Origin of the sequence: Microbacterium sp. CFBP 8794, from assembly GCF_014841235.1 — a bacterium.
In the GTDB taxonomy this organism is placed as follows: domain Bacteria; phylum Actinomycetota; class Actinomycetes; order Actinomycetales; family Microbacteriaceae; genus Microbacterium.
On sequence record NZ_JACYTT010000002.1, the window covers coordinates 509,346 to 565,851 of the forward strand.

Below are 56,506 nucleotides of genomic sequence, written 5' to 3' on the forward strand. Positions count from 1 at the left end.
GCTCATCTCGGCTCTCACCGAGCACGGGGTCGACGGCTTCCGCATCGAGGGACGCAGCGGCGTCTGGGTCCGACGCCCCCTCGGCGTCGACAAGGTCGCGGCGATCGGAGTCCGCGTCGAAAGAGGTGCGACCATGCACGGCTTCGCCGTCAACTGCGACAACTCCCTCGCCGGCTTCCGGCGCATCGTCCCGTGCGGGATCTCGGATGCCGGGGTCACGACCGTGAGCGAGGTGATCGGCCGCGACGTCTCTCCCGCCGATCTCGCCCCGGCGATCGAGCGCGCGTTCCGCGCCGAGTACGCGGCGGTGGCCGCGTGAGCGCCTGCGGAACCGGAGCGACCGGGGCCCCGGCATCCACCGCTCCGAACGGACGCAGGCTCCTGCGTCTCGAGGTGCGCAACGCCGAGACCCCGATCGAGCGCAAGCCCGAGTGGATCAAGACCAAGGCCCGGATGGGGCCCGAGTACACGGCGCTTCAGAACCTCGTGAAGACCGAGGAACTGCACACGGTGTGTCAGGAGGCCGGCTGCCCCAACATCTTCGAGTGCTGGGAGGACCGCGAGGCGACCTTCCTCATCGGCGGTTCCCAGTGCACGCGGCGCTGCGACTTCTGCCAGATCGACACGGGCAAGCCCGCCGACTACGACACCGACGAACCGCGCCGTGTCGCCGAGAGCGTGACGCGGATGCAGCTGCGCTACGCCACCGTCACGGGCGTCGCCCGCGACGACCTGCCCGACGAGGGCGCGTGGCTGCACGCCGAGACCGTGCGGCGCATCCACGCCGAGAACCCGGGCACGGGTGTCGAGATCCTGGCCACCGACTTCTCGGGCAACATCTCGCACCTCGACGAGGTCTTCTCGTCGCGGCCCGAGGTGTTCGCGCACAACGTCGAGACGGTGCCCCGCATCTTCAAGCGCATCCGTCCCGCGTTCCGGTACGAGCGCTCGCTCGGCGTGCTGACCGCCGCGCGCGAGGCCGGCCTCATCACCAAGTCGAACCTCATCCTCGGGATGGGCGAGGAGCCCGCGGAGGTCGTGCAGGCGCTCGAAGACCTGCGCGCGGCCGGCACCGACATCATCACCATCACGCAGTACCTGCGCCCCACGCCCCGGCACCTTCCCGTGCAGCGCTGGGTGAAGCCCGCCGAGTTCGTGGAGTTCAAGCAAGAGGCCGAGCGCATCGGCTTCCTGGGCGTGCTCGCCGGGCCCCTGGTGCGCTCGTCGTACCGCGCGGGGCGCCTGTGGGCGCAGTCGATGGTGTCGATGGGCCGCGAGATCCCGCCGCACCTCGCCCACCTCGCGAAGGACATCGCCGCCGCCGACGCCGGTTTCGCGCAGGCCGTCTGACGCGGTTCGTCGGCGGGAGCGACTCGTCCGCTCCCGCGCGCACGGAGGCATCCGTCGTTCTCGCACGTCCGCGCCGGCATCCACCCGCTTCGCGAGCCCCGACGGTCTCGGGGTCGGGCCTCAGTCGGCGCTGGTGACCGACTGCACCTGACCGTCGGAGCCCAGGTTCACCAGCAGGGCATCGTCGGTAGCGTCGGGGTCGAGGGCGTACTCGAGCACCGCGAAGGGGTCGGCTCCCCCGTGCTCGTCGGCGAGGATCGTCATGCTCATCAGCTGCAGCGCCTTGATGACGTCGATGTGCGTGTCGCCGGTCACGTCGGTGAGGAAGTCCTCGAGCTCGTCACCCAGGGTGGCCTGCTGCTGCAGGATGTACTCCGTCACCTCGCTCGTGCGGGTGTCGAGCTCGTTCACCATGGCGTTGCGCGCCACGAGGTCGATCGCCTCGAGCGTGGAGATGAGCGAGGCCGCGACGTCGAGCGCGTCGACCGAGACGTCGTCCTGGTCGGGGGCGGTCAGGTCGACCGTGACGCTCTGATCGCCGAACTCCACGTTCTCCGACCAGAAGATCGAACCGTCGGGACCCGACTCGAGGAGTCCGAAGAAATCGTGCTCGATGGCCATGAGTCCATGTAAGCAGTCAGCCCCGACTTCGGGAAGGCGACCCGCCTGGGGCGCCGACTGCGATAAGGGTCCCGCGGTCAGTCGACGAGCGAGGCCGCGAACACGTGCGGGGTGAAACCGGTCAGGTCGTTGATGCCCTCGCCCTGGCCGAGCAGCTTGACGGGGATGCCGGTGAGTTCCTGCACGGCGAGCACGAAGCCGCCCTTCGCCGACCCGTCGAGCTTGGTGAGCACGAGGCCGGTTACCCCGGCACTGTCGAGGAAGGCCTGCGCCTGCATCAGTCCGTTCTGGCCGGTCGTGGCATCCAGCACCAGGAGGACCTCGCTGATGGGCGCCTGCTTCTCGACGACGCGTTTGATCTTGCCGAGCTCGTCCATGAGCCCGCCCTTGGTGTGCAGGCGCCCCGCGGTGTCGATGAGCACGATCTCGGTGCCGGTCTCTTTCGCGTGGGCGACGGTCTGGAAGGCGACGGATGCCGGGTCCTGACCCTCGTGCTGCGGGCGCACGATCGTCGCACCGCCGCGCTCGGCCCAGGTGGCCAGCTGGTCGACGGCTGCCGCGCGGAACGTGTCGGCGGCACCCACCACGACCGTCCGGCCGTAGCGCTGCAGGAACTTCGCGAACTTGCCGATCGTGGTCGTCTTGCCGACGCCGTTCACCCCGACCACGAGCACCACGGCCGGCCGCTCGGTGAGTCGCAGGGTGGTGTCGAACTTCGCGAAGTGCTCCTCGAGCGTCTCTCGCAGCATGCGCTGCAGATCGCGCGGGTCGGTCGTGCGGAAGCGCTCGACCTTCTCGCGCAGCTCGTCGATGAGGCGCTCGGTCACGTCGGGGCCGAAGTCGGCGGTCAACAGCGCCGTCTCGAGGTCGTCCCACGTCGTCTCGTCGATCGTGGGTTTGACGAAGAGTCCGCGCAGCGCGCGACCCAGCGACCAGGAGTTCTCAGCCATTGCTTCAGCTTACGGGGGCGGCTTCGCCCCGCGCCGCGGCGCGATCGCCCACGCGCTGTCCGACCACGGCCGACACGCCGTCCTGACGCATCGAGACCCCGTAGAGGGCGTCGGCGATCTCCATCGTGCGCTTCTGGTGGGTGATGACGATGAGCTGGCTGCTCGCGCGGAGCTTCTCGAACACCCCCAGCAGGCGACCGAGGTTGGCGTCGTCGAGCGCCGCCTCGACCTCATCGAGGATGTAGAAGGGGCTGGGTCGCGCGGTGAAGATCGAGGTCAGGAACGCGACGGCCGCCAGCGAGCGCTCCCCGCCCGACAGCAGCGACAGCCGCTCGATCTTCTTGCCGACCGGGCGCACCGACACCTCGATGCCGGTGGTGAGCGGATTGTCGGGGTCGGTCAACGAGATGCTCCCCGCACCGCCCGGGAACAGGATGGGGAAGATCTCGCCGAAGGCGACCCGCGTGTCCTCGAAGGCCGCGACGAAGATCGTCTGCATGCGGTCGTCGAGCTCGGCGATGATCGTCTGCAGGTCGGCGCGCGTCTGCTGCAGGTCGGCGAGCTGCTCGGTCAGGAACGCGTGCCGCTGCTCGAGGGCCGCGAACTCCTCGAGGGCGAGGGGGTTCACCCGTCCCAGCTGGCCGAGCTTGCGTTCGGCTTCCTGCAGACGCTTCTTCTGCGCCGCGCGGTCGAAGGGCACGCCGTCACCGTCGCCCTCGCCGGGAACGACCTGGTCGGGACCGTATTCCGAAACGAGAATGCTCTCGTCGAGCGCGAGCTCCGAGTGCACGCGTTCGAGAAGGCTGGTGATGTGCAGCTTCTGCTCGTGCATCTGCAGCTCGAGACCGTGGACGCTCTCGGTGAGACGCGCCAGGCGCTCGCGCACCCCGCTCTCCTCCGCGCGCGCTCGGCTCAACTGCTCGGTCACGGCCGTTCGGGCCGACTCCGCGGCGGCGAGCTCGACGCGCGCCTCGCTCACCGATCGATCCACGGAGTCGAGCACCGCCGGGAGGTGCCCGGCGACCTCGGCGGCGATCTCGCGCTGCGCGCGACGGATGACCGTGCGTCGCGCCGCCTCGTCGGCCGCCGCGCGCTCTCGCTCCCGCTGCTGCTCGAGCTGCACGATGCGGGCCTCGCCCGCGCGCACCCGCTCGCGGAGCGTCTCGATGTCGAGTCGCGCCCGCATCTCCCCCTCGCGCGCCGCCTCAACCTCGGCGAGGAATCCGTCGCGCGCCGACACGTCGAGGATGGGGCGGGGCGTCTCCTGGGCACGGCGCAGCGCCTCCTCGGCGACGCGGGCGGTGGCCTCTGCCTCGGCGACGGCGGCCTCGGTCTGCGCGAGTCCGGCCGCCAGACGTTCGCACTCCGCCACGGCGGCCTCATGCCGCACCGTCACGCGGTTCACCTTCTCGGCGTGCGCCGCCAGCGCGGCGTCGTGCGCGCGCAGGGTCGACAGCGCGTCTTTGGTGCGTTGACGCGCCTCGCTCTGGTGACGCTGCTCGTCGCCGAGCGCCTCGCGCAGCGAATCGGCGATCACGACGATCTCGTCGAGTCGCTCGCTCGCGGCGGCGCGTTCGGCCGCGAGCTCGAGGCGCGAACCGCCCGCTCCCGAACCGGCGCGCAGGGTGCGCGCGGTCAGCACTTCCCCGGTGCGGGTCACCAGGGTGATGTCGTCGGCGAGCGAGGGCAGAGCCGACCGAGCGGCCGCCAGGTCGTCCACGACGACCACCCGCGACAGGATGGCGCTCACCCCGGACGAGGCCGTGACGACCTGTGCGGCGGGCACCCCGCCCGCCACCGTCGGCGAGGGGTCCGAGACGGCGGCATCGGCGATCGCGATCTCGACGAGCCCCAGATCGGACTCGGCGGCCGTCCGGGCAGCGGCGAACGCCGCGTCGATGTCGTCGACGAGCAGACCCTCCGCGAGGGTGCCGAGGGCGGCGGCGATCGCCGCCTCGAAGCCGGCCGTCACCCGCACGTCGTCTCCGACGAGCCCCCGGATGCCGGTGCCCCCGGCCGCGATCAGTTCGGCCGCGGCGTTGCGCACGTCCAGCGCGCGTCCGAGCGCGGCCGTCTGCGCCGACAGCGCGTCGCGCTCGCGCTCGGCCGCGTGCAGGCGTTCCCGCAGCGCCGCCACCTGCGTCTCGGCGTCGTTCGCGTCGCGCTGGGCGCGCTCGTACGCCGTGGCGTGTTCGACGGTGGACGCTTCGGGCACGACGTCGGGATCGAGCGCCGCCCGCGCCTCTTCCGCTTCGGCGCGCCGGGCGAGCGCGGCCTCGAGCGCACGCTGCTGACGCTCCACGCCCGCGCGCACCGCGGTGAGGGCCGAGTGGGCGGCATCCGCGGCTCCGCGCAGGGTGGTGAGGCGCATGTCGTGCTCGGACACCAGCGCGCTCTGCGCGGAGATCTCGGTGTCGAGGGCGTCGAGCTCGGCGCGAGCCCGCGCCACGGCCCGTGCGGCATCCGCGGCGGCGTCGTGCGCGTCTCCGAGACCGGCCGCGATGTCGTCGATCTCGGCGCGGACGTCGTCGATCATGGTCTGCGTCACCGTGGGGGCGAACCCCGCGCCGTCGGCGTCGTCGTCAGCGAGCAGCGTCAGACGCTGACCGGCCAGGCTGTAGAGCCCGCGCAGACGCTCCTGCACCTGCTCGAGCGCGAAGGCGACGCTGCGCGCACGGTCGACCGCCTCGGAACGCTGGTCGTTCTCGAGCCGCTCCACCCGCTGACGCAGCCCATCGGCCTGCTCCTGCAAGCCCAGGCGTTCGGTGTGCCGCTCGCTCTCGGCGCGGGCGGCGTCGGCGAGCTGCCCGCGCAGGCGCACCAGTTCGTCGGCGTACAGCCGGGCTTTCGCATCGCGCACGACCGCCGCGATCGTCGCGGCCTCGCGTGCGACCTCGGCCTGCTTGCCGAGCGGCTTCAGTTGGCGTCGCAGCTCCCCCGCGAGGTCGCTGAGACGGGTGAGGTTGGTCTCCATGGCCTCGAGCTTGCGCGCGGTCTTCTCTTTGCGACGGCGGTGCTTGAGGATCCCCGCCGCCTCTTCGATGAACCCGCGCCGATCCTCGGCCGTCGCCTGCAGAACGGTGTCGAGGCGGCCCTGGCCGATGATGACGTGCATCTCGCGGCCCAGGCCCGAGTCGCTCAGCAGCTCCTGCACGTCGAGAAGTCGGCACGTCTGTCCGTTGATGGCGTATTCGCTCGCGCCGGTGCGGAACAGCGTGCGGCTGATCGTCACTTCGCTGTAGTCGATGGGCAGGGCGCCGTCGCTGTTGTCGATCGTCAGGTGCACCTCGGCGCGCCCGAGGGGTCCACGCGTGGACGTTCCGGCGAAGATGACGTCTTCCATCTTGCCGCCGCGGAGCGTCTTCGCTCCCTGCTCGCCCATCACCCAGGCGAGGGCGTCGACGACGTTGGATTTCCCCGATCCGTTCGGCCCGACGATGCAGGTGACGCCGGGTTCGAGGGCGAAGGTCGTGGACGAGGCGAAGGACTTGAAGCCCTTGAGCGTCACGCTCTTGAGGTGCATGTCACCCCGCCTTCCCGCGATCGAGTACGGCCTCACGGTACCCGAGATTCCGCGGGATTCCGCGGCGCCAAGCCGCGCACCGTCGTCGCGACGCGCCCGGCGGGCACGCCAATCTGGACGAACGCTTGACATTCGCGCGCACACCTCGCTAGCGTCGGTGGTCGCAACCGACGACGAAAGGAGGTCCTCCCATGATTCGCACTCTCACCGGCTTCACCGCCACCGGCTTCATCGCCGTTCCCGTGCTCTCCGCACCGTTCACCGGAGTGACCACCGCCGTCGGAATGCCCTCCCGCCAGGGTTGACCCGGCCCACGGGGTTGTCACCTCGCGTCGAGACGCCGTCCGTCTCCGCTTCCCGTGCCGCATCCCTCGGATGCCGTGCACCCGATCCTCTGGATCCCTCCGTGCGAGCTCGGCTCGCGCGATTCTTTCCGCTCTTCTCTTCTCGGAGCCTCCGCATGAGCACTCTGCCCACGCGCGCGCCGCACTCTGCATCTGCCGCGCCCGCCCCTCTCACCATCCCCGTCACCGACCACCCGGTCGGCCGCCTCGACCGACTGACCCTGCGTCTCGGCCTCTGGCTGCTGACCCGTCACGCCGCCCGGATCCACGCGATCGAGCGGCGTGCCGCCGCCGCCCACCGGGCACGGCAGCACGACGCCCAGCGCACCCAGCGCGAACGCGACTGGTATCGCGCCGCCGCGCTGCAGCGTCCGCCGGCCTGACCCGGCAGTGCCGTCCCCTCGGGGGCGGCACTGCTCGCCCCCTTCTCCCCCGTAAGAAAGACACACACGACATGACTTCGCTCCCCGCCGGCCTCGAGCTGCGCCCCCTGCACGTGCCGATCTCGATCGATGCCCCCGATGCCGCCGACTTCCGCGAGATGGCCCGGGTGCGGAACCTCGTCTACGCCGAGATCTCCGGACACGACGACAACTCCATGCCCGCCGACGAGCTGCTGCCGGCGTATCAGCCCGACCCCGCTCAGGTGCGTTACTGCTGGTTGGCCGTGCTCGACGGTGAGGTCGTGGGCCGTGCCTCACTCGACCTGCCGCAGGAAGAGGGGGCGCGCACCGGGTTCTGGCTCGTGGAGCTCCGACGCTCCGCCTGGAACCGCGGCATCGGCCGCGCCGCCTTCGCCCTGATCGAGCGCACCGCGCGCGAGCATCACCGCACCGTGCTGCAGGCCTGGGCCGAGCACCCCGAGACCGACGGACCGCGGCTGGACGCACCGACCGGATTCGGCTCCGTCCCGCGCGACCACGCGGCGCGCTTCTTCCTGGCCTCGGGGAGCACCCTCGAGCAGGTCATGCGCGTCAGCAGCCTCGACCTCGCCGACGCCGCACCGCGGGTGCGGGACCTCCTCGACGAGGCCGAGCGCGCGGCCCGCGGCTATCGCGTCGTGCAGTGGGCGCTCCCGACCCCCGACGAGTTCGTCGAGTCCTTCGCCGCGATGAAGTCCCGCATGGTCACCGACGCCCCCTCGGCCGACCTCGAGTTCGACGAGGAGGTGTGGGATGCCGCACGCGTCCGCCGCTTCGAGGCGACTTACCTCGACGCCGGTCGCCACATGCTCATCACCGCCGCGCAGCACGTGGACTCCGGGGAGCTGGCGGCGTTCACCGAACTCGTCATCGGCAAGGACCGCTCGGCGATGTCGCATCAGGAGGACACCCTTGTCACGGCGCCCCACCGCGGCCACCGCCTGGGGATGCTGGTGAAGTGCGCCGCCCTGCAGGCCTGGCGCGAGATCGCCCCCGACTCTCCGCGAGTGATGACGTACAACGCCGAAGAGAACCGCCCGATGCTGTCGATCAACGAGCGCATCGGGTTCGTTCCGGTCGCCTACGAGGGCGTGTGGAAGAAGGTGCTCGCCTGACATCCGCCCGACCGGGAGAGGTTCCCGCGTGTCCAGCGAACCGCGGCGCGCGGGAACCGGGCGCCGGCGGGTCGCTCACCGCACGCGCTGGCAGTACGGACAGAAGTGGCTCGAGCGGTTCATGAACGACACGCGCACGATCGGGCGCCCGCATCGCGGGCACGGTTGCCCGGTGCGGCCGTAGGCGTTGAGCGAGTGCGCGAAGTACCCGGCCTGCCCGTTCACGTTGACGTACTGCGCGTCGAAGCTCGTGCCGCCCTCGGCGAGGGCCTTCTCGAGCACGGCCTGCACCTCGGCCAGCAGACGGTTCACGGCACGGGTCGGCAGAGCCGACGCCGCGGTCTCGGGGTGGATGCGCGCGGCCCACAGCGACTCGTCGGCGTAGATGTTGCCGATGCCGCTGGCCACGGTCTGATCCAGCAGCACGCGCTTGATGCCCGACGCGGTGCGCGCCAGACGCGCGCGGAAGCGATCGGCGCGGAAGGCGGGGTCGAGGGGATCGCGGGCGATGTGGGCCACCTGCGTCGGCACCCGAGCGAGGTCGGATCCACGCCCCGCCGCGGCGCCGTCGGCGGTGTCCACGAGGGTGTCGACCGCGAGCGACCCGAACGTGCGCTGATCGGCGAAGACCACCGACAACGGCCCGTGCACGGGGTGCTCGAGCTCGATGCGGATGCGCTCGTGGCGCTCCTCGGGTGCCCCGGGAACACGCAGCAGCATCTGACCGCTCATGCCCAGGTGGGTGACGACGGCCTCGGCGTCGGAGACCGGCATCCACAGGAATTTGCCCCGGCGCACCGCCGACGAGATGCGGCGACCTGTGAGCTCGGCTTCGAAGTGCGCGGCTCCCCCGGTGTGCCGGGTGAGAGCGCGCTCGTCGCGCACGTCGACCGACGCGATGACGGCGCCGGTGACCGCGGGTTCGAGTCCCGCGCGGACGACCTCGACCTCGGGGAGTTCAGGCACGCGCGTCGAGTTCGCGCCAGGCGGTGAGGGCGGCGGCCATCTCCGCCTGCTTCTTGCTCGACCCGGCACCCGTGGTCACGACCTCGCCGACGGTCACGGTGGCCGTGAAGCGGCGATCGTGGTCGGGCCCGGTCGCCTCGACGCCGTAGACGGGAGCCGGAAGCCCCAGCCGCGCAGCGATCTCTTGCAGGCTGGTCTTCGGGTCCATCGCCGCGCCGTAGCGTTCGGGGTCGGCGAAGAGCGGTTCGACCAGGCGCAGGACCATGTCGGTGGCGGCATCCGGTCCCGCCGAGAGGAACGTCGCCCCGATCACGGCTTCCATCGTGTCGGCGAGGATCGAATCCTTGTCACGACCGCCGGTCAGGATCTCGCCCCGGCCGAGCCGCACGTGATCGCCGAGGCCGATGGTGCGCGCCACCTCGGCGAGGGCCACGGTCGACACGACGCTCGCGCGCCGTTTGGCGAGGCTTCCCTCGTCGAGATCCGGATGCCGGGAGAACAGCCGCACGGTCACGGCTTGGCCCAGCACCGAGTCGCCGAGGAACTCGAGACGTTCGTTGTGCGGGATGGCGCCGTTCTCGTAAGCGAACGAGCGGTGGGTCAGGGCAAGCGAGAGAAGCTCGGGGTCGATGTCGACCCCGAGCTTCTCGGTGAGCGCTGAGCGCCCGACGGTGTTTCGCGTCACGGTGTTTCGCGTCACAGTGTTCCGCGTCGCAGTGTCTCGTCGCGGGCGACGATCAGACGTCGGCGACCTTGCGGCCCTTGTACTCCATGAAGAGTTCGGTGCCCTGCGAGTCGGTGACGACCTTGGCCTGGTGGGGGCGGCTGTAGACGACCTTGCCGTTCTCGATGGTCTTCACCAGCGGAGTCGGTTCGGCCTTCCACTGCGCGCGGCGCGAGCGGGTGTTCGAGCGGGAGACTTTCCGCTTCGGGGGGTTACCTGCCATGGCTAGCTCTTCTCTGTCTTGGGGGCGGCGCGGAGCGCATCGCCGTCGTCTGGGGTGTACTGCTGGAGCGCAGCCCATCGAGGATCAACGGACGTCTGCTCCGTGTCGCCGGTGCTTTCCGTCAGCCTCTCGCCCGTATTCGGGTCGAGCCCGGGGCAGTCCGGCTGACACACCGGCTGGAACGGAAGCGACAGGACAATCGTGTCCCGGACCAGATTTTCAAGATCCACGTGGTCGTCTTGAACGTCGAAGTCACTCGCTTCGTTCCCAGGATACGTGAAAAGTTCCTGGAACTCGACTTCGACAGGCTCCTCGATGTCGATGAGGCATCGGCCGCACACGCCGGTGGCGGTGGTGTCGACGGTGCCGGACACGAGGATGCCCTCGTGCACCGACTCCAGACGCACCTCGATCTCGAGGGGCTCGGCCTCGGGGATCGAGACGAGTCCTTCACCCCACTTCTCGGGCGCGGGGATGTCGAGGCTGTGCTCGCGCATCTCTCCCGCGTGGTGCTCGATGTCACGTACGGGGAGTTGGAAGGGACCGGGTCGGCGGGTTCTCACGGTCGTCCATGCTACCCGCGCGCCCCTGAACACCGGCCGGATGCCGCGTCGCGACCCGCCGCGGACCGGTGGGACCCGGGGTCAGAGCCCGCGTGCCCCGGTGTCGAGGAAACGGGCCACGGCCGGGGGGACGTACGGCGACACGTCGCCGCCGAGCCCCGCGACCTGTCGCACGAGCGAGCTCGACACGAGCGCGTGCGAGGGATCGGGCAGCAGGAACACCGTCTCGACGTGGGCGAGGTCGCGGTTGACGATCGCCATCGGGGTCTCGTAGGCCACGTCCACCTGCGAACGGATGCCCTTCACGAGAACTCGGGCGCCGACCTCGGTGGCGTAGTCGACCAGGAGCCCCATGCTCCAGGCCGCCACGATGACGTCGCCCTCGATCCCGGCCTCCGAGATCGACTGCTCCAGCAGCGACTGCCGCTGCGCGAGGGGCAGCATCGCCTCTTTGCCCGGATTGTGCACGACCAGCACGTGGAGCTGATCGAACAGCCCCGCCGCGCGGCGGATCACATCGAGGTGACCGAGGGTCGGCGGGTCGAACGAGCCGGGGACGACGGCGATCCGGGGGTTCATGCCGTCAGCCTACCGACGACGCCCCGCACCCGGCCCGCGCCGTCACGACTTCGCGAGCGCCGCCCGCTCCTCCACGCCGACGCGGCGCTCGAGCGCGGCCGCCAAACCGGGATGCCGCTCCAGCGTCGGATCGCCGGCCAGCAGCCGCTCCCCCTCGGCGCGGGCTTCGGTGATGAGATCGGCATCGGTCACCACGCGCAGCAGTCGCAGCGACGAGCGCACGCCCGACTGCGCCCCGCCGAGCACATCGCCCTCGCCCCGCAGCTCGAGATCGACCTCGGCCAGCGCGAAGCCGTCGAGCGTGCTCGCCACGGCCTCGACGCGAGACCGCGACGACGAACCTGGAGACGCCTCGGTGACCAGCAGACACAGGCCCGGCACCCCGCCGCGTCCCACGCGTCCGCGGAGCTGGTGGAGTTGCGACACCCCGAAGCGATCGGCCTCGAGGATCACCATGGTCGAGGCGTTCGGCACGTCGACGCCCACCTCGATCACGGTCGTGGCCACGAGGACGTCGATGTCGCCGCGCGCGAAGGCCTGCATGACCGCGTCCTTCTCGTCGGCCGGCAGCTTGCCGTGCAGGATCTGCACGCGGATGTCCGCGAACGACGGCATACGCGACAGCATCTCTTCGACCTGCACGACGCCCCACCGCGTGCGGCCGCTCTCGGCGGCGGCCGCCGCGGCCGGGGCGTCGGCGGGTTCGTCGGTCTTCTCGTCGGCGGCGAGCTGTTCGGCATCGATGGCCGCGCACACGACGAACGCCTGGCGTCCGAGACGCACCTCTTCGGCCACCCGGTCCCACACCCGCGCGAACCACCCGGGCTTCTCGGCCAGCGGAGCCACGAACGATTGGATGCCGGCACGCCCGGCCGGCATGGTGCGGATGGTCGAGACATCGAGATCGCCGAACACCGTCATGGCGACGGTGCGCGGGATCGGCGTCGCCGTGAGCACGAGCGTGTGCGGCGATTCGCCCTTGGAGCGCAGTGCCTCGCGCTGCTCGACACCGAAGCGATGCTGTTCGTCGACGACGACGAAGCCCAGCTCGGCGAAGGTCGTGCGGGCGCTGAGCAACGCGTGGGTGCCCACGACGATGCGGGCCTGCCCCGAGGCCACCCGGAGGGCGGCCTTGCGGCGCTCGGCGGCGGGCAGCTGGCCGGTGAGCAGGGTCGGCATGAGCTCGGGCGCGAGCTCGGGGCCCAGCATGCGGGCGATGGAGCGCAGGTGCTGAGCGGCGAGCACTTCGGTGGGGGCGATGAGCGCTGACTGCCCGCCCGACTCGGCGACCTGCAGCATCGCGCGCAGGGCGACGAGCGTCTTGCCCGACCCCACCTCGCCCTGCACGAGCCGGTTCATCGGCCAGTCGCCGATCATGTCGGCGGCGATCCGGGCACCCACGCTCTGCTGGTCGGGGGTGAGCTCGAACGGCAGGATCGCGTCGAACCTCTCGAGCAGCCCGCCCGCGGCGGCGGGACGCTTCGTGGCCGACAGGGCCCGCACGAACTGCCGCTGCTGCAGCAGGGCGGTCTGCAGCACGAAGGCCTCGTGCATGCGCAGCGTCGCCACGGCCGGAGCGATGTCGTCGTCGTCTTCGGGCCGGTGGATGTGTTCGAGCGCCGTGCGGGCGTCGACGAGCCCTCGGCGCGCCCGCAGGTCGTCGGGCAGCGGATCGTCGATGTCGCCCACGGCGTCGAGCACGAGCGAGATGGTCTTCTGCACGAGGGGGCTGGGGACCGAGCTGGTGGCCGGGTAGATCGGGATGGGGCGCTTGGCGGTGACCTCGGCTTCGGCCCGGGCTTCGGCGATGTCGTCGAACAGCTCGTAGTCGGGGTTGGTGAGCTGTGTCTGCCGCCGGTACTCGCCGACCTTGCCCGAGAAGATGCCCCGGCGACCCGGGGTGAGCTCTTTCAAGCGCCAGGGCTGATTGAAGAAGGTCAGCGACATGCGCCCGTCGCCGTCGCTGATCACGACCTCGAGCAGGGACCCGCGGCGGTTCTGCATACGCCGCTCGCTCGCGCTCACGACCTCGGCCACGATGGTCACGGGCTCACCGAGCGGCAGCGTCGCGATCGGCGTGAGCTCGCCGCGTCGGGCGTAGCGGCGCGGGTAGTGCTCGAGGAGTTCGCCCACGGTCTTCACGCCGAACGCGCGATCGAACGCGGCCGCCGTCTTGCCGCCGATGACACCGTCGAGACGGGAGGCGAGCGTGAGAGCGGGCATGCTCCGAGTCTAGGGAGAGCCGCCGACACCGTCGTCCGACCCCATCGGCCTCTGTACGCGCGCGCTGTGACCCGCCGCCCCGGAGCCTAGGCTGAGACCGTGACGCGCATCATCTCCGGCCGCGCCGGCGGCACCGTCCTCGACGTCCCCCCGAAGGGCACCCGCCCCACCAGCGACCGCGTCCGCGAGTCGCTGTTCGGTGCGCTGGGGTCGGCGGGGCTGCTCGAAGACGCACGTGTCGCCGACCTGTACGCCGGCTCCGGGGCCCTCGGGCTCGAGAGCCTCAGCCGCGGAGCCGCCTCCGCGGATCTCGTGGAGCTGTCGGCCCCCGCGGCCGCGTTGATCCGAACGAACGCGGACCGCCTGCGCTCGGCCGGGGTGACCGCCCCCGCGCGGGTGCACCGCGCGAACGTGACGACGTTCCTGTCGGCATCCATCGCCGAGTGGGACCTCGTCTTCCTCGACCCGCCCTACGACCTCGGCGACGACGAGCTGACCCGGGCACTGGTCGCTTTGGCGTCCCGTCTGAGCGCGGATGCCACGGTCATCGTCGAGCGGGCCACGCGCTCGACCGCGCCCGACTGGGCGGCCGCCGGCCTCGAGGCCGAGCGCGATCGCTCCTACGGCGACACGACCATGTGGTGGGGCCGACCGACGCTCTGACGCGGGCGTTCCCGGGCTGGTGCGCGGCGTCACCGGTCCTCGCCGACGGCGACACGGCCGACGGGCCCCGGACGACGTCGGTGATCAGCCGCGACCCGCGTTCCAATCGCGGTAGGGATCCCAGCCGGCGCGCCCCGTCCACGCGCGGCCGTCCACCGTGACGGCGTCGGCGCCGCGCGGCACGACGGTTCCCACGCGATGACCGAGCGGCTCGGCATCCGGGGCGAAGGTGACGAGGAAGCCGTGGTCCTCCCCGCCCGCGAGCGCGACGGCCGGGTTCTCGCCCAGGGTGGCGGAGTCGAAGGCCACCGTCACGCCGGAGGCGTCGGCCAAGCGGGTGGCGTCGAGAGCGAGGCCGTCCGACACGTCCATCATCGCCGTCGCCCCCGCGTCGGCCGCACGCAGAGCCTCGGCGAGGGGCGGGCGCGGAGCGAGCTGCCGCGACAGGGCGAGGGCGTCGACGGCGCTGAGCGCGGCGCGCGTGTCGTCGGTGACGGGCAGCGGCGCGCCCTGGGCGTCGGTGAACCGTCCGAACAGCACCTCGAGGCCTCTCGCCGCGAGCCCGAGTTCGCCGATGACGTAGACACCGTCGCCCGCCCGCGCGCCCGATCGGCGCACCGGCTCCCGACCGTCGAGGCTGCCGAGCGCGGTCACCGCGATGGTCAACGTGTCCGAGACCGTGAGGTCGCCGCCCTCGACCGCGCAGCCGGGGGCGAGTTCCGCGCACGCGGCCGCGAGCCCGTCGGCGAATCCGCGCACGAACGAGACCGGCGTCGACTCGGGCATGGCCAAGGCGACGAGCAGGGCGATCGGTCGTGCCCCCATCGCGGCCACGTCGGCGAGGTTCACGGCCGCCGACTTGAACCCCAAGTCGAAGGGCGACGACCACGCCATCCGGAAGTCGGGGCCGTGCACCAGGGTGTCGGTCGTCGCGACCACGCGCCCATCGGGCACCACGAGCACGGCCGCGTCGTCGCCCGGACCCACCGGCGCCGTCGAGGGCGGAAGGCGGTCGAGGATGCCCCGCAGGATCTGCCCCTCGGACAGCTCTCCCACGGTGGTCTCACGGGTGGTCTCGGCGTCGGTCACCCCTCCACGCTATTAGCCTGGAGGGGTGCCCCGCTCAACTCGGACCCTCGCGCTCCTCGCCGCCGTCGCCCTGATCCCGGGGCTCGCGGCGTGCAGCACGACCGTGCCGATGCAGCCCGCGAAGCTCGCCAACGACGCCGCGTGCGCCGAGGTCGTCTCGCGTCTGCCGGCCTCGATCTCGGGGCAGGACCGCCGCTGGACCGATGCGCAGGCGACCGGCGCCTGGGGCGACCCGGCCGCGATCCTCATGACCTGCGGCCTCGAAGCCCCCGGCCCCTCGACACTGCCGTGCCGCTCGTTCGACGGCGTGGACTGGATCGTCGACGAGTCGCAGGCCGACCAGAACCGGTACACCCTGACGACGTTCGGGCGTCAGCCCGCCGTTCAGGTCTTCCTCGACTACGACATCGCGAGCAGTGGCGACGTCGCCCAGGCGCTGGGCCCGCTCATCCGCCAGTACCTGCCCGCCACCGGTTCGGTGTGCACCTCGGTGTCGGACGCAACTCCCGCGCCGACCCCGACGCCCTGAACGGCGCGACCGCGCGCCGCCGCCCGCCGCGCCCCTGTGGGCGACGCTCCGGCCGGTGACCGTCGACGCGGGTCAGGCCCGCTCGAGCGCCGCGTCGAGAAGGTCGCTGATCAGGTCGGGATACGTGAGACCCGAGGCGATCCAGCAGGTGGGGAACATCGAAATCGGGGTGAAGCCCGGCATCGTGTTCACCTCGTTCACGTAGAACTCGGTACCGGTGTAGAAGAAGTCGACGCGCGCGAGGCCCTGCCCGCCGATCGCCTCGAAGGCCTGGGCGGCGATGCGCTGCATCTCGGCGAGCTCACCGTCGCCGAGCTCCGCGGGACACACGAGATCGACGCCGGGGGCATCGAGGTACTTGGCCTCGAAGTCGTAGAACTCGCGCCCCGTGACCACGATCTCTCCGGCGACGCTCACGCGCACCGCTCCCCCGTCTCGCCCGGGCAGCACGCCGCACTCGAGCTCACGCCCGACGATGGTCTGCTCGACGAGCGCGAGGACGTCTTCGGCGAAGGCGGTCTCGAGCGCCGCATCGAGGTCTTCCCAGCGCGACACCTTCGTGACGCCGACGCTCGAGCCGGCCTGGTTCGGCTTCACGAACACCGGAAGGTCGAGAGCGCGCATGCGGCGCTCCCACAGCGCCCGGTCGCGGGCGAGATCGGCGCGCGTGACCGCGACCCACGGCACGACCGGGACGTTCGCCGAGCGCAGCACGCGCTTGGTGACGTTCTTGTTCATCCCGATCGCCGACATGAGCACCCCGGCGCCGGCGTAGGGGATGCCGAGCAGCTCGAGAAGGCCCTGCACCGTTCCGTCTTCGCCGAAGCGGCCGTGGAGGATGGGCAGCACCACGTCGACGTCGCCGAGGGAACGGATGCCATCGGCATCCGTCACCGTCCACTCCCGCGAGAGCGTCGAGTCGGGCATCCGTACGCGGGTGCCGTTGTCGACCACCTGGGGCAGGGCCTCGGGGCGCAGGGCGAACTTGTCGGGATCGTCGTCTTCGAGCACGAAGGCGCCGTCGCGGGTGATCCCGACGGGGATCACCTCGAAACGCTCACGGTCGATCGACCGCAGAACCCCGCCCGCCGTGGCGGAACTGATCGAATGCTCGCTGGAGCGCCCGCCGAAGAGCACCACCACCACCGGTTTGGTCATTCTGCGTCCTCTCGCCCTGCGGCTGATCGTCGTCTGTCGTGAGGTGCGGCGCGATGTCGCGCGGGTCCATGGTGCCGTCGAGCACCATCTTCACCTGCTGCACGATGGGCATGTCGACACCGACCTGCTTCGCCAGCTGCAGCACCGGGGCGACGGAGGCCAGCCCCTCGGCGGTCTGCTGCATCTGCGCGACCACCTCTTTGTAGCCGTATCCCTGACCGAGCAGGCGCCCCGCGGTGTTGTTCCGGCTGAGCGGCGACTGGCACGTCGCGATCAGATCGCCGAGCCCCGCGAGCCCCTGGAGCGTCTCGGGTTGCGCGCCCTGGGCGACCGCGAAGTCGGTCATCTCGACGAGGCCGCGCGTGATGATCGACGCCTTCGTGTTCTCTCCGTAGCCGACGCCGTCGACGATGCCGATGGCGACGGCGATGAGGTTCTTCAGCACTCCGCCGAACTCGGTGCCGATGACGTCGGTGTTGACGAAGGAGCGGAAGTACCGGTTGCGCGCACGACGGGCCACCGCTTCGGCGGTCTCGGGGCTGAGCGAGCTGATGACCGCCGCGGTCGGTTGCTCGCGTGCGATCTCGAGGGCGAGGTTCGGGCCGGATGCCACCGCGATCCGCGCCGGGTCGCACTCGAGCACCTGTGCGATGACCTGGCTCATACGCAGCCCGGTCGTCTTCTCGACGCCCTTCATGAGAGAGACGATGGGCACGTCGGTGTGCTGCACGAGCGGCTTGATGGCGGCGAGGTTCTCGCGCAGCGATTGGCTGGGAACCGAGAGGTAGATCTGCTCGGCGCCGGTGAGCGCCTCGGCGAGGTCGGTGGTCGCCGTCATGGTGCGCGGCAGGTTGATCCCGGCGAGATAGCGGCTGTTGCGCTTCGATTCGGTGATCTCGGCCGCGAGCTCGGCGCGTCGGGCCCACATGACCACCGAGGCTCCCCCGTCGGCCAGGATCTTGCCAAAGGTGGTCCCCCAGCTCCCGGCGCCGACGACGGCGACCTTGGGGCCGGCGAGGGGTGGCGCATTCCTACGGCTCAAGGCGCCCCGTCTCGTTCTGCCCGTGCTGCGACGGGTTCCACCGCTCGGCGGGGGCGGGAAGACCCCGGATGCCGGAGAGCAGGGCCGTGATCCGATTCATCATCGCGTCGGTCGCTCGGGTGAGCGTCGCCGGGTGCGTCGGGGTTGCCCGGTACTCGCTCATGTCCATGGCCGGACCGAACTCCACGATGACGTGCGAACGCCGCGGGAAGCGCAGCTTGCCGTAGCGGGGCAGGATCTGCTGCACGCCCCACTGCGCCATCGGGATGAGCGGCAGGTCGGCGGCGAGGGCCAGGCGCACCGCGCCGGTCTTGCCTCGCATCGGCCACAGGTCGGGGTCGCGCGTGAGCGTGCCCTCGGCGTACACGATGACGCCGCGGCCGTCGCGCGCGATCTGCTCGGCGGCCTTCATCGACTGGTTCGCGCTGGTCGACGCGCGGGGCACGGGCACCATGCCCGTGGCCTTCAGCGCGGCACCCAGCACGGGCACCTTGAAGAGGCTCTCTTTGGCCAGGAACCGGGGAGCCCGACCCAGCCGCCAGACGGCGACCGCAACGATCACGGGATCGAACTCGGAGTTGTGGTTGGGAGCGATCACGTACGCACCCTCACGAGGGAGGTTCTCGGCCCCGCGGATCTCGATCCGCGCGAACAGACCCGTGATCGGGACGATGATCGCCGCGAGCGGCCAGAAGGCGCTCGGGCGGCTCTTCTCGGAGGAAGCGGCCACGCCCGTCACCCCACGACGCGGAAGTCGGCGTCGAGAGCGGTGAGCTTCTCGAGGAACTTCTCGTAGCCGCGGCGGATGATGCCGATGTTGCGCACCGTCGACTCGCCCTCGGCCGCCAGCGCGGCGATGACGTAGCTGTAGCCGCCGCGCAGGTCGGGAACCTCGACGTCGGCCCCGTGCAGGGGCGTCGGGCCGTTGATGACGGCCGCCTGCTCGAGATCGCGACGCGGGACGCGCCGGTCGGCGCTCGAGAGCCCCTTGGGGTGCACGACGATGTCGGCGCCCATCTTGTTGAGGGCCTCGGTGAAACCGAGTCGGTTCTCGTAGACGGTCTCGTGCACGGTGGAGGTTCCCGACGCCTGGGTGAGCGCCACGATGAGCGGCTGCTGCCAGTCGGTCATGAAGCCCGGGTGCACGTCGGTCTCGACCATGACGGGCTTGAGCGACTCGCCACGACGGAACAGGATGCCGTCCTCGCGGACGTCGAACCATCCGCCGGCCTTGCGGAAGACGTTGAGGAAGGTCAGCATGTCCTGCTGGCGGGCGCCCTTGGCGAAGATCTCGCCGTCGGTCGCCAGCGCCGCACACGCCCAGGACGCGGCTTCGTTGCGGTCGAAGATCGCGCGGTGGTCGTAGCCGTCGAGCTTGTCGACGCCCTCGATGAAGATGACGCGGTTGGGCTCGTACGAGATGATCGCGCCCATCTTCTGCAGCACCGCGATGAGATCCATGATCTCGGGCTCGATGGCGGCGTTGCGCAGCTCCGTCACGCCCTTGGCGCGGACCGCGGTGAGCAGCACCTGCTCGGTCGCCCCGACGCTCGGGTACGGCAGCGTGATGTTCGCTCCGTGCAGGCCGTTCGGGGCCGTGATGCGGATGCCCTCGTAGCTCTTGTCGACGACCGCACCGAAGGCGCGGAGCGCGTCCATGTGGAAGTTGATCGGACGGTCGCCGATGCGGCATCCACCGAGGTCGGGAATGAGCGCCTCGCCGAGAAGGTGCAGCAGCGGTCCGCAGAACAGGATCGGGATGCGCGAGGCGCCCGCGTGCGCGTCGATCTCTTCGAAGTGCGCGGCGACCGCGCCCGAGGGATCGAGGTGCAGCGTGCCCTCTTCGTCGCCCTCGGTCACGGTCACGCCGTGCACCTCGAGGAGCGAACGCACGACCTTCACGTCGCTGATCATGGGCACGTCGCGCAGCGTGCTGGTGGTGCCGCCGAGAAGGGCTGCGACCATCGCCTTGGTGACGAGGTTCTTGGCCCCCTTGACCTCGACGGTGCCGCGCAGCGGGCGACCGCCGCGGATCGTGAGGGTCTCGGCCGCTTCCCAGTCGGGCTGTCCGGGGTTCTGATCTGCGGAATCGGTGACGAGTGTGCTCATAGGGGGGTGGACCTCACTTCGTGGACGAGGGGCGGCGAATCGAACCGATCGGGTCGATCGGATTCAGCGGACCGGGAGGGTCCGTGGCCGCCATGCCTCGCGGCGCGCCTCGAACTGCGTGATCTTGTCTTCGTCACGCAGCGTGAGCCCGATGTCGTCGAGCCCTTCGAGAAGCCGCCACCTAGTGTAATCGTCGATCTCGAACGAGACCTGGAGGTCGCCGACCGTGGCGGTCTTGGCCTGCAGATCGACGGTCATCTCGATACCGGGCTGCGCCTCGATGGCGGCCCAGATGCGCTCGACCTCGTTCTCGGTGATCACGCCCGTGACCAGGCCCTGCTTGCCCGAGTTGCCGCGGAAGATGTCGGCGAACTTGGGGCTCAGCACCACCTTGAACCCGTAGTCGCGCAGCGCCCACACGGCGTGTTCGCGGCTCGAGCCGGTGCCGAAGTCGGGACCGGCGACGAGCACGGATGCCGAACGGTAGGCGTCCTGGTTGAGGAGGAACTCGGGATCCTGGCGCCAGTTGGCGAACAGGGCGTCTTCGAAGCCCGTCTTGGTGACGCGCTTGAGGTAGACCGCCGGGATGATCTGGTCGGTGTCGACGGCCGAGCGCTTCAGCGGGGCGGCGACACCGGTGTGGGTGCTGAACTTCTCCATGTCAGGCCTCCGCCCCGGTCGAAACGGTCTCATCGGTGCGGGCGGCACCGCCGGTGATCAGGGTGCCGTCGCTCGCGATCGCGTCGAGGTCGGCGGGGCTCGAGAGCGTGCCACGCACGGCGGTGGCCGCGGCGACGAGCGGCGACACCAGGTGCGTGCGGCCGCCCTTGCCCTGGCGTCCCTCGAAGTTGCGGTTCGAGGTCGAGGCGCAGCGCTCGCCCGGCGCCAGCTGGTCGGGGTTCATGCCGAGGCACATCGAGCACCCGGCGAAGCGCCACTCGGCGCCGAAGTCGACGAAGACCTTGTCGAGGCCCTCGGCCTCGGCCTCGAGGCGCACGCGGGCGGAGCCCGGCACGACCATCACGCGCACGTTCTCCGCCTTGGTGCGGCCCTGGATCACCGAGGCGAAGGCGCGCAGGTCTTCGATGCGGCTGTTGGTGCAGGAGCCCATGAACACGGCATCCACGGGGATGTCCTTCATGGGGGTGCCCGCCGCCAGATCCATGTACTCCAGCGCCCGTTCGGCGGCCGCGCGCTCGTTCGGGTCGATGATGTCGGAGGGGGTCGGCACGACGTCCGACAGCGACACGCCCTGACCGGGGTTCGTGCCCCAGGTGACGAAGGGCTCGAGGCCGGCGGCGTCGAGGAAGACCTCGGCGTCGTACACCGCACCCTCGTCGCTCGGGAGCGTGCGCCAGTACGCGACAGCCTCGTCCCAGTCAGCGCCCTGCGGCGCGTGCGGCTTGTCCTTGACGTAGGCGAAGGTCGTCTCGTCGGGCGCGATCATGCCGGCGCGGGCGCCGGCCTCGATCGACATGTTGCACATCGTCATGCGCCCCTCCATCGAGAGGGACCGGATCGCGCTGCCGCGGAACTCGAGCACGTAGCCCTGGCCGCCGTTGGCGCCGATCTTGGCGATGATCGCGAGGATGATGTCTTTCGCCGTGACGCCCGGGCGCAGGTCGCCCTCGACGGTGATGCCCATCGTCTTGAAGGGCTTGAGCGGAAGCGTCTGCGTGGCGAGAACGTGCTCGACCTCGCTCGTACCGATGCCGAACGCCATCGCCCCGAACGCCCCGTGGGTGGAGGTGTGGGAGTCACCGCAGACGACGGTGACGCCGGGCATGGTGAGGCCGAGCTGCGGGCCCACGACGTGCACGATGCCCTGCTCTTTGTCGCCCAGGGAGTGCAGGCGCACGCCGAACTCGGCCGCGTTGCGACGCAGCGTCTCGATCTGCGTGCGGCTGGTGAGGTCGGCGATCGGCTTGTCGATGTCGAGGGTGGGGGTGTTGTGGTCCTCGGTCGCGATCGTCAGATCGAGCCGGCGCACCGGCCGGCCCTCGGCGCGCAGGCCGTCGAAGGCCTGGGGGCTGGTGACCTCGTGCACGAGGTGCAGGTCGATGTAGATGAGGTCGGGCTGACCGTTCTCGCCCTTGACGACGAGATGGTCGTCCCAGACCTTCTCGGCCAGGGTGCGAGGACGATCCGGAATCCGGATGCCGTCGATCGATGCGCTGCTCATGGTTTGCGTTTCTCCTCGGGAGGGGTGTGAGGCCCGCGACGAACTCCGCGACGAGAAAGGCCTAGAACAAGGTCTCGTCGCGGCCGCTAAGGAGGAGGCCGACGATCCGCACCTCGCCACGATACCACCGGCGACACCGGCACAGCCGTCGCCGCCGGCGTCGATCGCGAGGCCGTCGGCGGCGCGGGAGGGAGAGAGCGCGGCGTCGACGACGTAACACGGCGCCGCACGTTTGGGCGCTCCCCGGCCCCGCGTGAAAGCCTGTCGACACGCCGCAGGAAGGAGCGTGCCGCATGGCCGCGAACGCAGAACCGGGATTCTCGACCCGACAGGTGCACGTGGGCGCCTCGACCGTGTCCGCGTCGCCGCGCGCGCTCCCGATCTACCTGACGGCCGGCTTCACGTTCACCGATCTCGACGAGTCCGCCGAGCACTTCGGCTCGGGCGCCGGCTTCGGCTACACCCGCACGGGCAACCCCACCGTCCAGGCGGTCGAGGAGCGTCTCGCCTCTCTCGAGGGCGGCGACCAGGCCGTGCTCGTCTCGAGCGGTCAAGCTGCCGTCACCGTCGCCCTGCTCGCACTCGCCGGCGCCGGCGATCACGTCGTCGTGTCGGAGCACATCTACGAGGGCACCCGCGGGCTCCTGCTCGACAACCTCGCACGCCTGGGGATCGAGACGACCTTCGTCGACGCCTCCGACCTCGACGCGTGGCGGGATGCCGTCACCCCGCTCACGCGCGCCTTCTTCGCCGAGACGCTCTCCAACGCCCGCAACGACGTGCTCGACATCGCCGCGGTCTCGACGATCGGGCGGCAGCAGGGCATCCCCCTCGTCGTGGACAGCACGTTCACCACCCCGTACCTCCTGCGGCCCCTCGAGCACGGCGCGGCCGTGGTCGTGCACTCGGCGAGCAAGTTCCTCGCCGGTCAGGGGGCCGTGCTCGGTGGCGTCATCGTCGACGACGGACGCTTCGACGCGGCGGCCTCGGGACACCGGTTCCCCCATCTCGTGCAGACCGACCGCCTGGGCGGGGCGAGCTACGCCGAGAAGCACGGCGGACGCGCGCGCGGGGCCTACATCCGCGAGAGCGTCGCCCCGCGGTTCGGTCCCTCGCCGTCGCCGCTCAACGCCTTCCTGATCGGCCAGGGCATCGAGACCCTCAGCCTGCGCGTCGAGCGGCAGTCGCAGAACGCCCTCGCCGTGGCGCGGTGGCTCGAGGAGCGCCCCGAGGTCGAGCGCGTCGACCACGTGGGCCTGGCATCGCACCCGCACCACGAGCTCGGTGCGCGCTACCTGCGCCGCGGCAGCGGCTCGGTGTTCACCGTGACCCTCCGCGGCGGTCTCGAAGCGGTCCGCCACGTCGTGCAATCGGTCGAGGTGATCACGCACATGACCCACCTGGGCGATGTGCGCTCGCTCGTGCTGCACCCGCAGAGCACCTCGCACGCCGCGCGCACGGTCGCCGAGCGCGAGCGCGCGGGGGTCTTCCCGGGCACGCTGCGCTTCTCGATCGGCATCGAAGACATCGACGACCTGCTCGCCGACCTCGCTCAGGCGCTCGACGGTCTCGCCGGGCTCTCGTCGGACGTCGAGCGAGAAGTGGTCGTGCTGTGAGCCGTCTGCAGCACTTCGGCTGGTTCCTCGCCCGCGGCTTCGGCCCCCACGGGTGGGGCCACCCCTACCTGCGGTGGAACCACCGGTGGACGGAGCCCGGGCTCTACCAGGACTCCGCCCGCACCCTGGAGCAGGCGGGCTTCGATCTGCTGATCATCGAAGACGCCCCCTCGCTGGGCAGCGCCGAGACCATCGATCTGCGCGTGCGCCACGCGTTCGGCGGCCCCAAGCACGATCCCCTGCTGCTCGCCCCCTACCTCTTCGCCGCCACGCGGCACCTCGGCGTCGTGCCCACGGTCAACCCGGCGGCGTACCTGCCGTACACGGCCGCCCGGCAGTTCGCGACCCTTCAGCACCTGAGCGGGCACCGACTGGGGCTGAACGTCGTGACCGACACCGGCAGCGCCCGGCACTTCTCCCCCGCCCCTCAGCTCGGACACGATGCGGCCTACGACCGCGCCGAGGAGTGGCTCAGCGGCATCCGGGACCTCTGGCGCAGCTGGGGTGAAGGCGCGCTCGTCGAGGACGAGGGCAGCGGCGTCTACGCCGACGGAACGAATCTGCACGCCACGCGCCACCGCGGCGAGCACTTCGGCTTCGACGGTCCGCTGAATGCCGTTCCCTTCACCGACGGCGAGCCGGCGATCGTGTCACCCGGCGGCTCCGGGCGGGGCCTGTCGTTCGCCGGGCACAACTCCGACGTGCAACTGGCGCTGGCACCCCTCGACGAGGCGAGCATCCGCGCCTACCGCGGACGCATCCACACCGCAGCGGAAGCCGCGGGGCGCTCGGCCGACGACATCAAGATCCTGTTCGCCATCCAGCCCGTGCTCGTGTCGTCGCCGGAAGAAGCCGACCGCCTGGTCGCGGCATCCGCCCACCCCGACGACGAGGCGCTGATCGCGATCGCCCGCAAGCAGTCCAGCGACCTCGAGACCGATCTGACGGCCCTCGATCTGGACCGCCCGCTGGACCGGTCGATCTTCGGCGAGCACGTGTCGGAGGGCAGCATCCGGCGACTCGTCGGGAAGCACGACGACGACGCTCCGCTGCGCACACTGCTGGGCGCCCACGCACGCCTCGGACGACTGAACGACGGCAGCGGCTTCGTGGGGACGGCCGACGAGTTCGCCGACCGCATCGAAGAGCTCGGCACCTGGGGCAACGACGGCGTGCTGCTGTGGGGCGACCTGCACCCGGTCACCGTGCACCGCGTGCTCGACGACCTGGTCCCGATCCTGCGTCGGCGCGGCATTCTGCGCGAGGAGTACGTCGACGGCGGCCTGCACGCGAACCTCCGCGCGTTCTGAGCGCCCCGGCGCGACACCGTGTCCCACTTCGTGCAGGAAATCAGTCATCCACCCGCACAAAGTGGGACACGCCACAGAGCGCCGCCCCAGCCTCGCGCGTGATGTCCCACTTGGTGCAGAAAGACCGGCGTTCACCTGCACGAAGTGGGACACGCCCGCCTCGGGGCTGACGCGTGTGCCCAGGAGGGCGTGCGAGGCGAAACGTCAGTCGCGCTCGGGGTGCTCCACCGTCGTCGGGGTGCCCTTCTCGTCGGCGACGTCGGCCGCGGCATCCTGTGCGCCGACGGCGGCGGGCTCGCGACGGGCGGCGATCAGGCTGGCGACGGTGGCGACCGCCATCGACACGATGATCACGGCGAGCGACACCCACGTCGAGATCTCCGGCGCCCATTCGATCGGTTCGCCGTTGTTGAGGAAGGGCAGCTCGTTGACGTGCATCGCGTGGAAGACGAGCTTCACGCCGATGAACGCCAGGATGAACGCGATCCCGTAGTGCAGGTACTTGAGGCGATCGAGCAGGTCGCCGAGCAGGAAGTAGAGCTGGCGCAGCCCCATCAGCGCGAAGAGGTTCGCGGTGAAGACGATGAACGGGCTCTGCGTGATGCCGAAGATCGCCGGGATCGAGTCGATCGCGAACAGCAGATCGGTGACGCCGATCGCGACGAAGACGATGATCATCGGGGTGAACAGCTTCTTGCCGTCGACGCGCGTGACGATCTTCTTGCCGTCGTACGCGTCGCTCATCGGCAGGGCGCGGCGCAGCGTCCGCACGATGAGGTTCTCTTTCTGCGAGTCGCCGTCGTGATCGGAGCCGGGGAACGCCTGCCGGATCGCGGTGTAGACCAGGAAGGCGCCGAAGAGGTAGAAGATCGGGCTGAAGTTCTCGATGATCGTGGCGCCCACGAGGATGAACGCCCCGCGCAGGATGAGCGCGATGATGATGCCCACCATCAGCACCTCCTGCTGATAGCGCCGGGGCACGGCGAACTGCCCCATGATCAGCACGAACACGAAGAGGTTGTCGATCGACAGGCTGTACTCGGTCAACCACCCGGCGACGAACTGCCCGGCGACCTCTCCCCCGGCGACGATCCACAGCACACCCGCGAAGATCAGGGCGAGCGTGACGTAGAACACGACCCACAGCGTCGATTCCTTCGCCGCGGGGATGTGCGGGCGCTTGAGGATGATGAGCAGGTCGGCGACCAGGATCAGCACCAGGACCACCAGAGTGACCGTCTGGAAGACGGGGTCGAGCTGCAGCTCCATGGCGGGGCCTTTCGTCGGGGAAACGCTCGATTCTATCGGGTGCCCGGCTCCGGCCCCGCCCCTCGTCCCCACCGGATGCGAGACGATCACGCGCGGGCGGACACCTCTCAGTGAGAGAGTGCTCACGGGAATCGACCGGGAGCGGGACGGATGCCATGACCCACGACGTCATCGACGACAGGGCCCTCGTGGCGCGCGCCGCCGGCGGGTCGGAGGTCGCGTACCGCGAGCTGTACCGCGCGTACGCGCGTCCGGTGTACTGGATCGCCTTCGGCCTGGTGGGCGACGCGAGCGACGCGGAGGACGTCGTGCAAGAGACGTTCGTGGTCGCGTGGCGGAAGATCCCGTCGTTGCGACTGGAGGGGGCGTCGCTCCTCCCCTGGCTCGCGACGGTGTGCCGGCTGCAGGCGCAGAACCGCCTGCGGGCGCGTCGGCGCCACGGATCGCACGCGGCGCTGGACGACGAGATCCCCGGGGTCATCGACGTCGAGGCGCAGGTCGTGCAGGCCCAGACGGTGGCGGCCATCCTCGCGGCCGTCGACCGCCTGAGCGAGCTGGACCGCGAGATCTTCCGCCTGTGCGCCGCGGAGGGGTACGGCTATGAGGCCGCCGCCGCGGAGCTCGGCGTATCCCACGGCACCGTGCGCAACCGCCTCTCCCGTATCCGCTCCCGGGTACGCGCCACCGCGATGGAGACCGAGACCCCATGACCAGCCCCACCCTCCCCTCGCTTCCCGCCGACCGCGTGGATGCCATCGAGAACGCCGTCTTCGCGCGCATCGGCCAGGAGCGCGACCGCGTGCGCCGACGCCGTCGCGGCATCTGGACGGGGGTCGGCGCAGCCGCCGCCGTCGTGGTGATCGCGGCCGTGGTCGGCACCACCCTGACCACCTCCCAGAGCTCCGGCGGGTCGGCGGCGGCCGGCTCCGGCGCGGCCGAGGGCGCCGCGTGGGCCGGCGAGCGGTTGGACGTCGGAAGCGCCGACAGCGCGCCCGCAGCCCCGAGGCAGGAGGGGGCCGCGGGGTCGGACGCAGCGGGAGAGTCCGCGGTCGCTCTCGACGCGAGCACTCGAGACGCCGGCACCCGGGACATCGTCGCCACCGGGTCGAGCACCGTGGAGGTCGACGATCTCACCGCGGCGATCGACACGATCTCGGCCACGGCGACCAGCGTCGGCGGATACGTCGAGTCGTCCCAGCTGGGCGGTGGCGCGATGGGCCTGCCGATCGACGGCTCCGCCGCCGTGTCACCGACGTCGTCGGGCTGGATCACCGTGCGCGTACCCGCCGACACCCTCGCCTCGGTGATGGACGGCCTCCGCGAGGTCGGCGAGGTCACGGCGACGAGCGTCACCCGCTCCGACGTGACCGAGCAAGCCGTCGACCTGCGTGCCCGGGTGTCGGCCGGAGAGGCCTCGGTGGCGCGCCTCACCGAACTCCTCGCCCAAGCGGCATCGGTGTCCGACCTCATCACCGCGGAGTCCGCACTCGCGGAGCGTCAGGCGCAACTCGACAGCGACCGGCAGGTGCTGCAGTCGGTCGAGTCGCAGGTGGCGATGTCGACGCTGAGCGTGCAACTGACCGAGCCCGCGGCATCCGTCACCGCCGACCCCGCCGGCTTCGGCGACGGGCTCATCGCCGGCTGGAACGGCCTCGTCGCGACGCTGAACGGCGTCGTCATCGGCCTGGGGTTCCTGCTGCCGTGGATCGCCGTCGCGGGAGTCGTCTTCGCCGTGGTCTGGGGGACGCGTCGCCTGGTGCGTCGGCGCCGCGCCGCGAGCGAGGACTGAGACGGGTTCAGGCCCGGAGCCGCGCGGGCGCGCCACCGAGGCGCAAGAACCCGAGACACGAAAAAGGCCCCGACCACATGGTCGGAGCCTTTTTCTCTGTGGTGACCCCAGCGGGATTCGAACCCGCGTTACCGCCGTGAGAGGGCAGCGTACTAGGCCGCTATACGATGGGGCCGCTTCGCAACGGTTCAAGTATGCACCACGAATTGCGCGCACGCAAAATCGGGGCCGGAACCACCGAATTCCCGGGCGTGTCCGGCCACGGTACCGCGAGAACGCGGTGGGCGGAAGAGGCGATAGCCCGACTTCGCCTCCCCCGCCAGCGGTTGCCGCCCGCGCGGTCGCGGAGTTCACTGGGAGCATGCGCCTCACGAAGCACGAACACGCCGCCCTGGTCCTCGTCGAGTCGGGACACACCCTCGTCGTCGACCCCGGGAGCTTCACCTCGCCGCTCGAAGACCTCGTCGGTCTCGTCGGCGTCGTCATCACCCACGAACACGCCGACCACTGGACGGCCGATCACCTCACGCGCCTGCAGAAGGCCCACCCCGGCGTTCCGATCTACGGTCCCGAGGGCGTGGTGCACGCGGCCGCCGGGTTCGACGTCATCGCGGTCTCCCCCGGCGATCGCCTCGACGTGGGCCCCTTCCACCTGGAGTTCTTCGGCGGGACGCACGCGGTCATCCACGAGTCGATCCCGAACGTCGACAACGTCGGCGTGCTCGTCAACGACGCGCTGTACTACCCCGGCGATTCGTATGCTGTCCCCAAACGCTCGAAGGTGCATCTGCTGGCCGCGCCCGTCGGTGCCCCGTGGCTGAAGATCGGCGACGCCATCGACTTCGTCCTCGACGTCAAGCCCGACCGTGTGTTCGCCACCCACGACATGACCCTGTCGACGGCGGGCAAGCAGATGGGCGCCGCGCGCCTCACCTGGGCCGCGGAGCAGAACGGCGGATCGTTCGTCGATCTGCAGCCCGGCGACACAGTCGACGTCTGAGGCTCGGACCGGGCCACACTCCTGAACGATCCGCGCGCCCGGGCCCTTCGGCGGCCGACAGCCCGCACCGATCGGCGAAACTCAGGAGTTCGGCCCGCCACCCGTACGCGAAACACCGGATGCCACGAGCCCTGGGGCCCGTGGCATCCGGTGTTGTGAAGCGCGGTGCTTACTGCGCGTCGAGGTCGGTCTCGAGAAGAGCGACGAGCTCGTCGAGCGCCTGCTCGGCGCCGTCGCCCTCGGCCTTCAGGGTCACGACGGTGCCGCGACCGGCACCCAGGCCCATGAGCGAGAGGATGCTGCCGGCGTTGAGGTCGGCACCGCCCTCGGCTGCGATCGTGACGGGGATCTTCTTCTCCTGCACGGCCTGCACGAAGAGCTTCGCGGGACGGGCGTGGAGGCCCGAGGCGCTGGCGATGGTGGCCTGACGTTCTGCCATGGTGAATCCTCTCGATTCGACGGGGGTATTACGCGGCGACCGTGGCCGCGGGAGCGGTCTCGGCGACGGACGGGTCCTTCTGAGCGCCGATGCGCTTGAGCGCGACGACGATCAGCGCCGTCACGACCGTACCCAACGCGATTGCGAGCGCGAAACCCCAGAAGGGGTTGATCGCGAAGAACACGAACACGCCGCCGTGCGGGGCGAACGACTGCACGCCGATGATCATGCTGAGTCCACCGGTGATCGCACCGCCCACCATCGAGGCGGGGATGACGCGCAGCGGGTCGGCGGCGGCGAACGGAATCGCGCCCTCGGAGATGAACGAAGCACCCAGCAGCCAGGCTGCGGCGCCGTTCTCACGCTCGACCGGCGTGAACCGGCCGCGGGCGAGCACGGTCGAGGCCAGCGCCATCGCGAGCGGCGGCACCATGCCCGCGGCCATGACCGCGGCCATGATCAGGTACGGCGTGGTGTTGGACTGGGTGGCGGCGGCGAGGCCCGTGGTGGCGAAGACGTAGGCGACCTTGTTGACCGGGCCACCGAGGTCGAAGCACATCATGAGGCCGAGGATCACGCCCAGCACGATCGCGCCGGCACCGCTGCCCGCGAGGCCGGTGAGGCCCTCGGTGAGGGCGGCCATGAGCGAGGCGATCGGGCGTCCGAGGAAGAGGATCATCAGCCCCGAGGCGAAGATCGAGCCGAGGAAGGGCACGATCACCACCGGCATGAGGCCGCGCAGCCACCGCGGGGCGTCGAAGCGACCGAGCCACCAGGCGATGAAACCGGCGAGCAGACCACCGATGATGCCGCCGATGAAGCCGGCGTTCATGAGCACGGCGACGGCACCGGCGACGAAGCCCGGGGCGATGCCGGGGCGATCGGCGATCGCGTAGGCGATGAAGCCCGCGAGCACGGCCACGATGAAGCCCATCGAGGTCGACCCGATCATGAACGCGACCGAGCCGAGGTACTGGCCCAGCGGGCCGAACGACGACGTGATGCCTTCGGTCGGCAGATCCCACAGCGAGTTCTGGATGATGACGTTGGCCGCGTTCTGCGTGACCTGGTATCCGCCGAGAAGGAACCCGAGGGCGATCAGCAGACCGCCACCGGCGACGAACGGGATCATGTAGCTGACACCGGTCAGCAGCCACCGCTGGATGCGGCGGCCGACCGACTGCTGGGCGGTGGGGGCCTCGGCGGCACCCGCACCGGCGGCACCGCCCTGCACGCGCGCGGCGTTCGGGTTGTCGCTGGCGGCGAGGGCCTCGGCGATGAGCTGCTTCGGCTGCTCGATACCGCGCTTGACGCCGGCGCGCACGACGGGCTTGCCCGCGAAGCGCTGGGGTTCGCGCACGTCGACGTCGACCGCGAAGATCACGGCGTCGGCGTCGTCGATGACGCTCTGCGGCAGGGCCTTGTAGCCGCTCGAGCCCTGCGGCTCCACGATCAGCTCGACGCCCTCGGTCTCGGCGCCGGCGGCGGTGAGCGCGTCGGCGGCCATGAAGGTGTGGGCGATGCCGGTGGCGCACGCGGTGACCGCCACGATCTTCTTCGTGCGGCCCGCGGCACGGGTCTCGGCGCGCGTGGCGGTGGGGGCTGCCGCGGCGGCAGGTGCTGCGGCGGGGGCCGAAGCGGCGGGGGCCGGGGTCACGGCATCCGTGATGATGCGCACGGCGTCCGCGGGCGTCTGCGCGGCGCGCAGACCCGACATGAAGTCGTTGTTCATGAGGCTCCGCGCGAGCTGCGACAGCACCGCCAGGTGCGCCTCGTCGGCACCGGCGGGCGCGGCGATGAGGAACACGATGTCGGCGGGGCCGTCGGGGGCGCCGAAGTCGACCCCGGGCGTCAGACGCGCGAACGCGAGGGTCGGCTCGGTGACCGAGGCGCTGCGGGCGTGCGGAATTCCGATGCCGCCGGGCAGGCCGGTCTCGTCCTTCTGCTCACGGGCCCAGGCGTCGTCGAAGAGTTCCTGGGCGCTGGTCGCGCGACCCTGCGCGACGACGCGCTCGGCCAGGGCACGGATCACCGACTGCTTGTCGGTGCCCAGGGGCGCGTCGAGGGTGACGAGCTCCGCGGTGATGATGTCGGACATTGTCTGGTGACCTCCGTGGTCAGGATGTTGCGGTGTGGGTGGAGAAGTCGGAGACGGCGATCGTGCCCGCGGGCAGATCGGCCGGTGTCGGGGCCTGAGTCCCCGGCAGGGTCGCGGCGGCGGCGCCGTACGAGATGCTCCGCGCGAGACGGTCGGGAGCCGAGGCTCCCTCGAGGTCGGCCAGCAGGTAGCCGGCGAGCGAGCTGTCGCCCGCGCCGACCGTGCTGGCGACCTGGATTCGGGGGGCGCGACCGCGCCACGCGCCGTCGGCCGTGAACAGCAGGGCACCATCGGCCCCGAGGGTCACGAGGGCGGATGCCACCCGCTCGGGCACGAGCGTGCGTGCACGGCGGGTCGCTTCGGTGAGCACATCGGCGTCGCCGGCGGCGTCTTCGCCGACGAGCTCGGCGAGCTCTTCGTGGTTGGGCTTGATGAGGTCGGGACGGGCGGTGGCGACCACCGCGGCCAGGGCCGGGCCCGAGGCGTCGACCGCGACGCGCGGAGCGGCGGCGCCCCAGCGTACGCGGACCGCGGTGATGAGATCGGCGTAGAACGAGGCCGGAACGCCCGGCGGCAGCGATCCGGCGAGCACGAGCCACGTGGCGCCCTCGGCCGCGGCGACGACGCCGGCGACCAGAGCCTCGGCTTCGGCGCCGGACAGCTCGGCACCCGGCAGGTTGAGCTTGGTGGTCTCGCCCGCCGGGTCGGTGATGGTGAGGTTGGCCCGGGCGCGCCCCGCCACCTCGACCAGGTCGAGGGCGATGGCGGTGTCTTCGAGCAGCATCCGGTACGGGTCGTGCGCGTTGACGGGGACGACGGCGCGCGCGGGGGCTCCGGCCGCCGTGACCACGCGGGCGACGTTGACGCCTTTGCCGCCGGCGTCTTCTCGAGACGAGAGCGCGCGTTGCACCTCACCGGGGGCGAGGGCGTCGGAGAGCACCACAGCGCGGTCGGCCGAAGGGTTGGCGGTCAGGGTGACGATCATGCGACACGCACCTCGACGTCGGCGTCGGCCAGGGCCTCCGCGAGCGGGGTGGGCGGGGCCGCGTCGGTGACGAGCACGTCGATCTCGTCGAGTCGGGCGAAACGCACGAGCAGTTCCTCTCCGAACTTGGCCGCGTCGGCGACGAGTACGACGCGACGGGCCGACTGGATGATGGCGGTCTTGACGGCGGCCTCGTCGGGATCGGGCGTGCTGAGCCCGAAGCCGGCGCTCAGACCGTTCGTGCCGACGAAGGCGATGTCGGGGCGCAGCTGGCCGATGGTGCGAACGGTGTGCGCACCGACGGCCGCGGCGGTCACCCCGCGTACCCGTCCGCCGATGGTGGTGAGCGAGAGACGCTCCTCGCCCGCGAGCAGGTGCGCCGCCTCGAGCGAGTGCGTGACGACCTCGACCCCGGAGCCGGCGTCGAGCGCGGCGGGGAGCATCGCGGCCACGGCGGCGGGCGTCGTTCCGCCGTCGAGGAAGATCGACCCGCGGAAGTCCGCTCCGAGAAGGCCGGCCGCCTCGGCGGCGATCGCGCGCTTGGCGTCACGGCGGCGCTCACGCCGCTCGGTGAGCGAGGACTCCGCCGTGCTGGCCCGGTCGATACCGACCGCCCCACCGTGCACGCGGCGCAGAGATCCGGTGCCCTCGAGGCGGTCGAGGTCGCGGCGCACGGTCTCGGTCGTCACGTCGAAGCGGCGGGCCAGGTCGATGACGCTGACGCGTCCGACCTCGCGCAGTTCGCGCTCGATGAGCTGCTGGCGCTCCATTGCGTACACGGGATCTCCTTCGAAGATTCCCACACGATACAACACGAAACAACACACAGCAATACTCCGCGGCATCCAGGTCCGTACCGACGCGAGGAACGTGACCGGGCCGCCCGAGCCGGGTGTCGAGGACACCGGGCCGCCCGAGCCGGGTGTCGAGGAGACGGGTCTGCGCGCTCCGCGGCACCCGCCCCCTCGACACGGGCGACTACTGCACCGACCACCCGCCGTCGGAGGGCAGGATCGCCCCGTTGATGTTCACCGCGTCGTCGCTGAGCAGGAACGTGATGGACGCGGCGAGCTTCTCGGCGGTGGCGATCGTCGGGATCGCCTGCTGGAACGGCGCCAGGCGGGCGGATCCTGCCGCAGAGGGGTGGGCGGACATCGGGATGCCGGTGGCGACGCCGCCCGGTGCGACCGCGTTGACGCGCAGCCCCTGCGGCCCGTACATGAACGCGGCGCTCCGCGTCAGACCGATCACGCCGTGCTTGGACACCGTGTACGCGTTCCCGGAGGCGTTGCCTCGCAGCCCCGCCTCGGAAGTGACGTTCACGATCGCCCCGGACCCCGCCGCGAGCATGAGCGGAACGACGGCGCGCGACAGCTTGAAGCCCCCGGTGAGATTGATACCGATCACTCGATCCCACATCTCGTCACTGGTTTCGTGCAGAGGCGAGAAGTCGTCGTTGATGCCGGCGACGTTCGCCAGGCCGTCGATGCGGTCCCCGGCGGCTGCGACGATCTCGTCGATGTCCTGCTGCCGCGTGATGTCTCCCACGACGACGACCATCTCGGCGCCCTCGGCGGCGGCCGCGGTCTCGGCGAGTCGGTCGCGGCTGATGTCGACCGCCACGACCCGACCACCCTCTCGCGCGATGCGCACGGCCGTCGCACGACCGATCCCGCCGGCGGCACCGGTGACGACGATCGTCTTCCCCGCGAATCGACCCGGTGTGATCTTCTCCACCCATCCCGCCGAGTCCCCCGACGGCGGAACGACCCCGTCGTTCGCGCGCAAGACCAGATCGTCGACCACGGATTGCGGCATCTTGCCCTGACTCATCGTCACGAGCTGCTGCAGCGGGAGTCCCCGGACGGGACCCAGGGCGTCATCGCCCACTCCGGACTCCCGTAGGAGTCCGCGGATCAGCGGGCCGCCGACGGGATGCTCCAACCATGAGCCGATGGTGCTGTCGGCGGTCACGTGTCCCGATGTCCCGGCCATTGCGTTCTCCTTCTGTTGAGGCGGCGCCCCCCAGTGAGACGACCATGCTCAGAGTAAGTATTCACGCCCGTGAATACAATCGTCGACGCCTAGGATGGACGGGTGACCGACGACGAGACGACCCCGGACGGGCCTCGGCGCGGGCGCGGCACCCGCGCCGGACTCACCGCGGCCCGGATCGTCGAGGCGGCGCGAGACCTGGACGCGGAGACGATCACCGTCAAGGCCGTCGCCGACCGACTCGGCGTCGACCGCGCGGCGGTGCATCATCACGTCAGCGACGTGGGCGCCCTTCGACAGGCCGTGGCCTTCGAGGCGTTCACCGGAAACTTCGGCACCCTTGCTCTTCCCCCGGATGCCGATTGGCGGCAAGCGTGTCGACTCCTGGCGCTGTCGATGCACGGTGCCGTGCTCGCCGCCAAGGGTCTCGGCGTGTACGTGCGCCTCACGGCTGCCAACGTCGCGCTCCTCGAGCCCGTCGATCGCACCCTGCGCATCATGACGGAGGCCGGTTTCGATGACGAGACCGCCGCCCGTAGTCTGGCGGCGCTCACCAGCATGGCCGGCGCTCTGGCACGCGAGCAACTCATCGCGCAGCAGCCGTCGGGGCACCCGCAGGTTCCGGAACTGCGTCTCGCACTCGACGAGGCGGAGAGCGCACACCTCCCGGCCCTTCGACGCTTCGCTCGAGCCGACCTCGTCGATTTCGACGACACGCAGCTGCAGATGAGCATCGACCTTCTGCTCGAGGGAATGGCCGCGCGGCTCACGAACACCCGCTGAGGACCCCGCGGTGAGGCACGTACCCGGACGGAGTCCTCGCGCGTGCTTTCCCGTCAGGGAGCGACGACCGAGATCGTGAACGCGATCTGCTGGCCGTCGGGGCCGGTGAGCGTCGCCGTCGTGGTGCCCACCTTGCGCGCCTCGAACCCCGGACGGAAGACGGCGCCCTCCGACGCTCCGCCGGCCGAGAACTCCGCGATCGTGGGATCGGCCGTCGTCCCGCTCCACTCGGCTTCGGTGCCGTCGGGCACCGCGAGCACGAGGGCGGTCGCCACGACGACCGTCGCGTCGCGAGTGTCGAGTTCTCCGGGCGAGACGACGGTCGGCGGAAGCGCCTGCGAGCCAATGGACGCCGCGGGGCTCGCGCTCGAACCCGTCACCGGCGTGTCGCCCGACGCGGAGGGAGTGCATCCCGCGACCAGCAGCGGGAGGGCGACGACAGCGACGACGAGGGACCAACGCTTCACGGGTGACCTGCTTCCGGCTCCGGCCCGTCGACGCGGGCACTGAGGGGATCGTAGCGAAGCCATGCTCACCCCCGACGAACGCGCCCCCTACTCCTCCGGCGACGTGCTGTCGTCGACGGCGGTCACCGGGATCTCGATCGACGAGATCGACGTCTCACCGAGCCCGAGCAGAGCGGGCGACGCGACGTCGAGCGGAGCGTCGTCGGGCAGGACCTCGGCGCGACTGCGCGGCCGCTGGGGCTCGCCGGGAAGGCCCGCCCACTCGCTCGGTTCTTCGGGACGCTGCACGAAAAGACCCATGGCCCCATTCTCGCTCGTCACGACCGGTCGTGCATCGCCTCTCGGATGACCACGACCCGGCGGGGGCCGATCTCCCCCACGCGAAACCGGATGCCGTTCCTCGCGCCACACGCGCCCCTCGCCCGATCAGCGGGCGAAGACGTACTGCAACGAGAGTCGCCCGTCGGCGTCGACCGCGACGTGGGCCGAGACCGTGATGCTGCCGAGGGGCGTGGGCGGCAGGCTCGCCGTGGTCGCCTGGCCCTCGGCGCGGGCCGCGTCGCCGACCTGTTGCGCGAGGGTGGCGACGTCGGCCTCGGACCATCCCCACTGAGCCGCCCGTTGCTCGAGGTCGGCGCGGATGCTGACCCACGTCGTGCTCGAGGCCGGCTGCACGCTCACCGCCGACAGGCGATCGCCGCCCGTCGCGAGCGCGAACCACGTCACGCCCGAGAAATCCAGGGACTCCCCGTCGGCCCGCACCGTCACCGTGAGCGGCACGAGGGTCTCTACCGGGGTGTCCGCGTCGGCGGGAAGGCCCAGGTCGCTGGCCGACGCCGAGGTCGTCAGATCGATGACGACGGCGCGCTGCCGGTTGAAGAAGTCGGTCCCGGCGCGGTCGAATCGGGATTGTCCGTCCGACAGCTCTTGGTCGGCCGACGGCGCGGGATCCTCGACGACCCACCAGGAGTTCGCCATCGCGTACGCGCCGACGCCGACGGCCGCGCAGATGACGACGACCACCGACAGGGTGATCCACGTCGCGAGCTGCTCCCTGCGTCGGCGCCGCTGCTGCGCCGACCGAGGCCGCGGGGGCGGCGGTGTGGTTCGGGTCATGCGGCGTACCCCTTCGCGAGTGCGGCATCACGTCGGGGCGGGAAGAAAGCAAAAGCCCCGGCTTCTCGCAACATACGCGATGACCGGGGCTTTTCGTCTTGCTGGGGTACCTGGACTCGAACCAAGAACAACGGAACCAGAAACCGCCGTGTTGCCAATTACACCATACCCCAAGGCGGTGAGCCGTAACTCGTGCCGAGGGACAAGCTTACGCGACGTCGGCCCGAGTGCCAAAACGGGGCCGGCCCGCGCGCGTCGCGTGGGCCGTTCCGTTCAACCCAGGTGCTGCACCAGGGCGCCGAGACGGCGGAGGGTGTCGGCCTTGCCGAGAAGTTCCATCGACTCGAACAGCGGCGGCGACACCCGGCGGCCCGTGAGGGCGACGCGCGGGGGGCCGAAGGCGACGCGGGGCTTGAGCCCCAGCTCGTCGACCAGAGCGGTCGACAACGCCGCCTGCACGGCCTCGGTGGTGAAGGCGGACTCGGGTACGAGCTCGAGGGCGGCGACCGAGGCGACCAGCACCTCGCCCGCGTTGGCCGGAAGGCCCTTCAGGGCGTCCTCGGCGTACTCCACGTCGGAGACGAACAAGAACCCGAGCATCCCCGGGACCTCACCGAGCAGCTGCACGCGCTCCTGCACGAGGGGCGCGGCCGACGCGATGATCGCGCGGTGCTCCTCGCTCGGCTGCTCAGCGATGAGACCCGCACCCGCGAGGTAGGGGACGATCCGCGACGCGAAGTCATCGGCATCCAACATTCGGATGTGGTCGCCGTTGATCGCCTCGGCCTTCTTCTGGTCGAAGCGCGCCGGGTTGGGGTTGACGTCGGCGATGTCGAACGCGGCGATCATCTCGTCGAGCGAGAACACGTCGCGGTCGCTCGCGAGCGACCATCCGAGCAGCGACAGGTAGTTGAGCAGGCCCTCGTGGATGAAGCCCTTCTCGCGCTGCAGGAACAGGTCGGCCTGCGGGTCGCGCTTGGAGAGCTTCTTGTTGCCGGTCTCGCCCAGCACGAGCGGCATGTGTCCGAAGCGCGGAACGTAATCGGTGACGCCGGCGTCGAGCAGCGCACGATAGAGCGCGAGCTGGCGAGCGGTGGACGGCATGAGGTCTTCGCCGCGGATGACGTGGGTGATGCCCATGAGAGCGTCGTCGACGGGGTTCACGAACGTGTACAGCGGGATGCCACCGGCACGGACGACCACGAAGTCGGGGAACGATCCGGCCGGGAACGTCACCTCTCCGCGGATGAGGTCGACGTAGGTGAGGTCTTCGTCGGGCACGCGCACGCGCCACGCGGGCTCGCGCCCCTCGGCGCGGAAGGCGGCCTTCTGCTCGTCGGTGAGGTCGCGGTCGTAGTTGTCGTAGCCGAGCTGCTTGGCCCGACCGTTGGCCGCGTTGCGCGCGTCGATCTCGTCGGCGGTGGAGTAGCTCTCGTACACGGCCCCGGCCGCGATGAGCTTGTCGAGCACCTCACGGTAGATGTCGTGACGCTGGGACTGCCGGTACGGCGCGTGCGGGCCGCCCACCTCGACACCCTCGTCCCAGTCGATGTTCATCCACCGCAGCGCCTCGAGCAGCTGCTGGTAGCTCTCTTCACTGTCGCGCGCGGCGTCGGTGTCTTCGATGCGGAAGACGAGTTTGCCGCCGTTGTGCCGGGCGTAGGCCCAGTTGAACAGGACGGTGCGGATGAGACCTACGTGCGGCAGACCCGTCGGAGACGGGCAGAAGCGGACGCGAACGTCGGCGCCGGAGGCGGTCGTGGTGCGGGGATCAGGCGTGGCAGACATCGCCTCGATCCTACCGGCGGGCGGTGCCGCTTCCCGAGAGACGGAGGTGATCGGCGAGCACGTCGGTCACCACCTCGAGAGCCGCCCCCACGGCGGGAACGTGCTCCGCTCCCCGCGCGGTGACCACGTGCAGGGTGCGCGCCTCGGCGGCCGGCAGACGGGGAGCGGCGATTCCGGCGAGCAGGGGCAGCGACACCACGGCCATGCGCGGCAGGATCGCCATGCCGACCCCCTGGGCGACGAGGGCTTCGACCGCGATGAAGTTGTCGGTCTCGAACGCGATGTCCGGCGTGAATCCGGCCCGCCCGCAGGCCTCGAGCAGGTGTCCGCGGCACTGCGGGCAGCCCGCGATCCAGCGCTCCCCCGCGAGCCGCGACAGATCGATCGGGTCGTGGGCGGCGGCGGGGTGCCCGATGGGCACGACCACGACGGTGTCGTCGTCGCCGATCACCCGCGCCGAGAGTCCGGATGCCGCGGACTCCAGGTGTTCGCGCCGATCACCCGGGTAACTGTAGGTCAGGGCGATGTCGGCACGGTTCTCGCGCACGGCGGAGATCGCTTCGGGCGGCTCGGCCTCGATGAAGCTGATCGAGACTCCCGGACGCCGGGCGGTGACCGCGGCGATCACGCGCGGCACGACCGTCGACGAGGCAGAGGGGAACGCCGCGATGCGCACACGCCCCGCGCGGAGCCCCCGCAGCTCGGCGAGGTCGCCGGCGGCCGCGTCGAGCGCGGTGGTGACGGTCGCTGCGTGCCGAGCGAGCACCAGCCCGGCCTCGGTGAGCCGGATGCCGCGTCCGACCCGCTCGACGATCGGCAACCCGGCGCGCCGCTCGAGCCGACGCAGCTGCTGGCTCACGGCGGGCTGGCTGTAACCGAGCGCGCGGGCGGCGGCGGTGATGGACCCCGTGTCGGCGATCGCCTTGACGACGCGGAGGGCGTTCGCATCGAGGACGTCGTCTGTCTCGCTCATCCCCATACATAAGCATTCTTGATGCTTCTCATGCAACACCTGCCCTGGTGCAATGACCCGTTCGGCGGGAACCTGTAATACATGAGCAGCCTCACCTCGCACTTCGCCGGTGGCCGCGACTACCTCGCCGCCTGCACCCTCGGCCTCCCGCCGCGAGCGACGGTCGCCGCCGTCCGCGCCGACCTCGAGTCCGCGGCGTCCGGTCGTCCTGACGTCGTCGCGGCGTCGCTGGCCGTCGAGCAGGCCCGATCGTCGTTCGCCCGCTTGGTGTGCGCGCCCGTCGGCGACGTGGCCATCGGCTCGCAGACCTCGGTGCTGGTCTCGCTCATCGCCGCGTCGGTGCCCGACGGTGCCGAGGTGCTCTGCGCCGAGGGCGACTTCTCGTCGCTCGTGGCGCCCTTCGTCCACGCGGGACGCGGCATCCGCCTGCGCACCGCTCCCCTGCACGAACTCGCCGATGCGGTCTCGCCCGACACGTGGCTCGTGGCGTTCTCGCTGGTGCAGTCGGCGACCGGCGAGGTGGCGGATGCCGCCGGCATCGCCGCCGCCGCGGCGCGAGCGGGCGCCCGCACCCTCTGCGACCTCACTCAGGCCGCGGGGTGGCTTCCGATCGACGCGACGATGTTCGACGCGACGGTGTGCCACACCTACAAATGGCTGTGCTGCCCCCGCGGAGTGGCGTTCCTCACGATCGATCCCGAGTTCGCGCGCGAGATCCGTCCGGTGCAGGCCGGCTGGTACTCGGGCGACGACCCGTGGTCGTCGTGCTATGGCACCGGCGGCACGCTGGCATCCGACGCCCGACGCTTCGACGTGTCACCCGCCTGGCAGGCGTTCGTCGGTGCAGCTCCCGCTCTCGCTCTCTTCGCCGACGCCGACATCACCGCCATCTACGCCCACGCCACCGGGCTCGCGGCGCGCTTCCGCGACGGTCTCGGCCTGGCTCACCCCGCCCGCCCCTCGGCGATCGTGACGTGGCCGGATGCCACGGGCGAAGCCCTCGCCCAGCTCACCGCCCACGGCATCACGGCGTCGGGACGCGCAGGCCGCGCGCGGGTGGCGTTCCACGTGTTCAACGACGAGCTCGACGTCGACCGCGCCCTGCACGCCCTCGGCGTGCGCAATGCCTCCGACCTGTCCCCGTTCGACGGCCTGGTCTACGCGATCTGACCGCGCCCCGGCGCCCCGGCGCTCCCGCGCGTCGCGCGGGAGTCGCCAGAGATCGTCGCTTCGGGGGTCTCCGAAGCGACAGATTCTCGCGGCTCACGCGGGGGTGCGGGTCCGGCGCAGCAGGATCGCGCTCAGGCAGACCGTCGACACCGGGACCAGAGCCCAGAGCGCCAGGCCGTCGTAGCCCACCGCCCCGAGGATCAGGCCGGCGAGCACCGATCCCACCGCCGCGCACGCGGTCATGAGGGTGTCACTGCGGCCCTGTCGGCGCGGACGGAGCGCGAGCGGGGTTGCCTCGGTGAGCAGCGCCGCGCCCGACACTGTTGCCGCGCTCCAGCCCAGCCCCAGCAGCACGAGCGCGACCAACACCCCCGCCTGCGAATCCGGCAGCGTGGCGGCGACGGCGAGCGAAGCCGCCAGCAGCACCTGCCCGAGCACGATGACGCGGATGCGGCCGAACCGATCGGCGAGGGCGCCGAACACCGGCGACAGCCCGTACATGCCGAACACGTGCGCGGCGATCGTGACACCGACGGCGAGGGTCACGGCATCCGGAGCCACGATGTGCGACAGATGCACCGGCGTCATCGCCATCACCGACGCCATCGTCACGTGCGAGGCGGCGACGGCCAGCATGGCGAAGCGGGCGAGGCCGGGGTGATCGGCCTGCGGAGCGGGCGCGGAGGCGGATGCCGTCTTCTCGCGGTCGAGACGTTGAGCGAGCAGCAGTGGGTCGGGACGCAGGACCAGCACGTACAGCGCGAACGCGCAGACCTGGGCGGCGAACGAGAAGAGGTAGGCGCCGGTCAGGCGCGGCATGCCGACGCTCGCCCCGATCAGCTCCCCCGGCGCGAGGAGCAGGGGCCCCACGACCCCGCCGACGGTGGTCGCCCACACCACCGTCGCCAGATCGCGGCCGCGGCGGGCGGTGCTCGAGAGGTCGGTGGCGGCGAAGCGCGACTGCAGGGTCGCGGCGTTGCCGGCACCGATGAGCGCGATCCCCACGAGCAGCAGGGGGAAGAGCCGAAGACCCGCCGCGGCGATGACGACGACGATTCCGATCAGGGCCGCGACGTTCCCCGTGGTGAGGGCGACCCGCCGACCGCGGCGCCCCGCCAGGCGCGCGAGCGGGATCGCCGTCAACGCCGCACCGAGCGTGACCGCCGCCGTGGCGAAGCCCGACAGCGCCTCCTGCCCCGAGAGGTCGGCGGCCAGAAGAGCGCCGAGCGACAGCGTCGCGCCGAATGCCACGCCGGTGAGCACCTGTCCCGCCGCCAGCACCCGCACGGTGCGGCGCTGAGCGGCGGCGAGGTCGATACCCGCCGGCGCGGCGAGGTCAGGCATCGCGCGCGGTGTTGCGCAGCACCCCGATGCCGCTGACCTCGATCTCGATCGTGTCGCCGGCGTCGAAGGGACCGACGCCCGCCGGGGTGCCGGTGAGGATCAGGTCTCCCGGGAGCAGGGTGAACACCGCCGACGCGTACGCGACGAGTGCACCGATGCCGTGGATCATGTCGGAGACCGGCCCCTGCTGACGCACCTCGCCGTTGACGCGCGTGGTGATCGCGGCGGCGTCGAGATCGAGGTCGGTCTCGATGACGGGGCCGACGGGGCAGAACGTGTCGAAGCCCTTCGCCCGCGACCACTGCCCGTCGGAACGCTGCAGGTCGCGCGCCGTGACGTCGTTGGCGACGGTGTAACCGAAGATGTACTCGCTCGCCCGCTCGGCGGGGACGTTCTTGGCGATGCGGCCGATGACGACGGCGAGTTCGCCCTCGTAGTCGGTGTGCGAGGTCAGGCTCGTGGGGCGCACGATCACGTCGCCCGTCCCGATGACCGAGGTGTTCGGCTTGAGGAACATCAGGGGCTCAGCGGGGGCTTCGCCGCCCATCTCGGCCGCGTGATCGTGGTAGTTCTTGCCGATGCAGACGACCTTCGAGCGCGGGATGACCGGCGCGAGCAGGGCGACCTCGCCCAGCGGAACGCGCTCCCCCGTCGTCTCGAACCCGGCGAACATCGGGTCGCCGGCGAGCACCACGAGCTCACCGTCGTCGACGATGCCGTAGCGGATGGACTCCTGGTAGCTGAATCGAGCGATCTTCACCGCTCCAGCCTATCGGCGGGCTCCGACACGCCCATCTCGGCCGTCCGGGCGCCGGCCCGACGAGCTGCCCGGCCCCAGCCGCACGGCCCCAGGCGCACGCCCTGTCTCCGGCCCGACACGCACGCCCTGTCGCTGGCCCGCCCTGCACCTGTGCGACGACGGGCCAGGCCCGCGCAGACCGCTCCCCGCGATGAACGCCGATCCTCGCGACACACGCCGCGGCGCAGAGTGTCTCGGGAAGGACCGTGGTCATCGGGCGCGGGTGAGGCCGCCCTCGATGAAAAACGGAGGGACCCCCGGTCGCCCGGGAGTCCCTCCGTCCGTCGCCACGATTCAGGCGTCGAGGCGGTAGAGCCAGCCGTGCTTGTCTTCGGCGCGACCGTACTGGATGTCGGTGAGCTCCTGGCGCAGCTCGAGAGCCAGGGTGCCCGTGGGCTGCTCGTCGATGAAGTCGCGACCCTTGAGCAGACCGATCGGGGTGACGACGGCGGCGGTGCCGCAGGCGAACACCTCGACGATGTCTCCGGATGCCACACCCTGGCGCCATTCGTCGAGCGAGACGTTGCGCCCCACGACGTGGTGACCGCGGTCGCGGGCCAGCTGCAGCAGCGAGTCGCGCGTGATGCCCTCGAGGATCGAGTCGGACTGCGGGGTGACGATCGTGCCGTCTTTGTAGACGAACACCACGTTCATGCCGCCGAGTTCTTCGACGTTGCGGTCCTGGTCGAGGAAGACGACCTGGTCGCACTCGTTCTCGTAGGCCTCGGACTGCGGCAGCAGGCTCGCGGCGTAGTTGCCGCCGGTCTTCGCCGCTCCCGTGCCGCCCTTACCGGCGCGGGAGTAATCCTCACTGAGCCAGATCGAGACCGGCTTCACGCCGCCCTTGAAGTAGGCGCCGGCCGGGCTCGCGATGAGGTAGTAGGCGACCTTGTGCGCGGGCCGCACGCCCAGGAACGCCTCTTTCGCGAACATGAACGGGCGCAGGTACAGGCTCTGGTCTTCGCCGGAGGGCACCCAGGCGCCGTCGACGGCGATGAGCTCGCGCAGCGACTGCAGGAAGTAGGGCACGGGCAGCTCGGGCAGCGCCAGGCGCCGCGCGGAGCGCTGCAGACGGCGACCGTTCTGGTCGGGACGGAACGTGTGCACCGATCCGTCGGCGTGGCGGTAGGCCTTGATGCCCTCGAAGATCTCTTGGCCGTAGTGCAGGACGGCCGCGGCCGGGTCGAGCGAGATCGGGCCGTACGGCGAGACGCGCGGGCGGTGCCAGCCGCCGCGGACCGACCAGCAGATGTCGACCATGTGGTCGGTGAAGCTCTGCCCGAAGCCGGGAGCGGCCAGGATCGCGTCGCGATCGGCCGCGTTCTTGGCCGCGAGGTTACGGGTGACCGAGAACTCGAGCGGGTCGAGTCCGGTGTCGGGGTCGGTGTCGATGGTCGTCATCAGTGATCCAAAATCTGTCGATTGCGCGGAGGCGATGCGGGCCGATCCGTCCAGGTTACGCCTGGACGCCGGCGGCGATGGCGTCGCCGATCTGGGCGGTAGTGCGGGCGCCGGCGCGGCTCGCGATGTCGCTCTCGACCGCGCGGGTGATGCGGGCGGATTCGTCGGTGAGCCCGAGGTGGTCGAGCAGCAGGGCGACGGAGAGGATCGCGGCCGTGGGATCGGCCTTCTGGGTGCCCGCGATGTCGGGCGCCGATCCGTGGACGGGCTCGAACATCGAGGGGAACGCGCCGTCGGGGTTGATGTTGCCCGATGCGGCGAGGCCGATGCCACCGGTGACGGCGCCGGCCAGGTCGGTCAGGATGTCTCCGAAGAGGTTGTCGGTGACGATCACGTCGAAGCGGCCCGGGTTCGTGACGAGGAAGATGGTTGCCGCGTCGACGTGCAGGTAGTCTACGGCGACCCCCGGGAACTCGGATGCCACCGCGTCGACGATGCGCTTCCACATGCCGCCCGCGTGCACGAGCACGTTGGTCTTGTGCACGAGGGTGAGCGTCTGGCGGCGACGTTCGGCGAGGGCGAAGGCGTAGCGGACGACGCGCTCGATTCCGAAGGCCGTGTTGACCGAGGTCTCGTTCGCGATCTCGTGCGGGGTGCCCTGTCGGATGGAGCCGCCGTTGCCCACGTAGGGCCCCTCGGTGCCCTCGCGCACGACGACGAAATCGATCTCGCCCGGGTCGGCGAGCGGGCCGGAGGCTCCGGGGTACAGCTTCGACGGACGCAGGTTGACGTAGTGGTCGAGCGCGAAACGCAGCTTCAGCAGCAGCCCGCGTTCGATGTTCGCGTTCTTCAGGCGCGGGTCGCCGGGCACTCCCCCGACCGCGCCGAGCAGGATCGCGTCGTGTGCGGCGATGGCGGCGAGGTCGTCGTCGGTGAGCGTGTCGCCGGTCTCGAGGTAGCGACCCGCGCCGAGCGAGAGCGGGGTCTTCTCGAACGTGACGTCGGATGCGGCGGTGACGGCGTCGAGGACCTTGACGGCCTCGGCTACCACCTCGGGACCGATGCCATCACCGGGAATGACGGCCAGCTTCACGACACGCGACATCGCTCTCCTCAGAGCTCGGGGCACGTCACTTCTTCGACGTGCTGCGGGATCCTCCCAGGGTAGTGGCAGCGATCACGGCGGCGACGACGATCAGCCCCGCACCGATGAGCGCGGTGATCACGACGCCCGAGTCGAAGGCGTGCGCCGCCGCGAGACGCAGCGACTCGGCGAGAGAGGGGTCGGAGAGGGTGTTCGACACCGCCACGGCTCCGGCCAGGGTCTCGCGCGCAGCCTGCGCTGCTTCTTCGGGCAGACCCGCCGGCAGCACGAGCTGCGCTCGATAGAAGGCGGCGAGGATGCCACCGAGTACCGCCGTGCCGAGCACGGCACCCACCTCGTACGCGGTCTCGGAGACCGCGCTGGCGGCCCCGGCCTTGGCGGACGGTGCGCTGGAGAGGATGAGCTCGTTCGACACCGTCTCGGCGGCGCCGATCCCGATGCCCAGCAGCGCGAAGGCGATGATCAGCAGGGCGAGGTCGGCCGTGGAGATCGCGACCATCACGTACGCCACCACCGAGAACGACAGTGCGACGGGGACGACGACGCGGGGCGAGAAACGCTTCGCCACGGCCACGACGGCCAGACCCGAGATGATCATCAACACGAGTCCGGGGAGCAGGGCGAAGCCCGCGACCATCGGCGACAGCCCGACCACCAGCTGAAGGTGCTGAGCCACGAAGTAGAGGAAGCCCACCAGGCCGACCACGCTGAGCAGGTTGACCAGGATGGCGCCCGAGAAGGTGCCCTGGCGGAACAGGGTCATGTCGAGCATGGGCGAGAGAAGGCGACGCTGTCGACGGACGAAGAGCCAGCCGAAGGCGACGCCCACGACGAAGAGCACGGGTGCGAGCGAGATCGGTCCCTCGACGGCCAGCTTCTTGATGCCGTAGACGATCGGCACCATGGTGGCGAGGGAGAGCAGCACGCTGAGGGGGTCGAAACGACCCGGGGCGGGGTCGCGGCTCTCGGGGACGAAGAAGGGGGCGAGGATCAGCAGCGGCACCAGCACGGGTACGGCCATCAGGAACACCGAGCCCCACGAGAAGTGCTCGAGCAGGAAGCCGCCGACGATGGGGCCCAGAGCGGCACCGGCCGAGAAGCCGGAGGCCCAGACGGCGATGGCGATGCGGCGCTGATCGCGGTCGCGGAAGATGGTGCGCAGCAGCGACAACGTCGACGGCATGAGCATGGCACCGAAGACGCCCATGAGGGCGCGACCGGTGATCAGCAGGGCCGCGGTGGGCGCGAACGCCGACAGCGCGGACACGGCGGCGAAGCCGATGGCCCCGATGAGGAGCATGCGGCGGCGACCGAAGCGATCGCCGAGGGTGCCCATGGTGACGAGCAGCCCGGCCAGCACGAGCGGGTAGACGTCGATGATCCACAGCTGCTCGATGCTCGACGGCTGCAGCGCCAGCGAGATCTCGGGCAGCGCGAAGCTCAGCACCGTGTTGTCGACCGAGACGAGCAGCACGGGCAGCATGAGCACCGCCAGCGCGAACCATCCCCGCCACCCCGCGCGGGTCACGGTGATCTCATGGGTGGGCAACGACGAGGTGAGCATTTTCGGATTCCGTTTCTAAACCGTCCAGCCGGTATAGTAACAGAGTGTCAGCCCCATCCGCCAGTACGATCGAGGAGCCATGAGCCGCCCCCCACTCGCCCGCGACGCCGTCCTCGATGCGTTCACCCGCATCCTGGTCGATGACGGTGAACGCGCGGCGACCATGGATGCGACGGCCCGCGCCGCGGGGGTGTCGAAAGGCGGCCTGCTCTACCACTTCAACTCCAAGAGCGCCCTCGAGGCCGCCCTGGTCGAGCGCCTCGAGCACCTCGCCCGCGAAGACGTCGCCGAGATCGAGAACTCCACCGAGGGCGTCGTCGCCGCGCATCTGCGCTCCTCGCAGAACACCGGCTCGGCACTGGACGTCACGATCCTCGCGGTGTCGAGACTGGCGCAGAACGGCAACGACACGGCATCCGCCTCTCTCCGCCGCGTGCGTGAGCTGTGGGAAGAGAGTCTGCGCGCGCACACGCGCGACGAGACCGCCCTGCAGATGGTGCTGCTGGTCAGCGACGGCCTGTACTTCAACGCCGTACTCGACCTCAACGCCGTTCCCGGCCCCGCGCTCGAGGGCGCCGACCTCGACAAGCTGATCGAGGCCGTCGTCTCAGCGACCACCTGAGTCCTTCGGGGGCCCGCGCGCGACCTCCGCGATTCGCTCGAACTCCGTCGATCCGGGGCGGATGCCCCTGAGTTCGTGCACATCGCGGAACCTGCGCACGCGCCGTGTGAAACGAACCCCGCGCACGCCGGGCGGAACCAGCCCCGCACGCCACCGGGGTACCCACCCGGCGCGCGAACCCCGGGAACGAAGAAGGGGGCCGCAACCGCGACCCCCTCCCCCGATGCCGTGCGGGTCTCAGCCCTCGACGATCTCGATCTGGCGGAACAGGTCGGCGTTCACGGCCTCGCGCATGGCGCTGAGGATGTCGTCAGGAACGGGCGAGTCGACGGTGAGCACCGAGAGGGCGCGGCCGGTCGCATCGGGCCGCGCCACCTGGAGCCCGGCGATGTTGATGCCCGCTTCGCCCAGCTTCTGGCCGTAGATCGCGACGATGCCGGGACGGTCGGCGTACCGCATGACGAGGTGGTGCTGCTCGATCGGCACCTCGATGTCGTAGCCGTTGATCGAGACGACCTTGGGCACCATGCGCGTGCCGGCGAGGGTGCCCGCCACGGTCAGCGTCGAGCCGTCGGACAGCGTTCCCCGCAGGATGGTGATGTTGCGGTACAGCGGGCTCTCGGCCTCGACGACCAGTCGAGCCTCGACACCGCGCTGCTCGGCGAAGAGCGGGGCGTTGACGTACGAGACGGTCTCGCTGACGATCTGGCTGAAGATCCCCTTGAGGGCGGCGAGGCGGTACACGCTCACGTCGTACTGCGCCAGCTCGCCGCGTACCTCGATGTCGAGGCTGGTCAGGGCGCTGTCTGCCAGGCCGCTGAAGAACTGACCGAGCATCTCGACGAGCGCGATACCGGGGCGCACGAACGGATCGATCGCTCCACCGGCGACGTTCACGGCATCCGGCACCAGGTCGCCCTCGAGGGCAAGCTTCACCGAGCGGGCGACCGAGACGCCGGCCTTCTCTTGCGCCTCGTCGGTGCTCGCACCGAGGTGCGGGGTGACGACGACGTTCGGCAGGTCGAGCAGGCGACGCGCCGGCCCGTCTTCGGCGGGGGGTTCGGTCGAGAACACGTCGAGACCGGCACCGGCGATCTCGCCCGTGGTGAGGGCCTCGTACAGCGCGTTCTCGTCGATGAGGCCACCGCGGGCGACGTTGATGACGAAGGCGGACTTCTTCATGCGACGGAGCTGCTCGGCGCCGATCATGCCGGTCGTCTCGGGCGTCTTCGGCATGTGGATGGTGACGAAATCGCTCTGCTCGAGCAGTTCGTCGAGCGAGACCAACTGCACACCCAGCTGCTGGGCGCGGGTGGCGGTGACGTAGGGGTCGTAGGCGATGACCCGCATGTCGAAGCCCTGCAGGCGGGCGGCGATCAGGGCGCCGATGCGACCCAGACCGATGATGCCGATGGTCTTCTCGAACAGCTCGGTGCCGGTGAACGAGCTGCGCTTCCACAGGCCCTGCGCGAGCGAGGCGTGCGCCGCCGGAATATGGCGCGCGAGGCTCAGCACGTGGCCGACGGTGAGTTCGGCGGCCGAGATGATGTTCGACGTCGGCGCGTTGACCACCATGACGCCGGCCGCGGTGGCCGACTTGATGTCGACGTTGTCGAGACCGACACCGGCGCGGGCGACGACCTTCAGCGAGGGCGCCGCGGCCAGGGCCTCGGCGTCGATCTTGGTGGCCGAGCGCACGAGCACCGCGTGCGCGTCGGCGAGAGCCGAGAGCAGCGCGGGGCGGTCGGTCCCATCGACGTTGCGCACGTCGAAGTCGGGGCCGAGCGCGTCGATCGTGGCGGGAGAGAGTTCTTCGGCGATGAGCACGACGGGCTTCGTCACGGATGCGTCCTTCGAAACGGTGCGTGGGGACCGGCGCGCACCCCTGTGCCTGTCCGGCGCGAACCGGAAGCGCGAAGCGTGCGGGCCGTCTGCCAGCCTAGCGCGGAGCCGAGGACGCCCCCGACCGTGTGACGGAGAGTTCCGGATGCCGGGAACCGGGCGCCGACAGCGGACGCCGCGAATCGCGCGGTGACGTCAGCGGCTCAGCTCACCCGCCGTAGAGCCCGTACGAGGTCGTCCCGTACCCGACGATGGCCAGCCAGAACGCAGCCGACAGCGTCAGACCCGCGAGAAGGACGATGGCGAACTCCCCCGCCTTGCGCCGCTGGCCGATCGCGAACGCGGCGCCGAACGCGATCAGGGGGAACACGATGGGGAGGATGTACACGACCCACCCGAGGCCGTTCAGGCCGAGCGGGCCGGTGGCCTGGAGGATCAGCAGCGCAACAGCGCTCCACACGACGTAGGCGTAGAAGAGGCCGAACAGACCGGCGATGGTCACGACGAGGCCGGTGGGCAGGTGACGCGGGCGGGCGGGCGCACTCATGCGAGGGATCCCATCGACAGGAACGGCCAGGGAACGAGCAGGACGATGCCCAGGATCAGCAGCAGGAACCGCTGCCAGGTGCGCCACCCGCGCGTCAGCACGAGCACGGCGACGAACCACACGATCGGGGCGAGAGTGGCGCCGATCGTCATCGCGACGACGGTGACCTCGGGGATCGGGATGCCGAGTCCCTGCAGCTGCCGACCGGCGAGCAACCAGCCGACGGCGAAGAGCAGGAAGGTCGCGGCCACCATGCCGATGCCGACGAGGCCCGCGTTGCCGAGGGGCGCCGCGCTCCGCGCAGCCGGGGTGTCGTCGGGAGCCGGTTCGACCGGCGCGTCCGCGGCGGTCTCGTGCACGGGGGCGTCAGCGGCGGGCGCGTCCGCCTCGGGACGGTGGACCGGCTCGGGCACGAGGGGTTCGGGCCGCGGCTCGGGGACGAGCGGGTCGGGCCCGGTACCGCTCGGATGCTCGGCGGCGCGCTTGTCTCCGACGTCGAGCGTCGGATCGTCGTCACCGCCCCACGAGAGGGCGTCGTCATCGCGCGGAGTACTCACGCGTCCACGGTAGCGTCGCTCCCCCGCCCGCCGCTCGCGCCCCGCCGGACGGGGAACTCGTGCGACGGCCGAGCACGCGGCATCCGATGACCGTCGCCCCCTAGGGAAACACCGAACGCCCCGGAATCGAGAGGTTCCGGGGCGTTCGAGTGGACAGACTCAGCGCGCGGCCGAGCCCTCGACGTAGTCGCTGTCCTGCTGCTTCCACGCGAACAGACCGCGCAGCTCCTTGCCGGTGGCCTCGATCGGGTGACCCTGCTCCTTCTCGCGGAGCTCGAGGAACTCGGGGGCGCCGTTGTCCTGGTCGGCGATGAAGCGCTCGGCGAACGCGCCCGACTGGATGTCGGCGAGCACACCCTGCATGCTCTTCTTCACGTCGGACGAGATGACGCGGGGGCCCGAGACGTAGTCGCCGTACTCGGCGGTGTCGGAGATCGACCAGCGCTGCTTGGCGATGCCGCCCTCCCACATGAGGTCGACGATGAGCTTGAGCTCGTGCAGCACCTCGAAGTACGCGATCTGCGGCTGGTAGCCGGCCTCGACGAGGGTCTCGAAGCCCGCCTGCACGAGGTGGCTCATGCCACCGCAGAGCACGGCCTGCTCGCCGAACAGGTCGGTCTCGGTCTCTTCGGTGAAGGTGGTCTTGATGACGCCGGCACGCGTGCCGCCGATGGCCTTCGCGTACGAGAGGGCGGTGTCCCAGGCCGAGCCCGAGGCATCGCTCTCGACGGCGATGATGTCGGGGATGCCGCGACCCGCGACGTACTCGCGACGCACGGTGTGGCCGGGGGCCTTGGGGGCGACGAGGATGACGTCGACGCCCTCGGGGGCGTCGATGTAGCCGAAGCGGATGTTGAAGCCGTGCGCAAAGGCGAGGGTCTTGCCCGCGGTCAGCTTGTCCTTGATGGAGTCCGCGAAGATCGAGCGCTGGTGCTGGTCGGGCGCCAGGATCATGATGAGGTCGGCCCACTCGGCCGCGTCGGCGACGTTCTTGACCTCGAAGCCGTCTTCCTGCGCCTTGGCGGCCGACTTGGAGCCGTCCTTGAGGGCGATGGTGACCTCGACGCCCGAGTCGCGGAGGTTCTGCGCGTGCGCGTGGCCCTGCGAGCCGTAGCCGACGATGGCGACCTTCTTGCCCTGGATGATCGCGAGGTCGGCGTCGTCGTCGTAGAAGATCTCTGCCATGAGGATGTTTCTCCTTGAATCGTGGCCCGCTCCGGGGCCGCTGGTGAATGGAAGTGAAAAGCTCAGCCGCGCAGGACGCGCTCGGTGATGCTCTTGCCGCCGCGACCGACCGCGAGCAGACCCGACTGCGCGAGCTCCTTCACGCCGAAGGGCTCGATGGCCTTCAGGAACGCTTCGACCTTGCCCTTGTCGCCGGTGATCTCGATCACGATGGCGTCGGACGCGTAGTCGACGACCGAGGCGCGGAAGAGGTTCACGACCTCGAGCACGTTGGCCCGCGTCGAGTTGTCGGCGCGCACCTTCACGAGCACGTGCTCGCGCTGCACGGATGCCGCGGGGTCGAGCTCGACGATCTTGATGACGTTGATCAGCTTGTTCAGCTGCTTCGTCACCTGCTCGAGCGGCAGCCCCTCGACATCGACGACGACCGTGATGCGGGACAGGCCCGGCACCTCGGTCACGCCCACGGCGAGGGATTCGATGTTGAAGCCGCGACGGGCGAAGAGCCCGGCGACGCGGGTCAGCAGACCCGGTTTGTCCTCCACCAGGAGGCTCAGCACGTGCCTCGACATGTCAGTCCTCCTGCTCGCTGAACGTGGGCGAGTGGTCGCGGGCGTACTGGACGTAGCTGTTGCTGACGCCCTGCGGCACCATCGGCCACACCATGGCATCGGCACTCACGACGAAGTCGATCACCACGGGGCGGTCGTTCGTGTCGAGCGCGAGCTGGATGGCGGCGTCGATCTCGTCTTCGCTCTCGACCCGGATGCCGAGGCAGCCGTACGCCTCGGCCAGCTTCACGAAGTCGGGGATGCGGCGCGTGCCGTGCCCGGTGTTGAGGTCGGTGTTGGAGTGGCGTCCGTCGAAGAACAACGTCTGCCACTGGCGCACCATGCCCAGCGAGGAGTTGTTGATGATCGCGACCTTGATCGGGATGTCGTTGATGACGCAGGTCGCGAGCTCCTGGTTGGTCATCTGGAAGCATCCGTCGCCGTCGATCGCCCACACCGCGCGCTCGGGCTGGGCCACCTTGGCGCCCATGGCCGCGGGAACGGCGTAGCCCATCGTGCCGGCACCGCCGGAGTTGAGCCACGCGTTGGGACGCTCGTACTTGATGAACTGCGCGGCCCACATCTGGTGCTGTCCGACGCCCGAGGCGTACACGCCCTCGGGTCCGGTCATCTCACCGATGCGCTGGATCACCTGCTGCGGCGACAGCAGACCGTCGGTGGTCTTGGCGTATCCGAGCGGGAACTCCTCGCGGAGTCCGTTCAGGTACGTCCACCACTCGGTGTAGTCGTGCGGCTGCTCGGCGTCTGCGGCGCGGAAGGCGGCCTCGAGGTCGATGAGAACCTCGCGCAGGTCGCCCACGATCGGCACGTCGGCGAATCGGATCTTCGAGATCTCGGCGGGGTCGATGTCGACGTGCACCACCTGGGCGTGGGGGGCGAACAGCGCCGCCTTGCCCGTGACGCGGTCGTCGAAGCGCGCGCCGAGCGAGACGATGAGGTCGCTCTCTTGCAGCGCGAGCACGGCGGGCACCGTGCCGTGCATGCCCGGCATGCCGAGGTGCTGGTCGTGCGAGTCGGGGAACGCGCCGCGCGCCATGAGCGTCGTCACCACGGGGGCGCCCGTCGCTTCGGCGAGCACCTTGAGCTCGGCCGACGCGTTCGAACGGATCGCGCCGCCGCCCACGTACAGCACGGGCTTCTTGGCGGTGGCCAGCAGCTGCGCCGCGGCCTGGATCTGCTTGCCGTGCGCCTTGGTCACCGGGCGGTAGCCGGGCAGGTCGATCTTGGGCGGCCAGACGAAGGGCGCCTCGGCCTGCTGCGCGTCTTTCGTGATGTCCACGAGCACGGGGCCGGGACGACCGGTCGAGGCGATCTCGAAGGCCGCGGCGATGGCGCCGGGGATCTCGTCGGCCGCCTTGACCAGGAACGAGTGCTTCGTGATGGGCATGGTGATGCCGACGATGTCGGCCTCTTGGAAGGCGTCGGTGCCCATGAGGGTCGAGAACACCTGACCGGTGATGCACACCAGCGGGACCGAGTCCATGTAGGCGTCGGCGATGGCGGTGACGAGGTTGGTCGCACCGGGGCCCGACGTGGCGATCGCCACGCCGACGCGACCCGATGCGGCCGCGTAGCCCTCGGCCGCGTGGCCGGCGCCCTGCTCGTGGCGCACGAGGATGTGGCGGACGTTCTCGTCGTCCATGAGGGGGTCGTAGACGGGCATGATCGCCCCGCCCGGAAGACCGAACACGTCGGTCACCCCGAGAAGATCGAGCGATCGGACAACCGCCTGCGCACCCGTGAGCACGGGTGCCGGTGCGGTGCGTGCGGGCGGCCGGGGAATGGCCGTGGTGGAATCGACGGACATGGTGGTACCTCGAGAACCAGAGAAGGTGAGAAGGGGACGGCCGTCAGCCCGTGACCGCGCCCTCCGCGGCGGAGTGCACGAGCTTGGAGTACTTGGCCAGAACGCCACGGGTATAGCGCGGGGGGAGCGGTTCCCAGCCCTCACGGCGGGAACTCAGCTCGGCCTCATCGACGATCAAGTCGAGGGTGCGAGCGGCGATATCGACCCGTATCAGATCACCATCGCGCACGAAGGCGATAGGACCTGCGTCCACCGCTTCGGGAGCTATGTGGCCGATGCAGAGTCCGGTTGTGCCGCCTGAGAATCGACCGTCCGTCAAGAGTAGTACATCTTTTCCGAGACCCGCGCCCTTGATGGCGGCGGTGATGGCGAGCATCTCGCGCATACCGGGGCCGCCCTTGGGGCCCTCGTACCGGATGACGACGACGTCGCCGGCGGCGATCTGACCCGCCTCGAGGGCGTCCATGGCGGCGCGCTCGCGTTCGAACACGCGCGCGGGGCCCTCGAAGACGTTGCCGTCGAAGCCGGCCGACTTCACGACCGCACCCTGGGGCGCCATCGACCCGTGCAGGATCGTGATGCCGCCGGTGGCGTGAATCGGGTTGTCGAACGAGTGGATGACCTTGCCGTCGACGGGGTCGGGGTCGAGGTCGGCGAGGTTCTCGGCGAGCGTCTTGCCCGTGACGGTGAGCGCGTCGCCGTGCAGGAGGCCCTCGTCGAGCATGGCCTTCATGATGACCGGGATGCCGCCGTGGCGGTCGACGTCGTTCATGACGTACTGGCCGAACGGCTTCATGTCGGCGACGTGCGGCGTCTTGTCGCCGATGCGATTGAAGTCGTGCAGGTCGAGGTCGACCTCGGCCTCGTTGGCGATCGCGAGCAGGTGCAGGACGACGTTGGTGGAGCCGCCGAGAGCCATGGCGAGGGCGATGGCGTTCTCGAACGCCTCTTTGGTGAGGATGTCGCGCGTGGTGATGCCCTGGCGCAGCAGGTTGACCACGGCCTCGCCCGAACGGTGGGCGAAGTAGTCGCGGCGACGGTCGGCCGACGGCGGTGCGGCGGAGCCGGGGAGGCTGAGGCCCAGGGCCTCGGCGACGGAGGCCATGGTGTTGGCGGTGTACATGCCGCCGCACGCGCCCTCGCCCGGGGCGATCGCGCACTCGATGCGCTTGAGGTCGGCTTCGCTCATCTTGCCCGCGAGGCACGCACCGACGGCCTCGAAGGAGTCGATGATCGTGACGTCCTTCTCGGTGCCGTCGCTGAGCTTGACCCAGCCGGGGGCGATGGAGCCGGCGTACAGGAAGACGCTCGAGAGGTCGAGACGGGCGGATGCCATGAGCATTCCCGGGATCGACTTGTCGCAACCGGCGAGAAGGACCGACCCGTCGAGGCGCTCGGCCATCATGACGGTCTCGACGCTGTCGGCGATGACCTCGCGCGAGACGAGCGAGAAGTGCATGCCCTCGTGGCCCATCGAGATGCCGTCGGAGACGGAGATGGTGCCGAACTGCAGCGGGTATCCGCCGCCGGAGTGCACCCCCTCTTTCGCGCCCTGAGCGAGGCGGTCGAGGCTGAGGTTGCAGGGCGTGATCTCGTTCCAGCTCGACGCGATGCCGATCTGGGGCTTGTCCCAGTCCTCGTCACCCATGCCGACCGCGCGGAGCATTCCGCGCGACGTGGTGGCTTCGATGCCGTCGGTGACGACGCGACTGCGGGGCTTGATGTCGAACTCGCCGTTGTTCGGATTCTGCGGTGCGGGCATTGCTGAAGTCTATTGCGCGTGCCGACCCTGCCACGCCCGTCGACGCGCGATCCTTCGATTACCGGTCACGGTCGGATGTGCGCCGACGGGATGCGCTCTCAGCCGGTGTGCGCGGCGCGCAGCCGCGCCACCGTCTCGAGCACCTCGACGAACCCGTCGATGTCGGAGACGGTGAGGGCGGCGACGGTTTCTCCCCCGCCCACGCGCACCCCGAGGTCGCCCGGCT

At 70.5% G+C, this 56,506-nt stretch carries 54 protein-coding genes and 2 tRNA genes (2 of these 56 only partly in view); 14 read left to right on the forward strand and 42 right to left on the reverse strand.

Annotated elements, in window-relative coordinates:
* Both lipB and lipA read left to right on the forward strand, forming a co-directional pair.
* Positions 1-319, forward strand: the end of a protein-coding gene (gene lipB / locus IFU19_RS06275) for a lipoyl(octanoyl) transferase LipB (protein WP_055836639.1). It extends 320 nt beyond the left edge of the window; only the last 319 of its 639 coding nucleotides appear in the window; its start codon lies beyond the left edge, outside the window; it ends in the stop codon at positions 317-319.
* Positions 316-1,350 carry a lipoyl synthase gene (gene lipA, locus IFU19_RS06280; RefSeq protein ID WP_192013216.1) on the forward strand — a complete coding sequence of 345 codons (1,035 nt, stop codon included), beginning with the start codon at positions 316-318 and terminating at the stop codon, positions 1,348-1,350. The genes lipB and lipA overlap by 4 nt, the downstream gene beginning before the upstream one ends.
* 120 nt (positions 1,351-1,470) lie before the next feature.
* Here the strand turns inward: lipA and IFU19_RS06285 are convergent, their stop codons facing one another.
* The 3 genes from IFU19_RS06285 to smc form a co-directional block, all read right to left on the reverse strand.
* The gene (locus IFU19_RS06285; protein WP_055939821.1) at positions 1,471-1,971 is read right to left on the reverse strand and encodes a DUF2004 domain-containing protein; all 501 of its coding nucleotides are present in this window, start codon (positions 1,969-1,971) and stop codon (positions 1,471-1,473) included.
* 77 nt (positions 1,972-2,048) lie between these two features.
* Positions 2,049-2,921 (reverse strand): signal recognition particle-docking protein FtsY, encoded by an 873-nt coding sequence (gene ftsY / locus IFU19_RS06290; protein WP_055836633.1) that lies wholly within the window; start codon positions 2,919-2,921, stop codon positions 2,049-2,051.
* A 4-nt stretch (positions 2,922-2,925) separates the two neighbouring features.
* Positions 2,926-6,444, reverse strand: a complete 3,519-nt coding sequence (gene smc, locus IFU19_RS06295) for a chromosome segregation protein SMC (RefSeq protein WP_192013217.1) — start codon at positions 6,442-6,444, stop codon at positions 2,926-2,928.
* Between the two features lie 460 nt (positions 6,445-6,904).
* Here smc and IFU19_RS06300 point away from each other — a divergent pair, with 460 nt between their 5' ends.
* Both IFU19_RS06300 and IFU19_RS06305 read left to right on the forward strand, forming a co-directional pair.
* A complete protein-coding gene (locus IFU19_RS06300; RefSeq protein WP_070409772.1) occupies positions 6,905-7,171 on the forward strand; it encodes a hypothetical protein in 267 nt (88 codons plus the stop codon).
* Positions 7,172-7,242: 71 nt separating this feature from the next.
* Positions 7,243-8,325, forward strand: a complete 1,083-nt coding sequence (locus tag IFU19_RS06305) for a GNAT family N-acetyltransferase (protein WP_192013218.1) — start codon at positions 7,243-7,245, stop codon at positions 8,323-8,325.
* 75 nt (positions 8,326-8,400) lie between these two features.
* On the opposite strand, the gene mutM is transcribed toward IFU19_RS06305, so the two are convergent.
* The 6 genes from mutM to IFU19_RS06335 form a co-directional block, all read right to left on the reverse strand.
* Complete coding sequence (mutM, locus tag IFU19_RS06310) at positions 8,401-9,291, reverse strand: bifunctional DNA-formamidopyrimidine glycosylase/DNA-(apurinic or apyrimidinic site) lyase (RefSeq protein ID WP_192013219.1); 891 nt, start codon at positions 9,289-9,291, stop codon at positions 8,401-8,403.
* Entirely contained in the window at positions 9,284-9,976 is a 693-nt protein-coding gene (gene rnc, locus IFU19_RS06315) for a ribonuclease III (RefSeq protein WP_191914945.1), read from the reverse strand. The genes mutM and rnc overlap by 8 nt, the downstream gene beginning before the upstream one ends.
* A 52-nt stretch (positions 9,977-10,028) precedes the next feature.
* The gene (rpmF, locus tag IFU19_RS06320; RefSeq protein WP_055836618.1) at positions 10,029-10,238 is read right to left on the reverse strand and encodes a 50S ribosomal protein L32; all 210 of its coding nucleotides are present in this window, start codon (positions 10,236-10,238) and stop codon (positions 10,029-10,031) included.
* Positions 10,239-10,240: 2 nt separating this feature from the next.
* Positions 10,241-10,735 (reverse strand): YceD family protein, encoded by a 495-nt coding sequence (locus IFU19_RS06325; RefSeq protein WP_055836614.1) that lies wholly within the window; start codon positions 10,733-10,735, stop codon positions 10,241-10,243.
* A 147-nt stretch (positions 10,736-10,882) separates the two neighbouring features.
* Positions 10,883-11,380: a pantetheine-phosphate adenylyltransferase gene (gene coaD, locus IFU19_RS06330; RefSeq protein ID WP_055836612.1), complete on the reverse strand. Its 498-nt coding sequence runs from the start codon at positions 11,378-11,380 to the stop codon at positions 10,883-10,885.
* Between the two features lie 42 nt (positions 11,381-11,422).
* Positions 11,423-13,603 (reverse strand): ATP-dependent DNA helicase RecG, encoded by a 2,181-nt coding sequence (locus tag IFU19_RS06335; protein WP_192013220.1) that lies wholly within the window; start codon positions 13,601-13,603, stop codon positions 11,423-11,425.
* Between the two features lie 99 nt (positions 13,604-13,702).
* Here IFU19_RS06335 and IFU19_RS06340 point away from each other — a divergent pair, with 99 nt between their 5' ends.
* The gene (locus IFU19_RS06340; protein ID WP_192013221.1) at positions 13,703-14,266 is read left to right on the forward strand and encodes an RsmD family RNA methyltransferase; all 564 of its coding nucleotides are present in this window, start codon (positions 13,703-13,705) and stop codon (positions 14,264-14,266) included.
* 84 nt (positions 14,267-14,350) lie between these two features.
* Here the strand turns inward: IFU19_RS06340 and thiL are convergent, their stop codons facing one another.
* Positions 14,351-15,355: a thiamine-phosphate kinase gene (gene thiL / locus IFU19_RS06345; RefSeq protein ID WP_192013222.1), complete on the reverse strand. Its 1,005-nt coding sequence runs from the start codon at positions 15,353-15,355 to the stop codon at positions 14,351-14,353.
* Between the two features lie 25 nt (positions 15,356-15,380).
* Here thiL and IFU19_RS06350 point away from each other — a divergent pair, with 25 nt between their 5' ends.
* Positions 15,381-15,884 (forward strand): DUF3515 family protein, encoded by a 504-nt coding sequence (locus IFU19_RS06350; protein ID WP_055836600.1) that lies wholly within the window; start codon positions 15,381-15,383, stop codon positions 15,882-15,884.
* Positions 15,885-15,956: 72 nt separating this feature from the next.
* On the opposite strand, the gene IFU19_RS06355 is transcribed toward IFU19_RS06350, so the two are convergent.
* From IFU19_RS06355 to leuC, 6 genes are all read right to left on the reverse strand, one after another.
* A complete protein-coding gene (locus IFU19_RS06355; protein ID WP_070409768.1) occupies positions 15,957-17,042 on the reverse strand; it encodes a D-alanine--D-alanine ligase family protein in 1,086 nt (361 codons plus the stop codon).
* Entirely contained in the window at positions 16,942-18,084 is a 1,143-nt protein-coding gene (locus IFU19_RS06360) for an NAD(P)H-dependent glycerol-3-phosphate dehydrogenase (protein WP_055836593.1), read from the reverse strand. Before IFU19_RS06360 ends, IFU19_RS06355 begins: the two co-directional genes overlap by 101 nt.
* Positions 18,074-18,814 (reverse strand): lysophospholipid acyltransferase family protein, encoded by a 741-nt coding sequence (locus IFU19_RS06365; protein WP_082509674.1) that lies wholly within the window; start codon positions 18,812-18,814, stop codon positions 18,074-18,076. Before IFU19_RS06365 ends, IFU19_RS06360 begins: the two co-directional genes overlap by 11 nt.
* 5 nt (positions 18,815-18,819) lie before the next feature.
* Positions 18,820-20,193: a UDP-N-acetylglucosamine 1-carboxyvinyltransferase gene (murA, locus tag IFU19_RS06370; RefSeq protein WP_055836587.1), complete on the reverse strand. Its 1,374-nt coding sequence runs from the start codon at positions 20,191-20,193 to the stop codon at positions 18,820-18,822.
* A 63-nt stretch (positions 20,194-20,256) separates the two neighbouring features.
* On the reverse strand, positions 20,257-20,853 hold the full coding sequence (gene leuD, locus IFU19_RS06375) for a 3-isopropylmalate dehydratase small subunit (protein ID WP_055836584.1): 597 nt from the start codon (positions 20,851-20,853) through the stop codon (positions 20,257-20,259).
* A 1-nt stretch (position 20,854) separates the two neighbouring features.
* Positions 20,855-22,375, reverse strand: coding sequence for a 3-isopropylmalate dehydratase large subunit (leuC, locus tag IFU19_RS06380; RefSeq protein WP_249405353.1), 1,521 nt, complete (start codon positions 22,373-22,375; stop codon positions 20,855-20,857).
* A gap of 293 nt (positions 22,376-22,668) precedes the next feature.
* Between leuC and IFU19_RS06385 the strand changes: the two genes are divergently transcribed.
* Both IFU19_RS06385 and IFU19_RS06390 read left to right on the forward strand, forming a co-directional pair.
* Positions 22,669-23,991, forward strand: coding sequence for an O-acetylhomoserine aminocarboxypropyltransferase/cysteine synthase family protein (locus IFU19_RS06385; RefSeq protein WP_192013223.1), 1,323 nt, complete (start codon positions 22,669-22,671; stop codon positions 23,989-23,991).
* Entirely contained in the window at positions 23,988-25,301 is a 1,314-nt protein-coding gene (locus IFU19_RS06390) for an LLM class flavin-dependent oxidoreductase (RefSeq protein WP_192013224.1), read from the forward strand. The genes IFU19_RS06385 and IFU19_RS06390 overlap by 4 nt, the downstream gene beginning before the upstream one ends.
* A gap of 204 nt (positions 25,302-25,505) precedes the next feature.
* Here IFU19_RS06390 and IFU19_RS06395 read toward each other — a convergent pair whose 3' ends face one another.
* Complete coding sequence (locus tag IFU19_RS06395; protein WP_055939785.1) at positions 25,506-26,570, reverse strand: TerC family protein; 1,065 nt, start codon at positions 26,568-26,570, stop codon at positions 25,506-25,508.
* Positions 26,571-26,725: 155 nt separating this feature from the next.
* Between IFU19_RS06395 and IFU19_RS06400 the strand changes: the two genes are divergently transcribed.
* The gene (locus IFU19_RS06400; RefSeq protein ID WP_192013225.1) at positions 26,726-27,280 is read left to right on the forward strand and encodes an RNA polymerase sigma factor; all 555 of its coding nucleotides are present in this window, start codon (positions 26,726-26,728) and stop codon (positions 27,278-27,280) included.
* The gene (locus IFU19_RS06405) at positions 27,277-28,359 is read left to right on the forward strand and encodes a DUF4349 domain-containing protein (RefSeq protein WP_192013226.1); all 1,083 of its coding nucleotides are present in this window, start codon (positions 27,277-27,279) and stop codon (positions 28,357-28,359) included. Before IFU19_RS06400 ends, IFU19_RS06405 begins: the two co-directional genes overlap by 4 nt.
* A 99-nt stretch (positions 28,360-28,458) precedes the next feature.
* Here the strand turns inward: IFU19_RS06405 and IFU19_RS06410 are convergent.
* A tRNA-Glu gene (locus tag IFU19_RS06410) sits at positions 28,459-28,534 on the reverse strand.
* A 186-nt stretch (positions 28,535-28,720) separates the two neighbouring features.
* Here IFU19_RS06410 and IFU19_RS06415 point away from each other — a divergent pair.
* Positions 28,721-29,359: an MBL fold metallo-hydrolase gene (locus tag IFU19_RS06415; protein WP_192013227.1), complete on the forward strand. Its 639-nt coding sequence runs from the start codon at positions 28,721-28,723 to the stop codon at positions 29,357-29,359.
* A 169-nt stretch (positions 29,360-29,528) separates the two neighbouring features.
* Here the strand turns inward: IFU19_RS06415 and IFU19_RS06420 are convergent, their stop codons facing one another.
* From IFU19_RS06420 to IFU19_RS06440, 5 genes are all read right to left on the reverse strand, one after another.
* On the reverse strand, positions 29,529-29,798 hold the full coding sequence (locus IFU19_RS06420) for an HPr family phosphocarrier protein (protein WP_192013228.1): 270 nt from the start codon (positions 29,796-29,798) through the stop codon (positions 29,529-29,531).
* Positions 29,799-29,826: 28 nt separating this feature from the next.
* Positions 29,827-31,896, reverse strand: coding sequence for a PTS fructose transporter subunit IIABC (locus tag IFU19_RS06425; RefSeq protein ID WP_192013229.1), 2,070 nt, complete (start codon positions 31,894-31,896; stop codon positions 29,827-29,829).
* 19 nt (positions 31,897-31,915) lie between these two features.
* A complete protein-coding gene (locus tag IFU19_RS06430) occupies positions 31,916-32,881 on the reverse strand; it encodes a 1-phosphofructokinase family hexose kinase (protein ID WP_055939778.1) in 966 nt (321 codons plus the stop codon).
* Positions 32,878-33,660 carry a DeoR family transcriptional regulator gene (locus IFU19_RS06435; protein ID WP_192013230.1) on the reverse strand — a complete coding sequence of 261 codons (783 nt, stop codon included), beginning with the start codon at positions 33,658-33,660 and terminating at the stop codon, positions 32,878-32,880. The genes IFU19_RS06430 and IFU19_RS06435 overlap by 4 nt, the downstream gene beginning before the upstream one ends.
* A gap of 199 nt (positions 33,661-33,859) precedes the next feature.
* A complete protein-coding gene (locus tag IFU19_RS06440; RefSeq protein ID WP_192013231.1) occupies positions 33,860-34,876 on the reverse strand; it encodes an SDR family NAD(P)-dependent oxidoreductase in 1,017 nt (338 codons plus the stop codon).
* Between the two features lie 102 nt (positions 34,877-34,978).
* Here IFU19_RS06440 and IFU19_RS16580 point away from each other — a divergent pair, with 102 nt between their 5' ends.
* Complete coding sequence (locus IFU19_RS16580; RefSeq protein ID WP_055939775.1) at positions 34,979-35,659, forward strand: TetR/AcrR family transcriptional regulator C-terminal domain-containing protein; 681 nt, start codon at positions 34,979-34,981, stop codon at positions 35,657-35,659.
* 53 nt (positions 35,660-35,712) lie between these two features.
* On the opposite strand, the gene IFU19_RS06450 is transcribed toward IFU19_RS16580, so the two are convergent.
* The 6 genes from IFU19_RS06450 to IFU19_RS06475 all read right to left on the reverse strand — a co-directional run bounded on the left by IFU19_RS06450 (position 35,713) and on the right by IFU19_RS06475 (position 40,003).
* The gene (locus IFU19_RS06450) at positions 35,713-36,126 is read right to left on the reverse strand and encodes a hypothetical protein (protein ID WP_055836494.1); all 414 of its coding nucleotides are present in this window, start codon (positions 36,124-36,126) and stop codon (positions 35,713-35,715) included.
* Positions 36,127-36,213: 87 nt separating this feature from the next.
* Complete coding sequence (locus tag IFU19_RS06455; RefSeq protein WP_055836492.1) at positions 36,214-36,426, reverse strand: hypothetical protein; 213 nt, start codon at positions 36,424-36,426, stop codon at positions 36,214-36,216.
* A 126-nt stretch (positions 36,427-36,552) separates the two neighbouring features.
* Entirely contained in the window at positions 36,553-37,242 is a 690-nt protein-coding gene (locus IFU19_RS06460) for a hypothetical protein (protein WP_192013232.1), read from the reverse strand.
* 101 nt (positions 37,243-37,343) lie between these two features.
* Positions 37,344-37,415: transfer RNA gene (locus IFU19_RS06465), tRNA-Gln, on the reverse strand.
* Positions 37,416-37,515: 100 nt separating this feature from the next.
* Positions 37,516-39,030, reverse strand: coding sequence for a glutamate--tRNA ligase (gene gltX / locus IFU19_RS06470; protein ID WP_192013233.1), 1,515 nt, complete (start codon positions 39,028-39,030; stop codon positions 37,516-37,518).
* Positions 39,031-39,040: 10 nt separating this feature from the next.
* A complete protein-coding gene (locus tag IFU19_RS06475) occupies positions 39,041-40,003 on the reverse strand; it encodes a LysR family transcriptional regulator (protein ID WP_191914929.1) in 963 nt (320 codons plus the stop codon).
* 81 nt (positions 40,004-40,084) lie between these two features.
* Here IFU19_RS06475 and IFU19_RS06480 point away from each other — a divergent pair, with 81 nt between their 5' ends.
* The gene (locus IFU19_RS06480) at positions 40,085-41,173 is read left to right on the forward strand and encodes an aminotransferase class V-fold PLP-dependent enzyme (protein WP_055939769.1); all 1,089 of its coding nucleotides are present in this window, start codon (positions 40,085-40,087) and stop codon (positions 41,171-41,173) included.
* 93 nt (positions 41,174-41,266) lie between these two features.
* Here IFU19_RS06480 and IFU19_RS06485 read toward each other — a convergent pair whose 3' ends face one another.
* The 5 genes from IFU19_RS06485 to IFU19_RS06505 all read right to left on the reverse strand — a co-directional run bounded on the left by IFU19_RS06485 (position 41,267) and on the right by IFU19_RS06505 (position 47,386).
* On the reverse strand, positions 41,267-42,517 hold the full coding sequence (locus IFU19_RS06485; protein WP_192013234.1) for an MFS transporter: 1,251 nt from the start codon (positions 42,515-42,517) through the stop codon (positions 41,267-41,269).
* On the reverse strand, positions 42,510-43,277 hold the full coding sequence (locus IFU19_RS06490) for a fumarylacetoacetate hydrolase family protein (protein ID WP_055836472.1): 768 nt from the start codon (positions 43,275-43,277) through the stop codon (positions 42,510-42,512). The genes IFU19_RS06485 and IFU19_RS06490 overlap by 8 nt, the downstream gene beginning before the upstream one ends.
* A 333-nt stretch (positions 43,278-43,610) precedes the next feature.
* Positions 43,611-44,717: a branched-chain amino acid aminotransferase gene (locus tag IFU19_RS06495; protein WP_055836469.1), complete on the reverse strand. Its 1,107-nt coding sequence runs from the start codon at positions 44,715-44,717 to the stop codon at positions 43,611-43,613.
* A gap of 55 nt (positions 44,718-44,772) precedes the next feature.
* Entirely contained in the window at positions 44,773-45,822 is a 1,050-nt protein-coding gene (locus IFU19_RS06500) for a 3-isopropylmalate dehydrogenase (RefSeq protein WP_192013235.1), read from the reverse strand.
* A 25-nt stretch (positions 45,823-45,847) separates the two neighbouring features.
* The gene (locus IFU19_RS06505) at positions 45,848-47,386 is read right to left on the reverse strand and encodes an MFS transporter (protein WP_192013236.1); all 1,539 of its coding nucleotides are present in this window, start codon (positions 47,384-47,386) and stop codon (positions 45,848-45,850) included.
* Positions 47,387-47,465: 79 nt separating this feature from the next.
* Here IFU19_RS06505 and IFU19_RS06510 point away from each other — a divergent pair, with 79 nt between their 5' ends.
* Positions 47,466-48,008, forward strand: a complete 543-nt coding sequence (locus IFU19_RS06510) for a TetR/AcrR family transcriptional regulator (protein WP_055836461.1) — start codon at positions 47,466-47,468, stop codon at positions 48,006-48,008.
* A 237-nt stretch (positions 48,009-48,245) separates the two neighbouring features.
* Here IFU19_RS06510 and serA read toward each other — a convergent pair whose 3' ends face one another.
* The 8 genes from serA to otsB all read right to left on the reverse strand — a co-directional run.
* Positions 48,246-49,850, reverse strand: a complete 1,605-nt coding sequence (serA, locus tag IFU19_RS06515) for a phosphoglycerate dehydrogenase (protein ID WP_070409750.1) — start codon at positions 49,848-49,850, stop codon at positions 48,246-48,248.
* Positions 49,851-50,058: 208 nt separating this feature from the next.
* Positions 50,059-50,397, reverse strand: coding sequence for a hypothetical protein (locus tag IFU19_RS06520; protein ID WP_055836453.1), 339 nt, complete (start codon positions 50,395-50,397; stop codon positions 50,059-50,061).
* Positions 50,394-50,954, reverse strand: coding sequence for a DNA polymerase III subunit gamma/tau (locus IFU19_RS06525; protein WP_192013237.1), 561 nt, complete (start codon positions 50,952-50,954; stop codon positions 50,394-50,396). The genes IFU19_RS06520 and IFU19_RS06525 overlap by 4 nt, the downstream gene beginning before the upstream one ends.
* A 159-nt stretch (positions 50,955-51,113) precedes the next feature.
* The gene (ilvC, locus tag IFU19_RS06530) at positions 51,114-52,139 is read right to left on the reverse strand and encodes a ketol-acid reductoisomerase (protein WP_055836447.1); all 1,026 of its coding nucleotides are present in this window, start codon (positions 52,137-52,139) and stop codon (positions 51,114-51,116) included.
* 62 nt (positions 52,140-52,201) lie between these two features.
* Entirely contained in the window at positions 52,202-52,711 is a 510-nt protein-coding gene (gene ilvN, locus IFU19_RS06535) for an acetolactate synthase small subunit (RefSeq protein WP_055836445.1), read from the reverse strand.
* Between the two features lies 1 nt (position 52,712).
* Positions 52,713-54,518, reverse strand: coding sequence for an acetolactate synthase large subunit (locus tag IFU19_RS06540; protein ID WP_055836442.1), 1,806 nt, complete (start codon positions 54,516-54,518; stop codon positions 52,713-52,715).
* A 43-nt stretch (positions 54,519-54,561) separates the two neighbouring features.
* Entirely contained in the window at positions 54,562-56,280 is a 1,719-nt protein-coding gene (gene ilvD, locus IFU19_RS06545) for a dihydroxy-acid dehydratase (protein ID WP_055836440.1), read from the reverse strand.
* Positions 56,281-56,378: 98 nt separating this feature from the next.
* Positions 56,379-56,506, reverse strand: the end of a protein-coding gene (gene otsB / locus IFU19_RS06550) for a trehalose-phosphatase (RefSeq protein WP_192013238.1). 688 nt of this gene lie beyond the right edge of the window; the window shows 128 of its 816 coding nt (coding positions 689-816); the start codon falls outside the window, past its right edge — the gene reads right to left on this strand; the stop codon is at positions 56,379-56,381.

Coding starts and splice junctions, on each gene's coding strand:
- ilvN (WP_055836445.1), bottom strand. CDS start 52,711: ATGTCGAGGCACGTGCTGAGCCTCCTGGTGGAGGACAAACCGGGTCTG.
- rpmF (WP_055836618.1), bottom strand. CDS start 10,238: ATGGCAGGTAACCCCCCGAAGCGGAAAGTCTCCCGCTCGAACACCCGC.
- IFU19_RS06425 (WP_192013229.1), bottom strand. CDS start 31,896: ATGTCCGACATCATCACCGCGGAGCTCGTCACCCTCGACGCGCCCCTG.
- IFU19_RS06505 (WP_192013236.1), bottom strand. CDS start 47,386: ATGCTCACCTCGTCGTTGCCCACCCATGAGATCACCGTGACCCGCGCG.
- IFU19_RS06495 (WP_055836469.1), bottom strand. CDS start 44,717: ATGACGACCATCGACACCGACCCCGACACCGGACTCGACCCGCTCGAG.
- coaD (WP_055836612.1), bottom strand. CDS start 11,380: ATGAACCCCCGGATCGCCGTCGTCCCCGGCTCGTTCGACCCGCCGACC.
- IFU19_RS06335 (WP_192013220.1), bottom strand. CDS start 13,603: ATGCCCGCTCTCACGCTCGCCTCCCGTCTCGACGGTGTCATCGGCGGC.
- IFU19_RS06385 (WP_192013223.1), top strand. CDS start 22,669: ATGGCCGCGAACGCAGAACCGGGATTCTCGACCCGACAGGTGCACGTG.
- murA (WP_055836587.1), bottom strand. CDS start 20,193: ATGAGCACACTCGTCACCGATTCCGCAGATCAGAACCCCGGACAGCCC.
- smc (WP_192013217.1), bottom strand. CDS start 6,444: ATGCACCTCAAGAGCGTGACGCTCAAGGGCTTCAAGTCCTTCGCCTCG.
- IFU19_RS06455 (WP_055836492.1), bottom strand. CDS start 36,426: ATGGGTCTTTTCGTGCAGCGTCCCGAAGAACCGAGCGAGTGGGCGGGC.
- ilvC (WP_055836447.1), bottom strand. CDS start 52,139: ATGGCAGAGATCTTCTACGACGACGACGCCGACCTCGCGATCATCCAG.
- IFU19_RS06395 (WP_055939785.1), bottom strand. CDS start 26,570: ATGGAGCTGCAGCTCGACCCCGTCTTCCAGACGGTCACTCTGGTGGTC.
- ilvD (WP_055836440.1), bottom strand. CDS start 56,280: ATGCCCGCACCGCAGAATCCGAACAACGGCGAGTTCGACATCAAGCCC.
- IFU19_RS06520 (WP_055836453.1), bottom strand. CDS start 50,397: ATGAGTGCGCCCGCCCGCCCGCGTCACCTGCCCACCGGCCTCGTCGTG.
- IFU19_RS06400 (WP_192013225.1), top strand. CDS start 26,726: ATGACCCACGACGTCATCGACGACAGGGCCCTCGTGGCGCGCGCCGCC.
- ftsY (WP_055836633.1), bottom strand. CDS start 2,921: ATGGCTGAGAACTCCTGGTCGCTGGGTCGCGCGCTGCGCGGACTCTTC.
- IFU19_RS06480 (WP_055939769.1), top strand. CDS start 40,085: ATGAGCAGCCTCACCTCGCACTTCGCCGGTGGCCGCGACTACCTCGCC.
- IFU19_RS06440 (WP_192013231.1), bottom strand. CDS start 34,876: ATGGCCGGGACATCGGGACACGTGACCGCCGACAGCACCATCGGCTCA.
- IFU19_RS06420 (WP_192013228.1), bottom strand. CDS start 29,798: ATGGCAGAACGTCAGGCCACCATCGCCAGCGCCTCGGGCCTCCACGCC.
- gltX (WP_192013233.1), bottom strand. CDS start 39,030: ATGTCTGCCACGCCTGATCCCCGCACCACGACCGCCTCCGGCGCCGAC.
- IFU19_RS06510 (WP_055836461.1), top strand. CDS start 47,466: ATGAGCCGCCCCCCACTCGCCCGCGACGCCGTCCTCGATGCGTTCACC.
- IFU19_RS06325 (WP_055836614.1), bottom strand. CDS start 10,735: ATGCGCGAGCACAGCCTCGACATCCCCGCGCCCGAGAAGTGGGGTGAA.
- IFU19_RS06300 (WP_070409772.1), top strand. CDS start 6,905: ATGAGCACTCTGCCCACGCGCGCGCCGCACTCTGCATCTGCCGCGCCC.
- IFU19_RS06285 (WP_055939821.1), bottom strand. CDS start 1,971: ATGGCCATCGAGCACGATTTCTTCGGACTCCTCGAGTCGGGTCCCGAC.
- IFU19_RS06430 (WP_055939778.1), bottom strand. CDS start 32,881: ATGATCGTCACCCTGACCGCCAACCCTTCGGCCGACCGCGCTGTGGTG.
- IFU19_RS06405 (WP_192013226.1), top strand. CDS start 27,277: ATGACCAGCCCCACCCTCCCCTCGCTTCCCGCCGACCGCGTGGATGCC.
- IFU19_RS06500 (WP_192013235.1), bottom strand. CDS start 45,822: ATGTCGCGTGTCGTGAAGCTGGCCGTCATTCCCGGTGATGGCATCGGT.
- IFU19_RS06540 (WP_055836442.1), bottom strand. CDS start 54,518: ATGTCCGTCGATTCCACCACGGCCATTCCCCGGCCGCCCGCACGCACC.
- IFU19_RS06460 (WP_192013232.1), bottom strand. CDS start 37,242: ATGACCCGAACCACACCGCCGCCCCCGCGGCCTCGGTCGGCGCAGCAG.
- leuD (WP_055836584.1), bottom strand. CDS start 20,853: ATGGAGAAGTTCAGCACCCACACCGGTGTCGCCGCCCCGCTGAAGCGC.
- IFU19_RS06355 (WP_070409768.1), bottom strand. CDS start 17,042: ATGACCAAACCGGTGGTGGTGGTGCTCTTCGGCGGGCGCTCCAGCGAG.
- IFU19_RS06485 (WP_192013234.1), bottom strand. CDS start 42,517: ATGCCTGACCTCGCCGCGCCGGCGGGTATCGACCTCGCCGCCGCTCAG.
- leuC (WP_249405353.1), bottom strand. CDS start 22,375: ATGAGCAGCGCATCGATCGACGGCATCCGGATTCCGGATCGTCCTCGC.
- IFU19_RS06475 (WP_191914929.1), bottom strand. CDS start 40,003: ATGAGCGAGACAGACGACGTCCTCGATGCGAACGCCCTCCGCGTCGTC.
- IFU19_RS06415 (WP_192013227.1), top strand. CDS start 28,721: ATGCGCCTCACGAAGCACGAACACGCCGCCCTGGTCCTCGTCGAGTCG.
- IFU19_RS06305 (WP_192013218.1), top strand. CDS start 7,243: ATGACTTCGCTCCCCGCCGGCCTCGAGCTGCGCCCCCTGCACGTGCCG.